The sequence below is a fragment of the Sinorhizobium terangae genome, assembly GCF_009601505.1.
Classification (GTDB): domain Bacteria; phylum Pseudomonadota; class Alphaproteobacteria; order Rhizobiales; family Rhizobiaceae; genus Sinorhizobium; species Sinorhizobium terangae.
The window spans coordinates 1-56,763 of the sequence record NZ_WITC01000119.1; the positions used below are offsets into that span (position 1 = coordinate 1).

Genomic DNA, 56,763 nt, shown 5'->3' on the forward strand with positions numbered 1-56,763 from the left:
TGACAAGCGTCTTGTCGCCTATGTGGTCTGTGGACCCGAGGCCGGGTCGAACAACGAAGATGGCGGAAGCGGGCTGGCCGGCGCGTTGCGCGCGCATGTGAGCGGGCGACTGCCGGACTATATGGTGCCGTCGGCCTTCGTGCGGTTGGCAGCACTGCCGTTGACGCCGAACGGCAAGCTCGATCGCAAGGCTCTGCCGGCGCCGGAGGACGACGCCTATGCGCGCCGCAGCTACGAGGCGCCGCAGGGCGCGGTCGAGACGGCGCTGGCAGAGATCTGGGCGGAGCTTCTCGGCATCGAGCGCATCGGGCGCAACGACAACTTCTTCGAGCTCGGCGGCCACTCGCTCCTGGCGGTGCAGTTGCTAAGTCGAACGCTGGCTGTTGGGCTGAAGTTTAGCGCTGCCGATCTCTTCCAAGCCCCTTTTTTGAGGGACCTCGCATCAAAGATCCACTTTAGGCGACAGCCCAGCGTTCCGGAAGTGATTTCCGTGCAGGCAACCGGGTCACAACCACCGCTCTTCTTTGTTCCCTCAGGACTGGGGGATTGTTCCTATGTCCTCAGTTTGGTGAAGGAAATGGACGTAGACTGTCCCGTTTATGCACTGCCATGGCCACCTTTCAAAGAAGTTTGTCCACCAACTCTTGAAGGAATAGCCGCGGAGGTGGTCCTGGCAATTAGAGAGATCCAGCCACGGGGCCCATACCGCCTTGCTGGATACTCATCAGGTGCAATCTTGGCTTATGCAATTGCCCAGCGCTTACTAAGTCTCGATGAAGCTGTCTCATTCATGGCGTTCATCGATGTCACGTTACCTCCAAATTTGTCAAAGCTGTCACCCAGCCAAATGGTACGGGAAGTGGTGCTGGAATCACTTGATTTCCTGGATGATGAGAGCTTTGAAGTGTTGGAACGTTTTGCTGGACGAAGTTCGATTACACAGCTGCTTGAAAAGGCACAGCAAATCGGGGCGATACCTCTGGATCGTGATCTCCAAAATGTTGGTTTGATGTATCAGAAAAGCGCGCGATTTCATATGGCGTTGCAATCGTATCAGGTTGCCTCCTTGCCAATCGAAATACATCAGTTTTATGCCATGGAGCCTTTCATCAGTCGGCGGATGCAACCTGATAAACAGTTAGATCGGGAGACCAAGCGGGGTTGGGATCTGGTTTTGAATGCGAGGGCCATTCATGCCGTACCGGTTCCAGGCAACCACGCTACGATGGTTAGCAATCCAAAAAACCGCCGAGTTCTGGCTCGAGCCATTTCAACGGCCTTAATCGGGACTTCTAAATAGGTCCCAAGGAACTCTCCGAATGTTCTCGCCTCGACGGTTCGTCTCGAGCCCCCGAAAAATACCCCACAAATCGGGAATTCGCGGTGGAGAATCTAATCCAAGTGCAACAATGACGAGTGGAGGGTAGGGCATTACCCGCAATCGCGCAAATGCGCCAAGAAGACTTCGGCGGGCGTGCGATAGCCAAGGCACTTCCTGGGCAGGGAATTTAGTTGATGGGCAAGGGCGACCAACTGCTGCTGGCTGACGATGGATAGGTCGGTATCGCCGGGCATGAAGCAGCGGATGCGCTTGCTGGCGTTTTCGACGGCGCGCCTTTCTGCCACGGTGAGTTTGGATCACAAAACCAGATCCTGGCAACGATCCCGTCTTCCAAAGCCCTTAACCCGCGAAACTCGGTACCACGCTCGAAGGTGAAGCTCTGCCGAGCAAAGGCGGGTAGCGGTGAGAAGGCATCGACGACATTGTCGAGCCATTCTTGATCACCACCGTGTAGCGGCTCTTGCGCTCGAGGACCAGCGCTATCTTGCTAGCCACCTCCTGGGTCTTCATCGCCTGAGCGGCGCTAGCTCTCCACGAGCCATGAGTCCGCTACCGCAGGCGCGAGCCCGGCTATTCGTAGCGGAGCTAGGCGCGTCGAGGCCACCACAAGGCCGAGATGCTCGCATTCGATTGGAACTCTGCTTCTGCCGAGCGGTTCTCTTGTGGAAGACGCGAGCAACGAACGATGACTGAGAAAGTTGCTATTCCGCCCAAGAAGGGCGATTCCAAGGCGCGGCCCGTCCGCGTTCCCGACCCTCAGGTATCGGCGCCAAAGTCCGATGAACGCAAAAATCCGCCTCGGGACACAAGAGAGCGCCGGCGCCCAACCCGAATGGCCACACGTCCCTTCGCCCCGATGCACGACACGCTGCCGTGCGCCTACAGCAGATCCTGTTCAATCCGGGTCATATCCTGCAGCTCTGAAGTAGTTGGCGCATTCTCCAGGACTGAACCGGGGTAGCAAGGCGCCGACTGCGTCCCAAAGGGCATCAATCTTTCGCTCCGCTCTTGCCCAACATGGCTTTCAATTTCGAGAATGCGTTTTCGATGGGATTAAAGTCAGGGCTATAAGGCGGCTGGAACATGAGTTTGGCGCCGGCGCGCTCGATGGCTTCTCGCACCCCGGCTGCCTTGTGGGCGGGGAGGTTGTCCATAACGACGACGTCGCCGGTCTGAAGGGTCGGCGAGAGCACTTGCTCGACGTAGGCCAGGAAGACATTACCGTTCATCGCTCCGTCGTAGACGAAGGGTGCGGTCATGCCTGTGAGGCGGAGCGCGCCGGTGAATGTCGTTGTTTTCCAATGGCCGTGCGGCACACCTGCTCGGCAACGCTCGCCTCGAATTGCACGTCCGCGAAAGCGTGCCATTTTGGTCGACAGGCCGGTCTCATCTATAAAAATCAGCCTCTCGGGATCGAGATCAAGCTGACCATCGAACCAGGCGCGTCGCCGCTTCAGGATATCCGGCCGATCCTGCTCCAATGGTAAGCGCTATTTTCCCCGCACGTTGACGCCCACGATTCGACGGATCGCCTCCGAATTGGAAGGCATCTGGTCTGATCAGGCAGTGGCGGTTTTCGCGAAGTTGAAGGGCAGAAGATCATTGATGTCGGCGTCCTCGGTGCGCTGAGGCAGTTCGGTGAGGGCGTAGCGCAACCACGCTAACGGCTCGACGCCACAGGCGCGGCAGGTCAGCATCAGGCTATAGATGACGGCGCTGGCCCTGGCTCCGTCGACAGTATCGCTGAACAGCCAACTCTTTCTGCCCGTTGCAAAAATTCTGATGTCACGCTCCAGAAGATTATTGTCGATCGGCATCCTGCCATCTTCGATGTAGCGCGTCAGATAATCCCATTGGTTCAGAGTGTAGGACACGGCGTCGCCGAGCTTGCTGTCCGGCAAGACCTTCGGCTCGATTTCGTCGAGCCATTCCTTGAGGGCGTTCAGGACAGGGATGCTGTGTTGCTGGCGCAAGCGGCGAATGCAGTGATCTCGCGTTTCGCCGTCATCGGGGATTTCGTTCCGCGCCTGCCTTTCAACGCGGTAGAGCTGTTCGAAGAAGCGGAGCGCCTGCTCCGGCGGTCCGCCGCCTTTCTTCCTGGCCTTGAAGGCCTCGACAAAGCGCCGTCTGGAATGGGCCATGCATCCAAGATGGGTTGCGTCCTCCAGTGTACGCCAGGCGGAATAGCCATCACTCATCACTATCCCGCGGTAATCGCCGAGGAAGGCCTGCGGGTGTATTTGGCCGCGGCCCGGCTGATAATCGAGCAGCACGATCGGCTCGTCACTATGCTCGCCGCTCCGGTAGGCCCACATATATGATGTATCGGTGGCCTCTCGATCCTTTTCCTTCAGCACCTGAACAGTCGTCTCGTCGCCGTGGATGAGGGGCTGCGATCTGAGCCGCAGCTTCAGGGCGTCATAGATGCGGGAGAGATGCTTTTCGCTCGAGCCGATCACCCAGTGGCCCAGAGCGCCACGGCTGACGGGAACGCCGGCGCGCTCGAAGACCTGTGCCAGGCGGTAAAGCGGAGTGCCGTCGACGTATTTGTGAACGAGCGCGAAGGCCAGCGTCGAAGCCGTGGCGATGCTGCCCGGCAAGGGTTGTGCGGGCATCGGCGCGGTCACGACCGGCGTGTTGATGCCGGTCCGGTCGCAATGGCGGCAAGCATATTTGAACCGCACATTCTGCAGGACCTTCGCCTTCACCTCGATATGAAGTTGCTCGGTAACGGTCTCGCCCATGCGATGCATCTGGTGACGGCAGCAAGGACAAGCCTTCTGGGCGTCGGCAAGGTCATACTCGACACGCTCGCGCGGCAGGTTTTCCGGCAAGGCCTTGCGGCCGCGCTTCTTTCCCGTCGCGCTTTCGACGGGTGGCAACCCTGTGTCCGGCAGGTCGACGACATCGCCATCTTCGTTGTCGGCATCGTCCTCATCCGCGGCCTGTTCAGCTTCATTGAAGAGGCGGTCAATGTGCTTTTCGCTCTTCGGCGCAAAACGATGCAGCCGTGCAAGCGCCAGCTCTTCCTCGAGTTTGACGACGCGTTCTGTGAGCTGACGGTTCTCCGCCTGCAGCGCAGCAATGCGCGCCATCAACTCTTCAACAGTCGGTTCGCCGGGTCGATTCATCAGATTCTTGAATCGAAAGCATGCCGCCGCGTCAACCGCTCAATTCGAGAGCCCTCAACCGGCAACCTGATATTGCCGCACCGGATGGCGGACCATCGCATCGATATCGATGCCGTCGAGGATCCAGTGCAATTGCTCGGTCGTAAGCGTGACCACCGCTGCCTCGCGGCGCGGCCACCGGAACTTGTCCTCGGTCAGCCGCTTCAGGACCAGCACAAAGCCCGACCGATCGAAGAACAGGAGCTTCATCCGGTCGCGACGGCGATTGCAGAACGCAAAAACCGCCGGAGCAAACGGATCGAGCGCCATCGCCTCCTGAACCAGCACCGCAAGGCTGTTGATGCCGGCCCGGAAGTCGATCGGCTCGCGGTGCAGGTAGACTTTCAGGTCAGCGCCCAGTCTGAACATGACCCAGTGCTCCGATGACCGCCGTCAATGCATCCACATCACCGCATTCCAGCGTCAACTTCACGCCGTTCGGCAGTGCCGCGCTCACCTTGGCTGGAGAGGAAAAAGGCGCAGCCCTTTTCGATGCCGACCCACGCACTCCATCGCAAGTCCCCGGCACATCCACCGCAGCCATGCTGCTCTGTCGCAGCAAGGCCCGATCGGAAGTGCTTTCAATCTGAACCGGGATAAACGCCGGTGATGAGGACGGCGGGAGGGACTGCGTCTCCGTCCGTTTCTTTATCCACTTCCGAAGAAGGTTCGCATTGACCCCATGTTCGAGCGCAAGCCTCGATACCGACACGCCAGGCTCAAGGCAGGCCGAGACAAGACGGTCCTTCGATGCGGGTTCGTATCGGCGTCGCCCGTTCCGACCAACAAGCCTTACCTGCAGTTTCTGATCATCGTCTTCCATCACAAGGTGTCCACCTATTTTGGTGGACACCTCATGCATCAGAGCACTCAACAGCAAAAGGTGCGGGGAAATTCGCGCTTACCTCCAATGCATGTGCGGACTTTTTTTAAACGTCCAGCCACGGCGTCGTAGCCAAGCACCGAGCGCGCTCCGGCTGATACGCATCTGCTGCTCAACGAACAGACGCTCGACCATCTCATCGAGCGTCACGTCCTTGCGATCATCGATCATTTCGATAATGAACGCCTCGTGTGCATCCAAGCTCGAGGATCTTCGCCAACCTTGTGGCCGTGCTGTCTGCTCGCCATCTCTGGCTCGCGCAATCCAGCGGATTGCTGTCGAAACTCCAATCCCGAACCGGGCTGCAGCCTGACGCGCGGAAACGCCTTTCGCCGACAATTTCAATACCCGCAATCGAAGATCATCGCTCAGTGCTCGTGCCATCATCCACCTCTCCAAAGTGGATGTTGAATCAGCTTCGGCCCCCATCGTCACCTCACAATCGATTCATCGATCGCAGGATCTGCTCTAGGTCAGCGAAAGCTGTCGAGACTGTTGCATGCAGCTCCGGATTCCGGACCGATTCTTGCATAACAGCACGCGCATCCGGCGCTAACGTTGCGCTGGTCGCCCTTGGCCGCGGATTGGGTCATGGGACCGAGCGTATGGCCGGGGTACTAGGAAGAGTGGGAAGGCCCGAAGCCGAGAAGGACTTTGTACACCCGCAAACAGTATTGTATTCCGTTTGAGAACTTATTGCTCCGTCGGGGCTGATCGACACGACGATATCGCCCTTGCAGGGCGTCGGTCGGGCGACTAACGGGCTAGCGTAAACATTCAAATAGTGTCGAAGGCGCGAAGTCAGCGCGCCATTGTTGTAAATGCGTTTGAGCGCCCTTTCGTCTGGATTGAACAGGTTGGTGCATAGACGAGTACAAGGTAAACTTTGCAACTTTTCGATAGTCTCAAAGTCAGGATGAATACGCCCGCCTGCCGAGATGATAGCGATCGAATCGTCTATGCCATCAAAGAAATCATCCAACGTTTCTGGCGAGTTGTCATAGCGTGAACCATGATGTGGAAGCTTGACGACGTTCGATGCGATCGTCGCATTCACTTTCGCTCGGTACTTTCTATGCCACTCCCAATTCTCATCAACCGAGTCGCCGCCAAGGACGATGCGGCGCCCAGCGTAGTGCATCTCAATGGCGACGCTAATCTCGTTGTTGTTGACAGTGGCGATTTCGTTCGGATCCAGGACCATTTGGGCGATCTGCCCCCGCATCCTTTTTGGCGGAGATATACCGTAAAACTCCACCGGACCAAAACCGGATACTCCTAAGCGATCGAAGTCTCCAGACACTTCGATCCAATTGTCGGGCAAAAAATTCTCACTCGCGTGCTTGAGGATTTGGACGAGTTCCAAGTGGCGGTTCGCAATGTCCTCATCATCAGCCAGGTTGGCTAGAGCGAGAACTTTTTTTGCGTACTTCTTTAGACGCTCCTGATCTGTCAGCACGGATGCCAGCGGAAAGGTCATAAAAGAAGCTATTTTACCCTGATAGTAATCCAAAACGTCGCTTATTCCGGCATAATGGTCTTTATCTGGGTGCGTGATACAGACGAACTCTAAGTCAGCGGCGCCGAGAGATTTGAGCTTGTCGAGAGCAGGAGATTTGCGGGTCCGTGTACGATTACAATCAATGACACCGAATCTTCGATGCGTACCATCGTTGTACTCCACGATCGTACAGTCGCCGTTCTCGACATTCAGAAAATGGAGAAGAAGCATTAAAGGCTGTCGGCCCACTCAGTCATTGCAGTGAAGCGCGACTTGAAATCTTCTGACAACAGTGTCTTCTTTGCACGTCGCTCAACTTTCAGGGAAGAGTACCGCGAACTGGTGTCGATGCTTATCGAAATCGGCATGCCTTCAAAACGTATCTCTGGCGGACACAGCTCCACGGGGACCTGGAGCTCAACGATTTCGCCACCGGGAGCAGCGGTCACCAGGACGAAGTGTTCTCCGATATCCCTTACCGTCGCGTCTATTGCTTCAAGCTTACCCGTGTCCTCACGCTTCTCCGGAGCTACTTGCTTCGGAGGAGCTACATAATCCTGGTGAAGCGCGGGGGCGTCGTACGGGAGGGCACTGATCGACGTGTTTGTGGCGCTGCCTGCGAAAGGAGAAAACCGAGCGTCAGACAAGGGATTGGCGTCCGGGGCTTGCAAATGCCGGCCCGGATTGAAGCCACCCCAATCTTCTACTCTTGTAGCGCTATCCAGCATCTTGTCTCAGCCCCGGGACGAATATTTTGCAACAGAAAGCAGCTTTCGCGCGTACGGATCTTTCGCTCTAATCCATCTAAGCAGATTAGTGCCCCTAAAGTTTATGTTATGTTGGAAAATGTCAATATCTGCAGCGAACTCATGTGCGTCGGTCGCTTCTTTGACCCGCTCTACTTTTTTCTGCAAAAACTGACCAATGTCGTTCTCTCCGCCCGGGCCGGTCTGCAGTCGAAACTGGATGTCATGTTCCAGTTTGCCGGTCAAGATCAGCGCAACGTCTGATACTTCAAAACCACTCGACGCGTCGGGCGGCACGGCAAGATCCTTGTACCTCGCTGTGACCTTATCTCGATGGTGATCGAAATCTTTGGCCCTGCCACCTGTCATAAGCAAGCGAATGCCGACGCGGTTCAGGTTCTTGACACCGAACTTTGAAATCAACTCCTCCAACGAGGCGTTGCAAACTTCAAGGTATTCGCTGGATAGGAATTTCTCGAACTCCACTCCCTCTTCAATCTCGATACTCCCACTTACGGCGTTTGTATCCACTGCAAAATTCGCACCCGCTCGACTGCGGTTGGCGGCAACGTTTTTGGCCGCATTGATTTGAAATGCATTGTTGGTTGGCCCAACTACGTCCCAGTAGTCATTAGCGGTATCTAGAATCGTTTCGATGATTGTACCCGGCCTATCCGCCAGTTCGTATCGATGATCAAAATCGACTCTAAAGATAAATCGATAGAGCAAACTGTCCATGGAAACATCCTACGGGCGAAAACACGTAGCAATGTTGCATTGCGATGTGAAGATTTCAATCACCTTTTTCTGACCCGGCGATGTGGCGATTGGCGCGAGCTTCGTGCAACAGCGCGCGGGATGCATTGCTGATAGCCGCCTGGGAATCCTTGACCCGCGGGTCGCACACGTCGTCTCGTGTTGGCGGTCGAACGTCGTATTGCGCGGGGGTGCTCGAGCTGAGCGGCGTTCACGGATATTCGACAGAGTGGCGGCATCAAAAACGTGGTCGACCGATACAGGGCGGAGTGGCTATTATCGACCCGGAATTCGTTGAGGAGGAAATCCGGTCCGGCCGCCTCATGTTTCCTTTTGCGGATATGGCTCCGGTGATCAGCAGCTACCAGTCATTTATCCCCAATCGAAGTCCCCACCATCCCGCCGGTTCCCGGCTTCGGGACTGGCTGAGGAGAAATGCTGATATTGCGCCAAGTTCCGGCGGGTTCGGGGAGGCGCACAGGCGTCGATGGCTCCGGTCTCCCGCACCGCAAGTCGATGGCGCCGAACGCGGGGCCGCAGATCATCGCGCGGCACAATCACTTGGGGTGATCGTCTTTCTTCTTTCGTTGGCGGGCGTTCCTCCGAAAGGATCTAAGCTGCACGCTCCAAGCCCAAGCCAGGCGGCTCGCCTGTAGATCTCCCCAAGAGGCGCGCCTTCCGTGCCGAAATCGCGACCGGCAGCCGAGAGAGCTGCCAAACTCACTTTTCTCCTGAATTCGGCGAATCGAGAACGTCGCTGCGACGTCGCCAATCGCGTAGTGCGCGTCCTCAGAGCTTTGTGGAGAGAACGGTCGTGGCCTGCGTGCCGACCGTGGATCCTACAATTTCAAGCCGTCGCCGGGCTTGCGGGTGCAGCGGCGGCGGCGCTTTCAATCCAGATTGCAGGACCGAAAGCTTGCGCCCCAGGGAGGAAACATAAGGTCGCGTGTTATCCGAAAATTCCAGCGACGCGACTTTTTGCCAGACTGCATCTTCTGGCGCGAGCAATCCGCGCCGGTCTCGACGAGCCGAACTCGTTCGCGGCTTCCTCCGGCATGTTTTTCTATTAGGCGGACATACGCCCTATCTGTCGTGCGATGACCGAATCCCAATCGACGGGCGTCGCTTCGTGTTCATCGAGGTCGCCAATCTTGATCGGACCGAATTGAAAGCCGCGGGCGAACTTGATCGGATCGTCCAGCAGCCGTCGCAGGGTTGATTCCATCTCTTTCGTCTGTTTCTTGAAGGCGTTGTTGTCCTTGATGCCCTGGTAGATTGAATAGCCCATCCAGGCAGCGGTGGAGACCAGATTGGCCATACCGAAGGCCAGCGTCCAACCGCGCGCGAGGGCCAGGGTACCGGCGGATCCCAGCAGACCGATCGTTCCACCAGTCGCCACCCGGTTGATCAGGTTGCCGATTTGAATTCCCATGTTGATGATGGCTTCCCCGGCAATAATGGTGTCGGCAGCAAGGCCTACCGAAATCAGGCTGATATTGACCGGGTCGCCCCTCTTCACGTCGGCGATCAGCCAAAGCGCCTCAAGCGGCAGCCAGGCGGAAAAAATAAGGGCATTGGCGACGTTGACGCCGGTCTTGAGCAGTTCCGCGGAGTCCTGCCGCGCGACCTTCGCCCATTTGCTGAATTTGCTGTCCTTCGTCGACTCTTTGAGCCCATCGCCGACCGCCTGCAGGATGTTCACGCCCGTCGAGGCGGCATAGAGGATGAGGGCAGAGAGACCGACGTTGTCCCCCGGCGCGAGATTGAATCCGGCATAGACCGTGCGAGCGCCGTACATGATGGCGTTGACCGAGCGGACGATGGTGTTCTTGTACTCCGTCAGTGACGTGCCGCTTGGCGCTTCCGTCACCCGTTCGTTCACCACCTTCTTGAGCAATTCATCCGTTATCGTCTGGATCTGGCCACCTGGGCGGCCGAGCGACCAAATATAATAGATGATGCTCATCACATTGCCTTTGAAGAGCCCCGCTGCGTCGACATTGTCGCCGAAGAAGGAACGGCCCATGGAGCTGATAGTATCGCCGAACAGATCTTCGAGATCGGTGTTAGCGCTGGAGAAGGCCGTGGGATCTCCGATGACGAGATCGGGGGCACGTTCCTTGGCGAGGTCGGTTATCTTGCCCGCCATCTCCTCGACGGTCTTCATGTCGTAACGCCCAAGCACCGAGATACTCCAGCCGTCTTTCTTGGTTCCGAACAGCTTTTCGGCAATCTGTGAGGAGTTGAGGTTCGGGTGGTCGCCGCGGATCAGGGAATGTGTTCCGCCGCTCGCGATGCCGCGCCCGGCCAAACCCGCGGCAATAGCAATCATCGCGCCGATTTCCTGCGGCGTATAAGTGTTGATGCTCGTCCTGCGATGGAACTTACCGTCCGCTCCGCGGTACACGAGATCTTGATTGAGCGTCTTCGGCTGCACCCGCGAGACCAGCGCCCCCGCATCCAGAAGCGCCGTCACCGCCTGTGCGACCGCCTCCCGGTAGTCGCCAGCGCCCATAGCCGAGCCTTGCGGCGCCTTCAGGCGGAAAGTCAGCCGCTCTAGGTGGCCCGGCAGGTCCCTTGCCGAAATTTCGCCCCTGGCGAATTTGTCCCACAGGGACTCCAGGATGGTCAGCACTTCACTGGAAAAGGTCTGTCGAGCAAACGCTCTGTCGTTTTCCCCGCCGAATAGGTTTCCTGCCATGATGGAGGTGGCGTCGGAAAACAGGCTCGCTACCCCACCCGGCTCCAGTGCCGGACCGAAGACGATCGCTTGGGGGTCGGTTCGCTTGATGAAGCCGGTGAGAGTCTCGCCGGCGTTATTGAGGGCGTCGACGTCGTGATCCTTGCGCACGGAAGCATCCCAAGACGCGAGCTTGAAATCCGTCGCCTGGCGGGAGGCTTCGCCGCGCATGCCGGACGTCACGCCTGACTGGCCGAGATACTCACCGGCGAGCTTGGTGCTCATCACCATTAGAGCGGAGAGTTCGTTCGTGCTCATTGCCGTGTCGCGCGCCGCGTTCGACGCGAGCGCCGCCCCGTTGAAGAGTATCTTCGCGCCGTCGCGGAGCGCATTGGCCTCCTCGCCGGAAATGCCGTTGCGCTGCAGGTAGCGATCGATGGCGCCGTCGAGGCCCCGCACGTCGCCGCCGTCCAGTTCTACGAAATCACCCCACAGTTCGCGGAAGAGAGAAGTAAGTTCGGCTCTGAACGTCTCCTTGCCCGCGCCGGAATAGTTGCTCGCGATAAGGTCGATTGACTCGCCGGCGATCGTTTCGAGACTCGGAATGGGCTTGTCGTCCCGCGTCAGGTGCTTTTCCGTAAGCAGGCGTCGCATGGAGGCGACGTCATAAATGCCCGACTGGAACAGCGTGGCTAGGTTCGAGACTTCCGGGGTCGCCCGTCCACTCACCGTGCGGTCGCTGCCGTTGGCGACATCCGCCATCTGCTTCATCAAATCGGAATCGAACAGTCCCGAGCCGAAGACTTCACTGCAGATGAGGCCGTCTGCAATTGGCGGCGTGACCGTTCCGACCCCCTTGGCGCCGGTGAGACCATCCAGGGCGTCGGCGAGTTCCGGCAGGCGCGGCAATACCTCCTTGTTGTAGAACTCCTTGTAAGCGGCCTCGATCTTATCCGAATTGGCGGTCACCGTGGCTTCTGGCAGCACCGACATGTAGAAGGCAAGGGCGTTGTTATACTCCTGCAGGATGGTCTGGATGTCCTTGCCCGACCTCAGGCCATCTTTGAGAATGCCGCCATTGACGAGTTCGCTCTCAAAACTCCTGGTCAGTGTTTCGCGCAGGTCCTTGACTTCCTCGTCGCGCGTGATGGTGTTGTCGATGATCTTGGCCGGATCCGTCTCCGTTTCAGGAGCCACGCGGTTGCCGGTTGTGAGGATGTGCTTGAAGCCTTCGAACACCTTTTTTGTAAGCAAGGACTGCACTTCCGGATCGCCCTCAAGAATGGCAATGGCGTTGTTCAGGTCTTTCCAGATCTCATCCTGATTGAGCGGCTTTTCGCCGAAACGTTTGGGGAGATCGTCGTAGTGATCGTAATCCTCGCGTGCTTCAAGCAGATCGAGCAGCGTAATCAACTTCTGCTCCGCGGTGTACTTGTCGGGGTTCAGTGCAACGTCGATACTTTGGAAGTCGCGGTTGTCATCCTTGTAACCCTCGAAAATCCCCCTGTAGATTTCTTTCCGCAGGCTGGAATTGTTTAGCCGGTCCATCTCATCCCGGATCGGCGATGAAGTGTTCTGGTTGTTAACGCCTTCGACCATTTTCCATTCCCTCTTTATTGTCAGGCTCCAACAGCGGCGATCACGTCGCAGGTGATTTCCTCACTGATGTCGTCGGGCGAGAGCACCGGCATACGGCAACCGTGACGGATCAGGAGCGCCTGCGACAAAAGCCGGATGTCGCTCTCTACGATAGCAACGGGGTCGCGATGCTCGGCATTCGCTGCGGAAAGCTTTTGATCGGCGTCCTTCACCAACCGGCGCAGGTTCTCGCAGGCCTCGGCCTCCGCTTCCCCCGAGCTTTCTTTGAAGGCGCGCACGCTGCGCTTCCATTCCGGGCCGAGCGTGATGACGGGGAGTAGCCCTCTTTGGTCCAGAAGGCCGAATGCGATCTGACGGCCGAGCGCCTGTCGCGCGCGCTCCGCCATATCCTCCGGCGCCTGCGTTTGTTGGGAGGTGAGCAGGGCCTCGAGAAGACCGCGTGGCTGAGACACGGTGACGCCGGAATCGAGCAGGCGGCGCATGACGGCGACGAGCAGCATGGGCGGTACCTGCGCCCGCACATCGCTTGCGAGCTTGCCCAGCCTCGGCTCGAGACTCGCGAGCCATTGCGCCGCGTCTTCAACGCTGAAGATCGATCCGATGTGGCGGCGGACGATACGCGCAATATCGTTGGCAATCTGCTCCGCCGGTCGGCTCGGCGGGCACTGGACGAGACCTGCCGGCACGTTCTCGACCTGGATGTGCATGAGATCATCGCCCATACGGGGATCGGCATTGAATGTCGGTACCGTAATAGCCACGCCGACGGCCTTGGCCAAGACGCCGATACGGCCGTCGAGCAGCGTCGCCAGGCCTTCGGCCGCCAAGCGTGCCATGGTTGCCGCCGAGACTGTTGCGATAATGGGGTCGCCGTACTTTGTCCTGTCGAGGGAAACGGCCGCAGGTTCTTCCGATCCTCGAGCCGGGCTGCCGGACTGTCTCCGGCGCCACAGTGTGAATGCGAGGAATGCGAGCACGCCGGAGATCGGCCAGAGGACCGCATCCGGGAAGCCGGGCGCGAAACTCATCAGCGCGGTCATGGCGGCTGCGACGCCCAATGCACGGGGCTCTCGCACCAGCTGACGGCCGATGTCCGTTCCGAGGCTGGTGCTGCTATCGTCGTTTACCCGCGTGACGACCGTGCCGGCTGCGATGGCCATCAACATCGACGGGATCTGCGACACCAGCCCGTCGCCGACCGAAAGCAGCGAATAGAGGTGGGCGGATTCCGAGAAGCTCAAGCCCCGCTGGAAAATGCCGATGGCGAGACCGCCGAGCAGGTTGACAGCAACAATAGCGAGGCCGGCGATGGCGTCGCCCTTGACGAAGCGCATGGCACCATCCATGGCACCGAAGAACTGGCTCTCCCGCTCGAGTTGGGCTCGGCGCTTTTGCGCCTTCTCCGCTGTGATGTGGCCGTTGCGTAGGTCGCTGTCAATGGCGAGTTGTTTCCCGGGCATGGCATCGAGCGTAAAGCGGGCTCCCACCTCGGCAATGCGTTCGGCACCCTTCGTGACGACGATGAACTGCACGAGGGCGATGATCAGGAAGACGACCAGTCCGACGAGGACGTTGCCGGCCACGACGAAGGATCCGAAGGTGTGGATGATTTCGCCGGCGTCGCCTTCCGCCAGCACCAACCGGGTAGTCGAAATGGTCAGCGACAGCCGGAAGACCGTACCGATCAGGATCACGGCGGGGAATGTGGAGATGTCGAGAATGTTGCGCAGGTAGATCGTCGTTATGAGGACGATGAACGCAAAGGCGAGATTGAAGGCAATCATCGCATCGACGAGTACTGTCGGTAGCGGCACCACCATCATGGCGAGGACCAGCGCGAAGAAGACGGCGAATAATATATCCGTTCTGCGCCACACGCCGGAAAGGACCGACGATCCGGCAATCATCGCTCGGTTTCCAGTGAATCGACATTGGCGAGGTTCAGTTTCAGGCGCGGCTCCGGTTGCTCGAAATTGACGGTATCCCTCTTGCCCCCATGAGCGACTACGAGTAGTCCCGGCCGGATTTCCTCGATGCGCCATTCCCCCGAGATCGCGTCGCCTTCCCGGTAACGACGTCCATCTCGCCCGACAATGAACTTGACCGGCGAATAGCCCGCCGCCGCGACGAAGCCCTCGAGTCCGGAGGCAAGTCTGGTCCGATCGACCAAGGGAACGGGACTGCGCCCGCCAATGGAGGACAGGATTGATGCAAGCCGTCTTTGACTTGCGAGATCGAGGGGGGAAGCGTTTTCTCCGACCAGAATTTCCGTCCCGTCCGGGGTGACCTCCGCCGGCACGTTGAGCCCTGCGAGCCGCATTGCCTCGCCGAGTTCGGCGGCGATGGAGGTGGCCGTTGGGCGCGGCTCCACCGAGGCTCGGCGGGAGGGCCTTTCCGAAGGGGCTGGAGCCCCTTCGAAAATGAGGCTGGTGACGAGAAGCAGGGCCGCCAGTGCCAAAAGCCCGGCGGCGGCGTTACGCCGGCGCGAAGAACGCGCAAGTGATGTCGAATTTTGGGGGAGGCCCTCGATAACGCATTCGACATCCGCAATGTGAATCACCGCGCCATTTGCGAGGATCGCGCGTTTGCCCTGGCGCAGGTCGCGTGTGCCGAGTTTGATGCCCGCGCCGATTGCCTCGACGGCGGCGCCCGCCTGGTCGCCATCACCCCAGAACTCAAGACGGAACGCCGGCTCAGCCTTCAGGCCAACGACGACGAGATCGCAGTCCGCACCGCCGCCGACGAAGTGTGTGCCCTTGCCGGGCACAAGTACGCAGGTGCGGCCGCCACGCGTAACCCGCAACGAAGGCTCGCCGGCGATTGCCCGAGCACCGGCTCGCTGTGCCGGCGAACCCTTTGCAGTCGGCGAAGCGTCGATTGAAGGCAAAGCAGGTCCTGCACGCATGCATCACTCCAATCGTTTCTGCTGATGGCGCACTCCTCAACTTGGCAGGGCGTTGTGAAGTGAAGAGCGCAATGCGGAGGAGGGCGAAGCCGCAGCGGCTTCGCCCTAGGCCATATCAAGCCGGACCGATCTTCTTCGTGGCGTTGGCGACGCCATTGATTTTGGTGATTTCGGTCGCGACCTGTAGGCTCTGTGCGGTTGCTTCGTTCTGCGCAGCCTTGAAGCTGGAAATTGCAGAACTGATTCCCGCATCCAAGGTAGATGTAGGACTGGTACTAGCCATTTCTTGTCTCCTTGTTGAACGCTACTCAGATTACTCAAATCGAAGAGACAATCAATTTGTTATTTTGAATATTTTCCGGAGATAAGCCGGCCATTTATGCAATAAATATCTAGCATCTGTTTTATGGATACAGTTATGAACGTAGAATCACGACGTTTAACATATTTAGGATCTCCAGGGTCGACTCTCTGGGTTAGTTTTTACTTTTGGATACCCAAGAAAGATCTATCTGAGTCCGCAAGTCAGTGCTAAGAGCTTCCGGACGGAATACGAAGCGGAGGTACCGTCGTGATAGGCCGCATGTTTCTTGTCGCTACAGCCGTTTGGCTCACACTCGCATCAACTGCGAGCGCCGATGCTCGAAGTGTCCACCTCAGCGTTATTTCCCAACCTCTGGCTCAGGTTGTCGAAACCCTGTCTTCCATAACGGGTATTCCGGTGACAGCCGTCGGAACGCTGAGCGGGACAGTCGAGAACTGGAGCGTCTCTGGCAGCGGGGTGGAGGCGTTCATGGCGCTTGGCGAAGCGGCGAACCTATTCGTTGCTTTCGACGGGAGCCGGATGGTTCTTTCTCCCAAAGGCGAGACGAACACCGTGGTACTGGAGCAGCAGGCAAGAAACTGGAGTGTGGCACGCAATGCAATTCGGGCACTGTTTCCCATTTACCCCGAAGCGGCGATTCAGCACGACCCCATGAGCGACGTCTTAATTGTCCGCGGTCCGCCGATCTTCGTCTCCGCCGTCGAGAAGGTGGTTAACCTGTCCACCGAAAAAAAGATTCAAATCTACAAAGGTGGTGTGCGCGAAATCGTAACCGTGCACCGTACCTCAGCGACGAACTGATGCCCAAGGCGTGGCCAACGATCGACGCCGTCGCCATCCGCCAACTCCTTTGGCTGAGGAATGCCCGTGAGGCGAAGCTCGGGCGGCGGCTGAAGGAATTCGAAGAGCGGTTGCAGCGCATTGCACAGGAGAAAGCCTCTGCGGAAGGCCGGCTAGACGACATTTGCCGTAGGGAGGAGCAGTCGTCACCGATGCGTCAGATGGCCCCAGGTAAGCTCGTCACGGGCCGCGACCTGCTCGTTGCGTCCGGCCGGACTGGATTGATCGGTCGAGAGCGCTCCCTGGCTCAGGCGCGCATTCAAGACCTCAACGCGGAATGCGCGAGGCTTTCTCTGCTGCTGACGGAACTTAGAGACGAGTTGTCACTTGCGCGGCGCAAGGCGGCCCGGATGGATGCTCTCGTTTCACTGAATCCCTGAGAGACGGCTCCCCTGCTAGCCTTGCTTGCGCGCCGGTCAGTTTCGCATGTCCGCGCCGATTTGCCGACGAGCCGATTTCATAATCGGATCGCCCTGGGTCTCCTTGTGTTCGCGCCGCGCTTCGGTCTTGGTCATGCGGTGTTCCCGTCGGAAGAGTGCGCGTGAGATGTGCAGGTCGAAAAGCGCCGCGATGATCATGATCGCGGCCGAGATGACGGCGATCGTGCCGACAAGGTGAACCGCAACGCCCAAGGCGCAGGCCTCGCCGCACAGTGGCGACCACAAGATCCCATTGAGGAAGTAGAGAAGCGTGCCGGCGCCGGCGAGCGAAAGAAGAGCCAGTTTCGCGAGTCCCTTGAGGAACTCCGTGAGGCTGTCGAGGGATACGACCTTTTTCAGACCTTCCATTGGATTGAGACGGCCGAAATCGAAGCCCATGTGTTTCATCGACGCGGGAAGGCCCTGCGCATCGATTATCGACGCCGCAATGACGACTGCCAATCCGAGGAGAAGGGGAGGCCAAATGATTCTGAGCAGTGCGTAACCCATGTCCGTCAGGACCGTCGCCGGTGCCGGCACCTCTGCAGGCTTGCCGACGAGTTGCAGCACCGTTTCGAAAAGATGAACGAGATCACCGATGATCCCGCCGAGCCCCCAGGCAAGATAGGTTGCGATCGCCAGCACCGACAGCGCAACCGGAAGCTCCCGCGAACGCGGGACCTGGCCATCCCGCCTGAGCCTGTCGAGCTTTACCCGGCTCGCAGGAAGGGACTTTTCCTCGGTGTCGTCATTTTTCGCCATCGCCGACTTCCAGCGACGCCTTCACCGCGGTGAAGGATTCCGTCCATAGCGTCCCGAAATAGCTGGTGACGAAGCTCGCGTAGATGACGAGCACCACGAGGACGGCGAGGTTCTTGAAGGTCAAGCTGCTGTCATTCAGCGGGACCTGCTTGGCCGAGCGGCCGACGAAGGCCAGCGACAGCTCGACCACGCACATGACAATGACGAAGGGAGCGGCGAGCACCGCACCGACCCGAAACAGCCGGGCGAAACTTTCGAGTATAACCATCAGCCAATCATCGGTGGCCACCGGGCTCAAGGAGAAGAGCGGCCAGAGCCCGAAGGAATTGTAGAAGATCGCCACCAGATCGATGACGCCGCCCGCTGAGACGAACACGGCAAGCGCTATAGACATCAAGAGCGATCCGAGCGGAGACCCTTCCAGCGCATTCACTGGGTCAAAAAGGTTGGCGGAATTCGCGCCGCGATAGACGTCGGTCATGTCTCCTGCCGATTGTGCCGCCCAGAAGGGGATGCCGAGGCCCATGCCCAGCAGTCCGCCGAAGACCATCTCCTTCAGCGACAGGCCCGCGAGGTCGAAATAGGAAGTCTTTCCCAGGGCAAGCACGGAATAGGCGTAGGAGACCGACGGGGCCGAAAGCCCGATCGCGAGTCCGAAACGCAGGATGCCGACGATGCTGAAGAGCGAAAACAGCGGAAAGATGAGCGTGATCCCGAGGGCGCGCGCGGCGCCGAGCAAAGCGGCGGCCGGCACTGCCGTTTCCTCATTGACCAGGGACGTAGCCTCCAGTGCCATCGGCGCTACCGGACCATCGTCGGAAAATCGTTCAGGATGTGAATGGAATGCTCGATCAGCGGCGTCGCCAGCGCCCGTCCGAAGACGAGCAGCAGAAAGGAGATCGAGAAGATCTTCACGATCTGCGAGATCGTCTGCTCCTGGATCTGCGTCGCCGCCTGAAAGATGGCGATCACCAGCCCCAGGACGGCGGCGAATGCGAGGATCGGTCCCGCCAGCGCGAAGGTGGCGACGATGGACGTGCTGATCTCGGTGGCGATCTGTTCCTCAGCCATGGTCATCCCGCATAGGAAAGCACAAGTCCTTCGAGAAGCCGTCGCCAGCCATCGACAGCGACGAAGAGCAGCAGCTTGAGGGGAGTCGAAACCACCGGCGGCGACATCATCTGCATGCCTAGCGCAACGAGGATCGCCGAAACCGCGAAATCGATCATCAGAAAAGGCAGATAGATCAGGAAACCGATCTGGAAGGCCCGCGTCAATTCGGAAACCAGGAAGCTCGGGGTGAGAATCGCGATGTCGTCCGGAGTTGCGGCCCTTGCCTGTGTGCCTGACCAGACTTGCTGCGACGATTGGACGAAGAAGCCGCGGACCTCCTCGTCGGAAAATTTCAGCATGAAGGCCTTCAGCGGCGCCGAGAGCTCGGCAATCCTCGCCGCCATTCCGCCGATCGTGCCGAAGTCGTGGCCGCTGGCGGCGAGGATGCGCCACGACTCCTGGAGCACCGGGTTCATGACGAATGCGGAAAGCACGATGGCGACGGCGAAGACCAGGAGGTTCGGCGGCGTCTGTTGGATGCCGATGGCATTGCGCACGATCAGCAGCACGACGGAAATCTTGGTGAAGGAGGTCGCCACCACCGCGATAACGGGGAGCGCCGAGATCGCCGCCATGGCGGCCAAGCTCTGGGCGAGGGGAAAACTGTTTTCCATCAGTCGGTGAGCGCGGTGATGCGGACGGCCGCGAAGCCCTCCAGCGCGACGATTTCGCCGCGGCCGATGATCCGTCCCTGGGCCACGATGTCGACCGCTTCCGACAGGGCGCGGTCGAGCGTGAAGACATGGCCTTCTCCGATTGCTTCAAGCTCGCCAAGCGGAAGCTCGATGCGTCCGGCTTCGAAGACGAGCTTGATCGGGATTTCGGAGATGGCTGCGGGTTGCGGGGGCCCTTGCAGGTCCTGATCCACGTCTTCGTTCGTCATGAGATGCCTCATTGGATTCCTAGGGCGGGTCAGCAAAGGCTCCTCGAGCGTGAAGCCCGACTCCGTGCGGGTGCAGCGGGCGAGATAGCGCTCGCCCGTGACCGCGACGGCAGTTGCTGGCGATGCCGGGGGGATGACGATCGCGTCGCCGGCGGAGAGACTCCTGATTTCGTCCGCCGTAAGAAGGGCAAAGCCGCGCCGAAACGCGACGCTCGTCGTGAGGCCGCGAAGGCTGCGCCGGGGCAAGCGACCCGCCCAGCGAACAAGTCCGGCAAGCGTCTCCGGATCGAATTCGCCGCAGATCGCGCAGGCGAAACCGTCCCAGCTCACATCGAAAGCGAAATTCAGCGCCGTGCGATCGCAGGTCGGCTCGCCGACTTCGGTTAGTGCAATCTGCCCCCTGGCCCCGTTTTCGATCGCGCCGAGCGCGTCGGCAACCAGGCACTCGAACAAGTTGGCCCTGGTCGCCGGCGTCAGTTGGTCCCACCGGGCCAGCGGTTCGAACCGCTCCACGAACAATCTCAGTGTGGTTTCAGACAACCATAACTCGGCAGCGCGGCTCGCGATCTCTAGCCGGATGGCCACTGGTTCGCCGATCCTGCCGATGGCGATCTCCGGGACCAAGGGGCGAACCGCTAAGGTGCGGTCTCCCAGTGGTATTTGCCATGACTTCCGAGCACCGATGCGGGTGGTATCGGTGTGAACGCAGGTTGCGACCTGGATTGAGCGAACTGCCGATACGATCATCGGGCGAGCTCGCGAAGCGCTGTGACCGTCTCTTCGAACGGGCGACAGCCTTTGGCGCCATACAGAAACTTGTTGATCATTCCCCGTTTGCGCACCGCCTCGTCGGCGGCCGGATCCTGCCCCTCCCGATATTCGCCGACGCGGATGAGGAGTTCGACCTCCTTGTAGAGGGCGAGCAATGACCGCAGGTGATTTGCCGCCTGGTTATGGCTCTCGTCGACGACTGCATGCATCGTCCGGCTCCTGCTCGCGAGCACGTCGACGGCAGGGAAATGCCCGCTCTGCGCGATCCGGTCCGTTAGGACTACGTGTCCGTCGAGGAGCGCGCGGGTCTCCTCGGCGATCGGGTCATCCTGCTCGGCTCCTTCGACCAGCACCGAATAGAAAGCCGTCATCGTTCCGGTGGCGCTGTTGCCGGCCCGTTCGAAGACCTGGGGCAGCGCGGCAAAGACCGAAGGCGGAAAGCCGCGGCGCACCGGCGGTTCGCCCGCCGCAAGTCCCACCTCGCGCAGCGCCCGCGCCATCCTCGTGACGCTATCGACGATGAGGAGCACACGCTTGCCCCGGTCGCGGAAATGTTCAGCGACAGCGGTTGCCGTCAGCACGGCCTTGTATCGTTCGAGCGCCGGCCGGTCGGACGTTGCGACGACGAGCACTGCGTTCGACGGCTTCCCCGCCGGCATGACGCGATCGACGAATTCGCCGACCTCGCGTCCGCGCTCTCCCACCAGCGCACAGACGATGATATCGGCATCGCTGTTGTTGATGATGTCGCCGATCAGCGTCGACTTGCCGACGCCGGGCGAGCCGAAAATGCCGATCCGCTGGCCTTCCCCGCAGGTCAATAGACCATCGACGGCGGGAATACCGACCGGAAAACGGCGATCAATCGGGCGACGCGACAGGATGTCGGGCGGGGGCGCATGGAGCGATTGCGAAAAGCGTGCCGTACCGCCCGTGCCGACTTCGGCCTTGCGAAGGACGTTGCCGTGCGCATCGATGATCGCGCCGATCAGGAAATCGCCCGTCACGATAAAAGGCTGGTGACCGGATGGAACCACTTCGGTGCGCACCGATACGCCGCGCGTATCCCCGTGCAGGGAGAGAAGGGCGCTTTCCCCTTCGATCCCGACGACATCAGCGAAGCCCAGTCGCCCGCGGCCGGGTTCACGCAACTCGCAAAGCTCGCCGATCCTCACGGCAGGAAGTTGTGCGCGCACCAAGAGCCCCGAAACCCCGATGACACGGCCGCTCGCCCGGCGCGTCTCGGCCCGGGCCATGTCACTTCCGAGCCTGAGCAGCGCGTCAACCATGGCCGGCCGCCTCCATGAGCGCCGCGATCTGTTCCCGAGCGCCGATATGTGCCCGGCTCATCGAGGTCTCCATGACGATTTCGCCGGCCGAAAGAAACTGGTCGGCGACGACGTCGATACGCCGGTCGAGCCCTTCAATCGCTTTGCGGACAGCCGCCGCTTCGCCAGCGGCAACGTGCAAGGTCACCCGCTGGCTCTCGGCCACTTCCCCAATCGCCTGCGTAACAAGGCGACCGACCCGCTCGTCAGCATCGAGGCTACCGACTATTCTTTCGACGGCTCTGAGCACGATCGGCGTGACAAGTCCCTCGATATCGAAGAGCGCCTTTTCCGCCTTGGCCGCAGCAGCGGCAAAGCTTTCCGTCGCCTTGCGCAGCCCTTCAGCATAGCCTTGGCGGTAACCATCCTCGCGCGCAGTCTCGCGCACCTCCGAGGCCTTCGCAGTTTCAATGGCTACGACTTCACGCGCGGCTGCAACAAGCGCCGCCGCTTCGCTTATCACACCGAATTCATGAGCGGGAATGACGCGGCTGCGACGCCTACGCTCATGCATCGGCGTGCTCCCTATCCGCTGCCATTGCGGAGGCCACGGCCGCGCCGATAGCACAAGCGGCCGGCCGGACAAGGGTCAGTGACGCGGCATTGAGGTCGCCCCAGGCCAGCTGCCACGCATCCGCCAATCGCAGGCTCCTGAGCCACAGGGCGAGAATGCGACAGCCGTCGGCGAGGACGAGCCGGCGGCTTTCGTCCTGCGCCGGATTGAGCGGGACAACGGAGGAGGGGGAAAGCCCGGCATGGGCCAGAGCGAAGCGAACCGCCTGCAATCCGAAGGCAGCGGAAAGTGCTTCGAGGACGGTTCGCGAAAAAGCCGTCCCGAATGCATTCAAATGATAGGTGAGGCCAGCGCGCAACGCCGCCTCATTCCTGGCATCCGGCGACAGTAGCAGGAATTGACGCAGGTCACCGGTGCAGTCGGCAGGATCGCCGGCCAAGTCCGCAATCCGCTCGAAGAGCCGCGCTTGCATCCGCGGTAAGGCCGCCATGCGCCGGCAGAGCGCTGCGTCAGGCCCGTCCGCTCCAAAAACGAAGTCCTCAGCCCTTGCGGAGAGCAGAACCGATCGACGAAGGCGCGCATCGTCGAGTGCCCTTGCTCCGTCCTGCCGAATTGTCGACCTCATCGGCTTTCCTTCCGCCGCGGCACGATCAGAAGCAGACCCGCCGCGGCAGCCAGGACGATCCCAGAAAGGATCGAGAGGTTGCGATAGCTAAACAGCGATCCGAAGCTGGCGAAATTGTCGGCGGCAGCAGGCTGGGTGGTTGCGGATGTCAATGCCTGGCGGGCAGCCGATGCCGTCAAACCGACTTCTGACCACGGGCTACTGATGACGGATACGTCTTCAGAGGCCAGGCCACGAATGCTGTTTAGCAGAATGGAACGGCTTTTCAGCTCGATACCCGCCAGATCTGCGCCCGGTCGATACTGCAGCAGCGCCGAAGCGCGCGCCTTCTCCCTGATCAGGCCGCGGCCATTGTCTTCCGGCAAAACCACGTGCACGCGAGCCGCTGCGACGCCATCGAGCGCCGATAAGGTATCGGCAAGCTGCTGTTCGACCGCGAAGGCCAGCCGTGCTTTCTGTTCGAAAGGAGTTACCACGAAGCCGTCGCCGGGAAAAAGATCTGCTACGGTGCTGCGCGGCTGGCGCGGCAGACCGGCCTCCGCAAGCAGTTCTATGGCCTTGGTGCGATCGCGGCTGTCTACAGATATGGAAAAGGCCGAATCCTCATCGGGCAGGACGTTCGCATGGATTCCTGCCCGCTCCAGCAAGACCTGTGCGTCGCGGGCGTCACGTTGATCCAGCGCCGTCAGCACGTCTTCGCTGCAGGAGCAAAGCGGAACACAGAGAAGGAGCGCGGCAAAGAGCTTGCCGGCGCGCGACAATGACGTCGTGTGACCATGCGGGAAGACAGCCATGGCGCCTTACTGCCCTTGGGACAGTCGCTTGGAAGACGACATAACGGATTGGGTGAGCGATGACAGGAGCATGATACCTGTGGCGAATTGCTGCGATGTCTCAAATCGATCTATCGCCTGGGTCAGGTCATGAGCCCCCGTCGCCGCCTGCTCGACCTGTTCGGAAGCCTTGGCGAACCGCACCGGTGATGGTTGGGGGCCATGATCGCTGGCCAGCTTGAACAAAGAGACAAGTCGATCAAGAAGGGCTGGCGCTTTCTCGCTTGCGGGAGGCAGGGAGATGGGCAGGTTCTCCGGGTCCGCCTGCGGCGATATCTTCCTCAAACCGGTAGAGGTCATCTCCTGGACATCAGAAGCGGGCGCGAGAGAAGTATGTTCGCTGCTAATCCGCTGTGCAACGACGTCGGTTGTTCGAAGCGTTGCCCCCGTCGATAAAGCCTGGACGGCCGCCAAAAACCCGCGCTCGGAGAAGCCTTCTGGGCTCATCGACAAATCCTCTATTGGCTACTGGGCCGAATGCGTCGGCTGTTGAGGAAGCTTCAGCCCTCGTCGCCTTCGTCGATGGCTTCCTTGGCAAAGTTGAATAGGGAATTGTTCAGCATCAGTGTGTTGGACACCATGCTGGGCAGGAATGCGTCTATCGCCGCCGACAACAGCTGCTCGTCGCTATTGGGATCAACCTTCCTTGGGGGGGTTGCCCCTCGGTCGGCCGCTCCGCTCACGGCAGCGCCTCTGTCGACGACATGTGAGCTTACATTTGGATTGCTATCCACGGCGTCAATCGGCGTCGAGCTCACGGAGCAGTTTTTGAAGTTGAAGTTCTTCCCTCCAGGGGACGCGGTAATCTCGGCGCCGTATTGAACGCTGCCGACGTTTATGTCGCCAAAGTGGCCCTTCGACTTGAGCCAATCCAGGATACTCTTGATGTCCACCGTCCCGTTATTGGTCTTGGAAGTGCAAAGCAGTGAGATGACCTTGTGGCCATTATAGCCTTCGAACACGTTCCAAGTCGCTCCGCCTACATTGACATTGCGGTAGATCGGAATCGACGCCCCGGAAGCGTCATAATGATATGAGATGGGCTTAACGTTGCCGCTGCCGTCTGGATTTCCGGTGTAGTTTGTCCAGAGCATTATCTCATTCTGCTGTGAGCCGTCCCAGATGTCGTAGGCGGTGTTCCACGCGCCGCCAACAGGAACATCCTGATTGAAGCTCGACGTCAGAGTATTGATTGAACTGAGTGGTTTCCCGACATTGAAAGCCTGATGGGGGTAGCTCTTGATGCCATCAGTATTAGGCTGGTTCGACCACACGCTCCACTGGTTGTCTGCATGAACCGAAATCGTCTGAGGCCCAGCGGCCTTACCCCCATATATGTCGTTGTTCCAAGAATAGCCACCGTGTGAAAAGTCTCCGTATGGAGCGCTCGAGCTCCAAATCGGAGCGTTTGTCGATACAGGCGCGGCAGTCGATGACCTGGTTTCATTCACAGCTTGCCTGAATAGTTTATCATCCGGTCTGCCGACGTACCCCGGCTTGAAGGCTAGCGATCCGGTACCATCTATCCGATTGGAATCCATAAGGCTCCCTTTCTGTTAGGAGAACAAAGATCTCGCGCCTGTGCGATGACACTGACGTTGATACTCTCTTTTTTCTCGACACTAGGGAAATTCAGTTTTGGCATATCACTATGCAACTGACAGATAGCGGAGCGATCGTGTGACGTGCGGCGGTCGGGCAGGGGGCCTTGAGCGGAGGAGGTTCCTGAGTCTCGATTTTCAGAACGCGGACCCTGCATGACCGAACTGAACGTCGAGCCATCTTTTCCATCGCAATATCCGATTCAGCACGGGACCAGTGGTTGCCTTAGTCCGCTGGGCGCATTCGCCCGCCCGTCGACTCCTGTCACAATCCGTCTCCCATGCAACGAGGAAGCGCGGATTACACAGTTTGGAACGCGGTGCCGCTGCAGCCTGAACGACTTCCGCGCGTCAGAGCGGAGCTCCTTGGGCTGCGCCGACGAGACGTAACTCGCCACAATCAGCATGCGGATCGTCAGTTTTGCGCAATTGTGCGCGCTCTAGCATCGAACATATCCCCTGCAACTGACGAAACCCTGACCGTCAGTTCGTCATCGGCAAAAATCGCCACCGCGATGGGGTGCGGTATGCATTTTCGCCAAGCTTGACGATGTTATAGGCGGCGAATCGTCAGCGTTGAGACTGGCGTTTTCGAGCAGGTCGAAGGTGCGGTCGAAGCCGATGCTTGACCGGTAGAAGGGCGAAAGGTCGAGATCTGTCTCATAGCTACATCCTCCACAGAGCAACATAGATACGAGGGAGCGCGAAGAAGCTCGGCGCTCCCTGCTTCGACCCCATTTGGCGGTCGGCCAAAATGACGTGTATCAAATCGAGTGGCGTCTAGAGGGGAGGCGGTTGCCCCGGGCCTCGTCCATGAGGGGCCCGGACGAGGGTTGTTAATCTGAGCATTCAAACCGCATGCACGCGATTAGCTCTATGAATTCATGCCGGTAGCACTCTACAGTGGCGAGTGCTAAAAAATTCGTGCCGCCCTCTTGAAACTCGAAAGCTTAGAAACCAGATCGATTTGCGCGCGATGCCGAAAGGATCGGGCGCCTCGCGTTGGATTCGCTTCGGATGCGGCGCGGAGGACCTCTTCAAAAATCTGTTTGTCTATGAGGAGAGTTATATGACATTCCGTCCCTTGCATGACCGTATCCTGGTTCGCCGCATCAAGGCCGAGGAAAAAACGGTCGGCGGCATCATCATCCCAGACACGGCGCAGGAAAAACCACAGGAGGGCGAGGTCGTTGCCGCCGGCGCTGGCGCGCGCGACGACAGCGGGCAGCTGCGAGCCCTCGATGTGAAAATCGGTGATCGCATTCTCTTTGGCAAATGGTCGGGCACTGAGATCAAGCTCAATGGCGAGGATCTCCTGATCATGAAGGAATCTGACGTTCTGGGCGTGATCGAGATCGAGGCCGCAGCGAGAACGGCAGCCTAGTGCCTACCGGACCCACGCCAGACAAGAAATAGAAGGAGTAGAGAAATGGCTGCCAAGGAAGTGAGGTTCCATTCCGACGCCCGCGAGAAGATGCTGCGCGGCGTCGATATCCTTGCGAATGCCGTCAAGGTCACGCTTGGCCCGAAGGGACGCAACGTGGTGCTCGACAAATCATTCGGCGCTCCCAGGATCACCAAGGACGGCGTCACGGTTGCCAAGGAGATCGAACTCGAGGACAAGTTCGAGAACATGGGCGCCCAGATGGTGCGGGAAGTGGCGTCGAAAACCAGCGACATCGCCGGCGATGGCACAACCACGGCAACGGTTCTCGCCCAGGCGATCGTCAAGGAAGGTGCGAAGGCCGTAGCATCGGGCATGAACCCGATGGACCTGAAGCGCGGAATCGAAAAGGCTGTCGACGCCATCGTTGAGGAATTGAAGACAAACGCGCGTAGAGTCACGAAAAACGACGAGATTGCGCAGGTGGGGACGATCTCGGCGAATGGCGACAGCGAGATTGGTCGGTTCCTCGCCGACGCGGTCGAGAAGGTCGGCAATGAAGGCGTCATCACCGTTGAGGAAGCCAAGACCGCGGTGACCGAGCTGGAAGTCGTCGAAGGCATGCAGTTCGACCGCGGCTATCTCTCGCCGTATTTCATCACCAACCAGGACAAGATGCGGGTTGAGCTCGAAGAACCCTACATTCTCATCCATGACAAGAAGCTCTCGAACCTGCAGGCGCTTCTTCCGGTTCTCGAAGCCGCTGTTCAATCCGGAAAACCCCTCCTCATTATCGCCGAGGATGTTGAAGGAGAAGCGCTCGCGACGCTCGTCGTCAACAAGTTGCGCGGCGGCCTGAAGGTGGCTGCAGTGAAAGCTCCTGGTTTTGGCGATCGCCGCAAGGCCATGTTGGAGGACATAGCGATCCTCACAGGCGGAACCGCTATCTCCGAAGATCTTGGCATCAAGCTCGAGAATGTGACGCTCGAAATGCTTGGCCGCGCCAAGAAAATTGTCGTCGAGAAGGAAACCACGACGATCGTGGACGGCGCAGGCTCGAAGGCGGAGATCCAGAGCCGCGTCGCCCAGATCAAGGCGCAGATCGAGGAAACCACTTCGGACTACGACCGCGAGAAGCTGCAGGAGCGGCTGGCCAAGCTTGCCGGCGGCGTTGCCGTCATCCGCGTCGGCGGCTCGACCGAGGTTGAGGTGAAGGAACGCAAGGACCGCGTCGATGATGCAATGCATGCCACACGGGCGGCGGTCGAGGAGGGAGTTTTGCCTGGCGGTGGTGTGGCTTTGCTGAGAGCCGTCAAGGCGCTGGATGGCGTTCAGACCGAGAACGCTGATCAGAAACACGGCATTGAGATCGTCCGACGTGCAATTGAGGCGCCGGTACGCCAGATTGCCGAAAATGCAGGTGCTGAAGGCTCGATCATTGTCGGCAAGCTTCGCGAAAAAACCGAATTTGGTTACGGCTGGAACGCCCAGACCAACGAATTCGGTGATCTTTACGATCAGGGCGTGATCGATCCGGTGAAGGTCGTTCGCACCGCCTTGCAGGACGCTGCCTCGGTCGCCGGCCTCCTGATTACCACCGAGGCAATGGTCGCCGAGAAGCCGAAGAAGGAGGCGCCGGTTCCGCCGATGCCGCCTGGAGGCATGGACTTCTGACGAAAGCGATGGGTCCGCGCCCGAGGGGCGCGGACCCCTGGTGGAGCTGTGAACTGATGCCTCGGCCCTCGATGGGCAGGGCGTTCGAATATGGTTGGAGCAGGTTGGCAGGAGCCCTGGACGAGGCTCCGATGAGGCTGGACCCGAGGCCCGCCTATCCGCTCCGAAGGAGGATCTGAAGAATCGGGGCAAAAATGATCACGCGTTCGTCGAAATATGTTGGCGTATTCGCCGCACTCGTCCTCGTGCTGGACCCTGCGCCGTTCCCGGCGGCGCAGCCGCAGCCCGCCATTTCGGCAAGCACTCAACAACGGTCGCTCGCCGATGTCCTGGAGGAGGTTACGCCGGCGGTTGTCAATATTGCGGTGAGGTCACGCGCTCCCGCCGAAACCAATCCTCTCTACAACGATCCCTTCTTCCGCCGCTATTTCAACCTGCCGGAGCAGCAGCAGCAGCGGCTAAGCGCCGGTTCTGGCGTCATCGTCGACGCGGATAAAGGTTATATCCTCACCAATCACCACGTTGTCGCGGACGCCGGGGAAATTGCGGTAACCCTGAAGGACCGCCGCCGCTTCACCGCCGAGCTGGTCGGCAGCGATGAGGCAACCGATATAGCGTTGCTGAAGATCGACGCGGACAAGCTGAGGGCGCTTCCGTTTGGCGATTCCAATGCCCTTCGGGTCGGCGACCCGGTCGTCGCGATCGGCAATCCGTTTGGGCTTGGTCAGACCGTCACCTCCGGCATCGTCAGCGCCCTTGGCCGTGGCGGGATCAATGTCGAGGACTATGAGGACTTCATCCAGACGGATGCCTCGATCAATCCCGGCAACTCGGGAGGCGCGCTGGTCACTGCGGACGGCCTGCTGGTCGGCATCAACACCGCGATCATAGCGCCAGCCGGCGGCAATGTTGGCATTGGCTTTGCGGTTCCGATCGCGATGGCGTCGGCAGCGATGGAGCAACTGATCAAGCATGGCGAAGTGCGGCGCGGCCGGATCGGCATCTCCGTTCAGGATCTGACGCCGGACCTGGCCGAAGCGCTCCACATAGAGGAGAGCTCCGGCGCCGTGGTCGGAAGCGTTGAGCAGAATTCGCCGGCGGCGCATGCCGGGCTTCAAGCCGGCGATGTCATCACCGCCGTCAACAATCGCAAAATCACCGGCTCGGCAGATCTCCGCAATCGTATCGGCCTGGCTCAGATCGGATCGCAGGTCGAGATCGAATATCTCCATGATCGGGCTCGCAAAAAGGTGACATTGCGCATTGAGCCGGCCGAGGCAAAAGCTGGGGCCGAGGCGATACCCGCTTCCCTGCAGGGCGCGCAGTTCCAGGATGCGGCGGGTAACGTGGTTGTCTCCAGCATTGAGGATGGAAGCGCAGCAGAGCGATCGGGTTTGCGCGCGGGCGACGTGATCGTTGCCGTCAATCGCCAGCCGATCGCGACCGTCGCGGAGCTCGCCGCGGCGTTAAAGGACGCCGGCGGCACGATTGCGCTCGATCTGTTTCGCGGCGGCTCAAAACTGTTTCTGGTGATCGGTTAGGTCGCCGCGCGCATGGATATCGAACGTCGAAGGGAGAATGAGATGAGGACAATTGCTCGATGGATCACTGCAGCAGCATTGGCCCTTGGAGCGACATTTGCATGCACACCGGCTGTTGCTCAAGACCAGCGACAGGAAGTCGCCAAGCTTACCGGCTTCTGGCTCACGACACCGCATCCGGAACTGGCGATCCGCCCGGGAGAAACCGAAACAATTCCGCTGACGCTGCGCAATGCCAATCTGCCGCCGCAGCGGGCGTCACTTGAAGTTACAGGCATTCCCGATGGTTGGAAATGGTCGCTGAAGGGCGGCAACCGCGAGGTCTCGGCTGTCATGGTGGCGCCAGATGCGACACAGGAAGTTAACCTCGAACTGACGCCGCCCGAGGGCGCTAGCGGCGAGCGCGTTCCGATTAACGTGAAAGCGCGATACGCAAACCAGACCGCCGATCTTCCCCTTGTGGTGAAACTATCGGAGGCGGCGGAGGGTGGCTTGGAGCTGAAATCCGAGCTGCCGGCGCTGCGAGGTACGGCCAGCTCCACATTCAGTTTCAAGATAGAAGCCACCAATGACGGCGCGGAAGAGAACCTCTTCAGTCTCGCCGCCAATGTGCCCGATGGATTTCAGTCACGCTTCAAGCGCGGCTATGGCTCGGAAGAGATTACCGGCTTGCCGATCGAGGCCGGGGCGAGCGAGAACGTGACATTGGAAGTAACACCGCCGAGGTCAGCACCGGCTGGCCGCTACCCGGTCGTGGTCGAAGTGGCGGGCGGTGGAGCGAGCGCTACGACCGAGCTCAGTATTGAAGTAACCGGTCAGCCCGACGTTACATTGACTGGGCCGCGGGAACGCCTCTCCGGACAGGCAGAGGCTGGCAAGGAAGCGAGCTTCCCGTTCACACTCGCCAACAATGGCAGTGCGCCTGCGACCGACATCGAACTGTCGGCTAGTCCCCCATCAGGCTGGAAAGTCGAATTCGAGCCCGACCGCGTCGATCTGATCGCGCCCGATGCTACGAGGCAGGTGAACGTCAGGATTACCCCTTCTGAAAAGGCAATAGCGGGCGACTACATGGTCTCGGTGCGTGCGAGCGGCGGGCCCGTGTCGGAGTCGGCTCAGTTCCGCGTCACTGTAAACACATCGACGATCTGGGGCATGGCTGGACTTGGCGTCATCGCAACCGCGGTGCTCGTCCTCGGCCTGGCGGTGATGAGGTATGGACGGCGATGAGCACGATGGTCATAGAGGCAAAAGGACTGATGAAGCGCTACGGCTCCACCGTGGCTGTTGCCGGAATCGATTTGTCGGTTCGTGCCGGAGAAGTCGTCGGCTTGCTCGGACCGAACGGCGCCGGCAAGACGACCACGATCCTGATGCTGCTGGGTTTGACCGAGCCGACCGAGGGGAGCGTGCATATTCTCGGTAAGGACCCGCTGCGCCAGCCGCTCGAGGTAAAGCGAGAGGTCGGCTATCTGCCTGACGCCGTCGGATTCTACGACAGCATGTCAGGACGAGAAAACCTCGCCTATACCGCTCGCCTTGCCGGCATGTCTGCCGATCTTGCCCGGGAAAGCATTGCCGCGGCGCTCGACAAGGTGCGGTTGGCGCAGGTGGCAGACCGCCATGTCGGCACCTACTCCCGTGGCATGCGTCAGCGACTCGGCCTTGCCGAACTTCTGATGCGCAAGTGCTCCGTCGCCATCCTGGACGAACCGACCTCCGGCCTCGATCCACAGTCCACCCAGGAATTGCTCGACCTGATCCGGGCGCTGAGCCGCGACGGCATGACGATCCTGCTATCGTCGCACATGCTCAACGTGGTGCAAACGGTCTGCGATCGCATCGCGTTGTTTAGCAACGGCCGGATCGGTTTTCTCGGCACCATCCAAGAGCTCGCCGATAAGATCGGTGGAGGCGCATTCATCATCGATGTCGAGGCCGATGGCGTCGACCTTTCCGAACTAGGCACGTCGGCCGAGGGCGTGAAGTCGATCGTGGCTGGCCGCCGGGGTCATTGGCTGGTCGAAGCCGAACGCGATGTCCGCCCGGAGCTCGCCCGCCTCGTCGTGGATGCTGGCGGTTCCCTGAAGAATTTGGACCTGCGCCGCGCTCGGCTCGACCAAGCCTATAATCGGTTTTTCCGGGAGGTTGTCCATGACGCGTGAAGGCTCACCCTTCAAAGGCACGGCAACGATCGCGTTCAAGGAAGCGGCCGATCATATGACCAGCGCGCGGATGCATCTGATCATGCTGCTCGTGCTGCTCACCGCAATCGGCGCCGTCTATGGCGCGATCGGGCGCATCACCGAAACCACTGCCGAGGATCCTTTCCTGTTCCTGAAGCTGTTGACGGAGGCTCGCGAACCGCTTCCATCCTTCGCCGCCCTGCTTGGCTTTCTGTTGCCGTTGATGGCGATTGCGTTGGGTTTCGACGCGGTCAACGGCGAATACGCCCGGCGAACGATGAGCCGGCTCCTGGCGCAGCCGATCTACCGCGATGCGGTGCTGTTCGGAAAATTCCTCGGTGGCTTGCTTGTCATTGCGATCGCGCTGCTGACGCTCTGGCTGCTCATGACGGGCCTCGGCATCCTGTTCCTCGGTCTGCCTCCGTCGGCCGCCGACATCGTGCGGGGTGTCGCCTATCTGGCCGCGACGCTCGCCTATGCCGGTGTCTGGCTGGCGCTGGCGATCGCATTCTCGACCTTGATCCGCTCGCCGGCGACCTCGGCGTTGGCCGCCTTGTCGGTCTGGCTGGTGCTCGCGGTGTTCTGGGACATGATCGCGCCGCTGCTTGCAAGCGTGCTGGCCCCTATTGATCCGCTCGATCCGATGACTGTGGTCACGCAGTTCGAAACACAGCAGGCCGTCAGCAGGTTCTCGCCTCAGACGCTTTACGGCGAAATCACCGGGATGCTGTTGAACCCCGCGGCGCGATCGGTGGGCCCCTTGTTCTTCGATCAGGTCCAAGGCGCGATCGCCGGCGCACCGCTACCGACCCTGCAAAGCCTCCTGGTCGTATGGCCGCAGTTCGCGGGACTGGTCGCTGCGATGATCCTGCTGTTCACCCTGACCTATGTCGTCTTCCAGCGTCAGGAGGTCAGGGCATAACGGTTGCCAGGCGCTTCGTCACCCGCAAAGTTGATTACCCATGAATGGAGGAGAACGATGGAGCATGATCGCTTTCGACATCCGGTATCAATCTTCGTGGGACTCGGATTTCCGGCCGAGATCCACGGCGTCAGCGAGGCCTACACCTGGCTGAATGAGTGGCCGCCGTCAAAGCGGAATCCAACCCACGCCATCGCGCTCAATGCCTGCAAAGCGGCACTTGCGGGCGAGATTGATGCCGAGACCGCTCGCACGGCGCTTGTTGCCTGCGCGCGACGGGCAAATCTCCTCGCGCCTGACACCGGCACGATCGTGGGCGCGAATAGACCGACGCAGTCGACACTGTATCGCAGGCCGGTGGCTGCAAAGGGGTCGTTTGCGAGAGGGGGCGAAATAGTACCTTATGCGATCGGGAGGGGTACCTTAAGCGACCGTGACAACTTCACACGATAGGGATTTTGGCGGGTTTCGCCAAGCGGCCATCGAAAGAACGCGCAGGCATGGCTCGATTGAGCCCATTGCAGCCGTTCGGTTCGTCGGCGAGCGCGCCTGCCAGAGTGATCGTTCATTCCTCGCCTTGAAGGGATCGAACCATCGATACCGCAATTCGCATGCACCATTTTCGGCGCCGACACGTGCGGTTGGAGGACATGGTTCACCAGCCGCCGCCTATGCTAGTTACTCCAAGCCGAATCATAGCTCCATGCCTCATACGTTTCGATCCGGCACCTGTCGGCGGACTTCACTTCAAGCGAGGTCAGGTCTGTGACCTTATAGGTACGGCGCGTGCCGCAGACCGCGCCCCCATTGGCGAAGACCTCGACGACGCCGCGGTCGAAGAACAACGTCAACCATTCGAGCGTCAGCGGCGCTGAGCGGTACTTGATGTCACCATTGTCCTCCGCCACGGCCAGCTCAAGTCGGCGGGCGCTGTGAGCCAACCTAAAGCTCTCTCCGTCGCTGCCGCGCGCGATGATCTGAACTCCATCCAGATCGCCTGCCAAAGACAACTCGACGGGGCACCCCGGTTCGCATGCGAATTGGCAAGGTGCAGTCTGTCGAAGAGTGCGGGCGCGCAGGCGCTGGCAGCCCTTCTCCGGCATCATTGTCAAATTCCGTTCGGCGTCGAGGCCGAGCACGCGCGGGAGCGACAGCTCCCCGCTATAGGGCGAACCTCCCGGCTTGCGGAATTCCCAATTGAAGAGCCAGGCAAAAGCGATCTGGCGGTCCTTTGCCAGGAAGCTCTGCATTGCGTAAAAATCGGTGCCGAAATCCAGTTCCTGCAAAGCCGGGGTCGCGGGCATGAAGCGGTCGCCCTCGAATGTGCCGACCTGCGCGTAAAGCAGGTTATGACGGCCGGTTTCCGGCTCAGTGTATCCTACAAAGCCCATCACCAGCACATGATAACCATCGAGCTCGAAGAAATCCGGGCACTCCACGCAGCGCGCGCCGTGCCGGCGAAAATGCTCGGGAGCGCGATAGAGGACGGACAAGAATTTCCAGTCCTCGCCGTCCTCGGACCCATAGAGCAGGACGCCTGGATCACCATCGATCGCCGCGCCGAGCACCATCCGATATGTGCCGCAGGCCGCATCATACCAGACCTTGGGGTCACGGAAGTCGTGGGCGATACCGTCGGGACCATTGACAAGCACCAGTTTGTTGGCATCCGGACGCAGGAGATCGGTCGATGGCAGCACTCGCTTCTGCACCTCCTTGTAGTCCTTGAACAGGTCATAGGCCGGCAGCCGCTCCGTGTAGTAGAAGCTGAGCTTGCCCTCGGGGCCGACGAAGGCACTTCCCGAGAAGGCGCCGCCGGTGGCGCCCAGCGACCAAAGATTCTGTTCCGGATGCAGGAAGACCGGCAGATGGATCCAACGGTAGAGGTCGTCGCTGACGGCATGGCCCCAGTGCATGGGTCCCCATTCAGATTCAACGGGGTGGAACTGGTAAAACAGGTGATAGCGGCCGTCGACGAAACACAACCCGTTCGGATCGTTCATCCAGGCCTGAAACGGCGAGAATCTGAGCTGCGGGCGATTTGCGTCGCTCTCGTACCACTCCGGCCAGGATGTCCTCGGTCGAGCGATGACGCGGCCATCGCGCAACTCTAGGAAAGTCACGCCCTTCTCAGCGACGTCATCCGGATTGAAGCTGTATAGCAGTGGAATTTCAATGGCGCCATCGTCCCATTCTAGCGTGAGCGGGCCGGCCGCATAATGGGTATAGGAATAGAATTGAAAATAGGGCGGCAGCTGTGCGATCCGGTAAACGACCCCATTGCCGGCACGCAGAACGAAGGCATCGGCGTCTTCTTCCGGAGCTGATTTTCCAGGCTTTTGCCGAGCCCAGATCTCGAACCGCACGCCGTGCTCAGCATCCAAATGCACCCTGTTCTTCATTCGATGATCTCGTTGATGACTTTTCCGAATAGTCACTGAATTTCGAGAGTCTGCGCTCGGTCTATATTGAAACTCTGCCCCTTTTCCCAGGAACTGGAGTACTCCTAAAGGCGTTCATTGTTTTGTCCATCTCAACCTGTTCGTCATTTCCTGAATCCAGGACTGTATTCCGTACCGACCCCCTCTGCACAAGTACCGTCGTTACTTCGAGCGCCTTCAAGTTGTTAGTTGAAAGCAATGCGCCCACTTGCGTTGAAAAACAGGCACTGTTTGGTGCATCATTGATTTGCGATATTTCGGTTGTCGCCACGATGTGATTATTGGCTATGTAATTGCCGCTACCGGAAACCACATTAATTATCACCGGCTTTACGGCGAGAGGCCTGATATATTGAGTATCTATTGTCTCTGAAATGTGGTTCGCAATTATCGAATTGTTGCTGCCGTCAATTTTCATAAGGCCGAACAGATCATCCAAGCCGTTATCGTACTTCTGCATGGGCGCCCATGGCTCGCGATCTCGCAAAAAGTGATTTGAGGAAACCAAATTTTCGCAACAGTTGGCAGCAAAAACCAACATTCCGGGATAAAACGAATGGAATCTATTTCCGGTGACCGAGGAACGCATCACGCCGGAAAAATAGACACTGCTAGCACCTCGAGGGAATACGTTGTTTGAGGATACTAGAATGCCCCCATACTTTTCAGCATAAATGGAATGTCCCCTATATCCGGCTCCGACAAAATTATTTGCTATTCTTGAGGCCTGCCCCATACCTTTCAATTCGATACAGTTTCCGCACTCAGCAATGAAATTGTTGTCTATCGCCAGCGCATCTGCATCATGAACAATAACTCCATGCTCCAGATAGATAAGACCCATCCCCGTTATTCGGCATGAGTCATTGGCGCTGCCTACATAGATTCCCGTTTTGCCGTTCTTATATGTATTTTCTGCATCATTTTGCCCCGAACCATCGTCAATGAAATGTAGGCCATCAATGCAAAAGTCAGCAAACTCCACAGAGCTTATACGAGGATTTCCGGTACGCTTAACATAAAACGCGGCTCCAGCAGTCTCACCGTCGGCGGCCTCTGGAGAGATGTCCACAAGTATACGACTACCGCCCGGCCACACCTCGTGCCACCGTGCCAGCTCGTTTGCGGCTGTGTTGAAACGGATGCTCGAAGACGTAAAACCGTGTCCAGAGCCCACAATTTTCAGATAGCTCACGTCTATAACGACTTGAGTGGCAAGACGGTAATCGCCTGGCGGTATATAGATAACTGCTCCAGGTTTTCCGCCATCATTTAGATCGGAAACAGGTTGCCTGCTTTTGATGTCTGCAATGATGCTATTGATGACCGCTCCAATATCCTCACGGGGATTACCTACGGGATACTTCGTTACGTCGTAACAGTTCTCGCTAACCATTGTTAATGTCTTCTCGGACATTTCTTACTCCAGAGCGGTAGTAGACTGATGTTCTTGATTGGCTTGTTGCTTGCAAGCCGACTGGGGAATGCGTTCAACCAGCTCTCTGTTTTGGTTTGTAGTAAGCTCGTAGCTGGAGATCCGAAGGAGTCGCATGTGATTGGTGGCAGTAGAGGCGCTAGTCATTCTTGTTTTTTCCTGGCTATACCATCACCAGATGCTGGTGCGGGTGTCCGGTTCAAAGAAGTGAAGTTCTTCGGCATCGACAGCGACGCGCGCGATGTCACCTGCGCGTACGGTGCTCTTCGGAGAAAAACGGGCTACAGCAGCTTTTTCGTCGCCGATGTCGGCGACGGCGTCCGGGTCGCCGGCATCGACCCAAGGTGCGTCGATATTCAGATGCACCATGGATTCAGAACCTAGCGCCTCAACAAGAGTGACTGGGGCTGAGATCTCGGCCGAAGAAGGCCGAACGGCGGCGTCGTTCATGTGCTCGGGCCGGACACCGACAATGACCTGACGGTTAGACGCACCGTTGAGCGAGGGGCGATATTCGAAGACCCGCTCAGGGATTTCGAAAGTGTTGCTGCCCAGGGTCAGGGTCCTTCCGTTCAGAACGGCCTCGTACAAGTTCATCGAGGGCGATCCGATAAAGGCGGCGACAAAGACATTGTCAGGGCGATTGTACAGGTTTTGCGGTGTGTCGACTTGCTGAAGCACGCCGCCTTTCATGACAGCTACGCGGTCACCCATCGTCATCGCCTCGACCTGGTCGTGTGTCACGTAAATCGTAGTGACATTCAGTTTTCTTTGGAGGCTGGCGATCTCGGCGCGCATCTGCACGCGCAGCTTGGCATCGAGGTTCGACAACGGTTCATCCATCAGGAAGGCCGCTGGTTTGCGGACGATCGCTCGTCCCATGGCGACACGCTGACGCTGGCCTCCTGAAAGGAGTGCCGGCCTGCGGTCGAGCAAAGTCGTCAATTCGAGGGTGCGTGCGGCTTCGTCTACGCGGCTGGCAATTTCGGTCTTCGGCAGCCCCGCCATCTGCAGGGGAAAGGCGATATTTTCACGCACTGTCTTGTGGGGATAAAGCGCGTAGGACTGGAACACCATGGCGATGTCGCGATCCTTGGGATCGACATCGTTAACTAACCTGCCACCGATCCTGAGTTCACCGCTAGTAATGCTCTCCAGGCCAGCGATCATCCTGAGCGCCGTCGACTTTCCACATCCCGACGGACCGACGAAAACCATGAACTCGCCATCCCTGATGTCGAAGCTCAGATCGTGCAGAGCGTGAAAACTGTTTCCGTAGACCTTGTTGATATTGCGCAGTTCTATGGCGGACATGCTTCTGCCTCCCTCATCCCTTTACAGCGCCGAATGTCAGGCCGCCGACGATCTGCTTTTGAAGTGCGAGCGTTACGACGATCACGGGAAGCGAATAGAGCACCGCGGCTGCGGTCATCGCTCCCCAGGCAAGCCCGTAGACTGAGTTGTATTCGGCGATGACAATCGGTGCCGTTTTCGTAGCCTCCGATGTCAGCAGCAACGCGTAGAGGAATTCGTTCCAACTCGTGATGAAGGTGAAGAGCGCAGTCACTGCGATCCCACCAATCATGACCGGAAGGATAATCTTCCGGAATGCCTGGAAACGTGTGCAGCCATCTATGCGTGCTGCTTCTTCGAGTTCCTTCGGCACGCCTTCGAAGAAGGCGGACATGAGCAACAGCGCCAGCGGGACGGCAGCCGAGGTGTGGGCAAGAACCAGGCCCGGGATCGTATCGAGCAGGCCCAGAGACTTCAGAAGCTGGAACAGTGGCACACCCAGAGACACCGACGGCACCATACGCGTGACCAGCGCAAACAGCAGGAACAGGGTGGTGATCCTGCGCCGGTACTGCGTTGCGACGTAGGCCGCGGGGACTGCCGCCGCCAGCGAAAACACGGTTGTCAGCACCGCCACCGCGAGCGAGCTTGCGAACGCCTTCGGCAGCGCCGACGATTGCAGCACTTCGCGAAAGTTTTCGAGCGAGACCACTGCAGGCAGGAAGCTCGGCGGAATCTGCTGGACATCCGCCGCCGGCTTGATCGAGGTCATGAGCAGATAGACATATGGCAGCGCATAGGACAGAACGAGCGCGAGGGCCGCCGCGTTGACCAGGATGCCATTGATATTGAAGCGGCGTGCCCTACGCATGAGCCGGCCTCCATATCTTCCAATATGCCGCGGCGGCGAGAAGCATCATGACGATCAGGAACAGGGTCCCGGATGCCGATGCCTCGCCAAGATCGCCGAACCGAACCATGCGCTGATAGATGTTCATCGAGAACACTTCCGATGCGTGGTTGGGACCGCCTTGCGTCTGTATCCAGATGAGGTCGAAGGTCTTGGCCGCATCTACAGCGCGGACGATGACAATGACGGCGATAACCGGACGCATCAGCGGCAAGGTGACGTGCCAAAATCGCTTGACCGCATTCGCGCCATCAATCCGGGCAGCTTCGAGCAAGTCTTTCGGAATGTTCATCAATCCGGCGTAGGACACGAGCGCGACAAAGGAGGTCGTCAACCAGATATCGGCGAAGGAAACGGAATAGATGACGATGTCCTCGTCGGAGAGCCAGGCGATCGCATCGGGGTCTCTGATGATACCCAGTTGGACGAGCCCATAATTGAGAATGCCAATGTTGCCGACCAGCAGGAAGCGCCACAGGAGGCCGGCGACGATCGGCGGCACCATCAGCGGCAGCGTGAAAACCGTGCGATGCCAGCGCGATCGGCCAGGAAGTGCCGAAAACAAGAGAGCGGCGCAGAAGCCGAAGGTAAACTCGAAGAATAGCGCAAAGACCGAATATTGAATCGTTCTGAATGCGCTTTCGGCGACGCGCTTGGAGGTTAGCGCGTCGATATAGTTCTTGAGCCCGACCCAATCCCTGATGTGGGGGGTGATGGTGTCGACTTTGAAAAAGGAATCGAACATCAGGAGCCCTACCGGGTATGCGACCAGCAGGCCCAGAACGGCAAGCGCTGGCGCGAGCATGCAGAGCACAAATCGGTCTTCACCCGACATGGCTGTCTCCGAAAGCTGATGATATGCGGAGGATTTTCTCCTCCGCTGGAGTTGAGAACAGCGGGTTAGTTTAGGATGTCCTCGATCGTTTCTTTGGCATCCGTCAGGACCTTGCCGACATCCGCTTCGCAGGTCAGGGCCTGCTGCACGGCGGGAAGGACAGCTTCATCGACGATTTCCTGGTATTTCTCGTCCATCGGCCGCCCTTGGGTCGCAGGCGCGCTCAACGTCTCAAGCAGCGGCGTGAAATGCTCATAACCTGGTTTGCCGGAATAGCTGCGATAGGCGGAATTCGTCGCCGCAAGGCCAAGCGGCGCTTCGATACCCAATGCATTGTTGGCGATCGCAAAGGCTACAAATTTCTTCGCCGCGTCCTTGTGCTGGGAGGTCGAGGGGACAACGTTGTACCAAGGGCCGGGAATAGCCGCGATCCCGGCGTCACTGGCCAGCATCGGCGCGACGCCGACCTTGCCGCTGACCTTTGAATCCGCTGGCGTCATCTTGTAGGCATGCGCCCAGAACTTCATCATGGCCGTCCTGCCTTGATAGAACAGGTTCTGCGCCTCGCCCCAACCGATCTCATTCACATTCTCCGGCACCGAATGATCGACGCAGTGCGGGGCGATGTAGAATTCGAGCGCCTTCTTATGGGCTTCGTTATCGATGATAACTTTGCCATCCCTGTCGAGGATCACACCGGGCGAGCCCGCCTGAAGCACATGCGCCATCCACTCTTCGGAAAAGGTGCCGATGGTGTCGGTGCCCCAGAAGTCCGTTTTGCCGTCGCCGTCCGTGTCGCGGGTGAAGAACTTTGCCATGTCGCGCCATTGTTGCCAGGTCTTCGGCGGAGCAAGGGGATAGCCATACTTTTCCTGGAACGCCTTCTGCTCCTCCGGTTTGCTAAAGAGGTCCTTGCGATAAAAAACGATCTCCGCATTCGCCCAGGTGGGCATTCCGATCATTTTGCCTCCAACCTGTGCGTCGGCAAGCAGAGCCGGTGGCAGATCCTTGCGAACCGCGTCGGTGAAGAGCGGTGCGAGATCCTCGACATGGCCCGCGAATTTGGCGTTCCAGACAACATCGATCGTAACAACATCGAACGCCGATGACCCGGAGGCGATTTCGGCCGAGAACTTGTCAAATACGCCCTGGTAGGGAACGACCGTGAACTTCACCTCAATGCCGGTCTCAGCGGTGAACTTCTCGGCCACGGCCTTCTGGAGCATCTCGCCGCCGCCTTCGACCAGGATATTGATGGTTTCGGCATTCGCCGGCGCCACCATGAAGATGAGCGCGAGCGCGCTGGCTGAAAGCAAATTCTTCATGAGATCCTCCTGTCTTTAAAGCGAGGCTCTCACTCCAGCCTCCCATGAAGGCAACCATAATCTTGGTATGACGACGTTGTCAACGTGCATTGTCGACGTTGTCATTAAAATTGTCGACGTTGTCATTTCCTTGGTGTACAAGTGCTTTCAGAGGGAAAGGATTACGATATGGTCAGCATCGTCAGTGTCGCTAAAGCGGCAGGGGTATCGAACAAGACCGTGTCCCGGGTAATCAACGGCGAACCGCATGTGACCGAGGACACGCGAGAAAGAGTGGAAAAGGCCATTCGGGATCTCGGCTACATTCCCAACATGGCCGCGCGCCAAATACGCTCAAGCCGCTCCAACACGTTCGGGATCATCACCGACTATGTTTCCACGACTCCCTATTCGGTCGATATCGTGCGCGGAATCCAGGATTGGGCCAATAGGCATGGGAAAAGTATCCTGATGGCAAACACCGGAGGGTTACCCGAACGGGAGGCGGAAATCTGGAAAATGTTCCAGTCCCACCGTATCGACGGGGTGCTCTACGTGACGATGTACCACCGCGTCGTGGATCCCGAGGCCGGCGATGTGAGCATACCGACGGTAATGATCAACTGCCGGCCTCACACGAGCGAGCTCTTGCCATCCATCGAGCCTGACGACTTCCAGGGCGCCCGGGACCTCACCCGATATTTGCTTGAACGGGGACATCGAAGGATCGGCTATATCAGGCTCAACCCGATTCTGCTTGGCGCTGAACTGCGTCTCGATGCCTTCCGCCGCACTGTGAAGGAATTCGGCCTCGCGGAGAGCGACCTCTCCATTCGTCTTGGAATGGAAGGACCGGTCGGAGCAGAAGAGAATTATGTGTTTGCGGCAGCGACCGAAATGTTGCAGCAAAAGGATCGCCCAACTGCGATCATGAGCGGCAATGATGAAATGGCGATTCAGATCTATATTGCAGCTTTGACGTCGGGACTAAGAATCCCGCAGGACGTCAGCATTGTTGGCTTTGACGATTTCAGAACCGTATCATTGGCGCTCAAGCCCGAACTGACCACCGCGGCATTGCCGTACTATGATCTCGGTTTCCAAGGTGCCGAGTGGTTGAACAGCGTCATTTCTGAAGAAATGGTGCGCGCGAGTCGTCGTGTCATCTCGTGCAAACTTGTCGAGCGTGCATCTGTGTGTGCTCTGTAGAACCGCCGGAGTGATGCCGCCCGCTCTCTATTCGACAACTAGCTCAGCTAGCCACCTGAATGCGGGAACGCTTGGGCATGGAGGCCTGCCAGAACTCAGATAATGCAGTTAAACGGTTTCGAGCCAGGACCTCCTGATCGATCATCGAAGGCTAGGCCGGAATCTCTTCAACATCAGCCAGCAGCAGCTGATCGCTCTCGTCCATCATCTGAACGCGCTGCCGCGCAAGTGCCTGGGCTACCGCACGCCGGCCGAAGTCTTCATGGCGCATTTGCGCGAAAGTAGCTGATGCCCTACCCTTCACACGGCATTGTTGCACTTGGATTACATTCTCCAGAACGAGAGCAAGCCAGAGTTCTTCGCCGGATACGCATGTTTGGCGCCAGGGATGAAGGCACTTACACCAGCGCGGCCAGGATCAGCGCCGCATAGGTGAGCTGGTGCATCAATTGATCGGCGCCGTGCATGGCCCAGTAGGCCCGGGTCGTCGCATCGGCGCCGCTATGCCGCGACAGCAGTGCCTTGCCGTAGTCTATGAGATAGTGAGCCAGGAACTCCGCGAGCACGAGAATGGCGACACGCGTCATGCCGGCGCTGGCGAGCATCAGCGCCGGCACGGTTCCGAGCGCGTGCCCGCCCGCATGCACATAGCCGCCGATCATGCGGAAATTGCCCTTGCCGCGCAGGATCCAGGCTGGCTGCAGCACATAGTCAACGACAAAGTGCTTGAGTTGCAGGCAAGCGAGCATCGCCACCGTTGTAATCGCCATTTCCATCGCTTCCTCCCGCGGATCGAACTTTTGGCTGGTCAATCGTATGTACGCCAACGGGCCTGGCCTTGCCGCGGACCGTCGCAAGCCCGAGCGGTCTCGTCATCGGTTCTGCCCCGAGCTCGCGCATGGTCGCGTCGCTCAGCACGATTTCGACGCCGCGCTCCTTGGCCACGTTCACCAGTCGGCTCGCGAGATTGACCGCGTCGCCGATGGCCGTGTAGCTCAGCCGCTCGGCGGAACCGATATTGCCGATCAGGGCCGTGCCACTATTGATGCCGATGCGCACGCGGACCGCGTTCTCGCCTGCCGCGATCGGCGGGTCGTCATGCATTGCCGTCCGGATCGCGACAGCCGCGCGGCAGGCGCGGGCAGCATGATCCGGCTGCTTGCCCGGCGCGTTCCAGATCGCCATAACGGCATCCCCGATGAACTTGTCAACCGTGCCGCCCTCCGCATGGACAGCGGCGACCGCAATAGTCAGGAAGCGCGTCAGATGTGGCTCGACGCCGGGTCCGAGCCTCTCTGTCAGTTCCGTGAAACCGGGCAGGTCGGCGAACATGACCGTCACTTCGCAGAGCGCGCCGCCGGGCTTCGGCTCGATGCCGCCTTCGACGAGCGGTCGCACCACGTCGAGCGGCATATAGCGGGCGAAGGCTGAAAGCCCGACCGCCATCCGCTTCAATGCCTGGGAGAAATCGTTGAGCTCGGCGAGGAAGGTCGGGTGATGGCGGACGCTTTCCAGCGAAAAGCGCTCGACCGCACGCAATTGCGCTGCCAGCCGGGCGAGCGGGCGGGCGAAGAGAAAATTTGCAAAGCCGACCGCAGTCGCTGCGGCAAGGGCGGCCATAGCGAGCACGACTAAGGCTACGCGCCGGATATTCTTGTCAATGCCGCCTGCGAAGGTCGAGCGTGGCGTGGCGGCAACAAGGCGCCAATTCTCGAACGGCAGGCGCGACGACGACACGAAGACGGGCCCGAGCGAGGCGTTTGGCACTACCACGCGGAAGGCATCGACCTTATTGGCCGCGACAGCCTCGGCCGCGGCTGACGCCACCGCATCGGCAGCCGGAAAGTCGGAAAAATGCGCCGCCATCACGCCGTCGGAGGGTTGCGATGTCGCAAGGACACGCCCGCTGCTGTCAAGAACGAATGCCTTGCCGAGCGCCGGTAGTTCAAGCGCCTTTAACGCCTCGGAGAGACGCCGGAGGCTCACCGCCACCATCACGACGCCGATAAACTTCCCGAAGCTCACGACACGCTTCGACAGCACCATGGCGGGCTCGAAACCGTTCGGCAGCACATTGGTGACTGTCCAGACAGGCTCTCCGTTTTCCTTGCCCAATCGATACCAGGGGGCGCCGAGTACCACATAGGCGCTCTCCGCCTTGTTGCGCTCCTCGAAAAAGATGTCGCCCGGGATCGGTCGGTAGAGATCGCGCCGCAACGGACGGAGTTCGCCGGCTCTCGCGGCGCCGATTTCGACCATCTCGATCCGGCCGTCGGCGGTCGCATGCGATCCGAAAAAACGCCCATCCGGAAAGCCGAAGCCGATCCAGTCGATTGATGGCTGCTCGCGCAGCAACGAGAGGAACAGGAACTCGCGCTTGACCTCATCATCGGCGTTGATCGCACCCTGGAAGAAGATGGAGCGGACAATTTCGGCCGTGCTCGACACGAGCGACAACGTCCGGGACAGGTCGTTCCTGACGGACCCCGCCGTCTGGGCATCGAGACTCGCGACGATCTCCTCAATGCTCTCGCCGGCTGCGCGCTGCCAGATGAGATGGATAAGCGCGGCGGTGGAGAGCACCGATAGCATGACGAGAACGACGACGACGTGGGCGAGCTTCGGGCGATACATCGCTAGGCCTCATGGTGACCGGTAATCAGCCGCGCGGCGCGATCGTTGCGGGCATAGGCGACCGCCCAGTCGAGAAACACCACGAGGCGGTTGCGGAAGCCGACGAGGAACCAGAGGTGGGCGAAGTTCCAGACGAGCCATGCGGGATAGCCGGAGAGCCTGGTCTTGCCGAAATCCGCGACCGCTGCCTTGCGGCCGATGGTCGCGAGATTGCCGTAGTCACGGTAGCGGAAGGGCGCCGATTGCCGTCCCGCCATATCGCCGAGAATGGCGTAGGCTGCATAACGCCCCATCTGCTTGGCTGCCGGCGCTACGCCCGGTACAGGACGTCCGGCCGCATCGGTTACCGAGGCCGTGTCACCGATGACGAATATTTCGTCGTGTGCTGGTGGATTGAGGCGCTCGTCGACGATGACCCGTCCGGCGCGGTCGGCCGCCGCACCGATCCACTTGGCGGCGCGCGAAGCCATAACGCCCGCGGCCCAGAGAACGCAGGCGGAGCCGATTTCAGTTCCGTCGGCCAGCCGTACGCCGCTGTCGTCACAGCCGGCGACGGCATTGCCGAGCACCACCTCGACGCCAAGCTTTTCGAGTTGTCTCTGGGCCTTTCTCGAAAGGCAGGACGGCATCGCCGGCAGTATCCGCTCACCCGCCTCGACGAGCACGACCCGGGCGGAGGATGAATCGATGCGCCGGAAATCGTGAACGATCGTCCTTCGGGAGAGCTCGGCGATTGCGCCGCCGAGCTCGACTCCGGTCGGCCCACCGCCGACGACGACGAAGGTCAACAGCTTCTGACGCAAACGGGGATCATCGGTCACCTCCGCCCGTTCGAAGGCGGAGAGGATGCGAGCGCGGATCGCCGTCGCATCCGTGATTGTCTTCAGGCCGGGGGCGTGGTCCGCCCAGGTGTCGTTACCGAAATAAGTATGGCGGGCGCCGGTCGCGACGATCAGATAGTCATACGGGATGCGCTGGCCGCCGGTCACGACACATCGCGCGGCGGTATCGACCGCCTCGACCTTGTCCATCAGGACCGTGGCATTCGACTGCCGCGAAAGAATGCGGCGGATCGGCATGGCAATCTGCGCCGGCGAGAGCCCCGCGGTCGCTACTTGGTAGAGCAGAGGCTGGAACAGGTGATAGTTTCGCCGGTCGATGACGGTGACTTCGACCGGCGCGCTGCGAAGCGCCATCGCCGCGTTCAGACCGCCGAAGCCAGCACCGAGAATGACCACGCGCGGCCGGCGCTTCTCCTGGTCCTTGCCGGTCGCCCCCGGCAGGGAACCGCTTTGAGCAGGCGTTACCGACATCACTCAGCCTCCGGCACGGATGCGTCGGGCGACCACATGATCGACCGAAAACACGCCGGCGCCCCGCGAGAGGATGAGCAAGAGCAGGCTCGTCCACATCAGATGCTCGACCCAATGATCCGGGTAGACGAAGATCTGAATGGTGGCGACGACGCCGAGCAGCATCAGTGAGGCGAGCCGCGCGAGCAGTCCCAATCCGAGCATCGCCGCGCCACTGAGTTCCACTACCGTCGCCATAAGGGCGGCCAGCCCGGGATCGAGCAGCGGCAAGCGATATTCGAAGGCGAACAGCTGGAGCGTGACCGGCCACGAGGCAAGCTTCGTCTGGGCGGATTGCCAAAAAACCTCCGCGACGGCAACGCGGGACCCCAGTTGCACAATCGATAACGGCAGGGCCGCCGACCACTCCACGACCGCTTCGTGGAGCCTGTATATCGTTCTGGAAAAACTCATCGGTGTTGCGCGCATTGTAGTCATGACACTCTCTCCTGCTGGTTGGAAGACTCCTTCGCGCGATGGATGCCTGTGACGAGCTCGCTGACGAAAAGGCCTGTCACCGCTCGTGCGATATCGAACTCAGGCGAGTGGCGGCAGGCGCGGGCAACCGCAGCCTCGAGTCCCCTGCCCCGCCTCAACACGTACCAAAACGCAAACTCCGCGGCGTCGAGGCGCAGGAAGCGAACGGTGTCGCCATGTCTCCAGAGCGCGATGCGCTCCGGTTCGCGGTTGAGATTCGCGAGCCTGTCGGGATCGCCCGCCTGCTGATGCGCCGCCCATATGCTGAGGGCGGGCCAGCGGCAAAGAACAAGTCGCAGCGAAGGCTGCAAGAAGAGCGCGAAAGACCCACTCGAAAGCCCCTCATAGAGCTCGATCAGTGTACTTGGCCGCTCCAACGGCGCGTCGAGCGCTTCGGCGATCTTCCACTCGAGACGCGCGACCTCAGAGACGAAGGGCATATCGGCGGTTCCCTCGAAGTTCGCGAGAAATGGCGCAAATCCTGCGCCGTACCGGGAAAGGCGCGGCTCTTGTGGCGGGTTGCTCCGAATGAAGCGGCCGGCGGCATAACTGAAGTAGCGTTCATCGAGCAGCCGCACCGTCACGGGGAAGACGGCCTTCAAGGTCGTCGTGAGCGAGACCAGTGTATTGTTGCGGTAGATGTTGAGCCGCCTTGCGGGATCGAAACGGCCCCGTGCCAGGAGTGGCAGGATATCTGCCGGCCCGGTCGTCAGAACCGCACGCGCGACGACACTTTGCAGGGTTTCAATGGAAGACATGGCGGTCCCTCCTGCAATTATTCGATGCGCACGTGCCGCAAGCGGCTTTGACTGCCGCTGTTGCGGCGAGCGCCGGGAAAAGGATGCCAGTTGCGCCGTCGCGGCCGGGCAACCCTATGGTCTCGAAACGGCCGTCCGGTACAGTGACCGGCGGCTCCTCAAGGCGTTCGTCGAAGGCGATCCGGCGGGCGAGCATGTCGGCCCACATCGCTTCGCCCAATAAGACCTCGAGCGGCGGCACATCCGTGTCCCATTCGATGAGTGTCGGTCGCGGGCCGATCCTGCGGAGCGCGTGGGCATAGAGCGACCAGACTGCCGGCGGCACACGCGACCCATGGTCGTCGATGAGAATGACGTCGCCGTCGATTTCGTTGACCGCGTGGCCGGCAAGGTGGATCTCACCGATCGCGTCGGCAGGCAGAGCGTCGATGAAGGCCAATGCATCGAAATCGAGGTTGCTTGCGGAGACATGGACGTTATTGACGTCCAGCAGCAAGCCGCAACCGGTCCGGTTGACGAGCTCGATCAGGAATTCGGCCTCGGTCATGCTCGATTCAGCGAAGGCGAGATAGGCGGAGAGGTTTTCGATGAACACCTGGCGCTTGAGCGTGTCCTGCAGCCGATCAACGTTTGCGGAAACGATGGCAAGTGCCTCGTCGTCGTAACGGAGCGGAAGGAGGTCGTTGAGGTAGGCGCCGTCGGCGACACTCCAGGCAAGGTGTTCGGAGACGATCGCTGGCTGGAAGCGTTGGCAGACGACACGCAGCCGCTCCAGATGCGCTCGGTCGAGACCCGAGGCGCTGCCGAGCGACAGCCCGACGCCGTGCACCGAAAGCGGATAGACTTCGCGCAGCTTCTCAAGCGCATCCACGGCTGCTGATTGGCCCATGTAGTTTTCGGCATGGACTTCCAGCCAACCTGCAGCGGGCCTGCGGGAAAGCATCTCGGCAATGTGTATGGAACGGAGGCCGATGCCCGCAGCGCACGGCATCGGGTGGGTTGGAAACGTCTTGGGCATCGGTCTACTCCCTTTTTGCTTGCTGTCGCGGGCCGTCAGGCCTTCGGGGCGTCGCTGCCGCCGGCGATCTTTCCGCAGGTGCCGGCAGGCACATAGATCCAGGCATCGGCCTGGTCGTCCATCGTCGAGGTCCCCGCGCAGGAATGGGTTGCCGTCTGGCAGTCGTTCTGCCCCGCCTTGACGATGCCGTAGCACTTCTCGAACGAGTAGTCGGGCTGGGCGGCCGGTCCTGCCGAGGCCGTGGAAGCCGAGACGGAGGCGATCGCCGCAAGCGCGGAACTGATGAGCGTACGCGTGTAGATCATTGAACATCTCCTGGATCTGACGTTGTTCAGACCGCACATCGGCCTGATGCTGAGAAGCTTCGCAGACCGCTCGAGCTGTTTGAAATGCTGTTCAGGCATGGTTTCGATAGGCCGAACTATCCGTCGGCGATGGACGCACCCGAGACGAAAAAAAGCCCCCCGGTTGGGGGGCAAGACTGCCATCGGGAGGGAGATGGCAAAGAGAGCTTGCGCGCACTCCGTGGCGACGCGCTGGGATTGGTTCGGGCGTCGAACGCCCTAGATCACGATGATTTTGGGTCGAATCGACCCAAAATCATAAACGTGATCGATTCTAGAGCGGATGCGGGCGGAAATCGCTTCAGACCGCTCTAGAGATAACGCGTACTGATATCGACGCTCGAGCGCTTCCCTATTGCATCGTAGTTCGCCATCAGCCAGTCCTCCGCGCATTGTCGGCCGCGATCACGGAGGTCTACGAGGGCTCCCCACTCGGCATTAAGCTTGCTCGATACGCTGAGGTTTCTCATCGTCTCATCGTCGGAAATGCCGTGCACGAAGATGCGCTTGAGCCCGAGGGAATTACCCGCGTTGGAATCGATCAACTGCGTTACAAAGGCGATTGCACGCATCTCCCTGAGCAGCGACGAATTGAAGCTGATTTCGTTGATCCTGTTCAGGATTTCGGCGGCGGTCCGCGGCAACTCCGTTCGCTCCAGCGGATTGATATGCACCACCAGCACATCAGGAGTATCGCAGCCGTAGATCAGCGGGAAAATGGCGGGGTTTCCCATGTAGCCTCCGTCCCAATAGGCTTCTCCGTCGATCTCGACGGCTTGAAACAGGAACGGCAGACAAGCCGAAGCCATCACGGCGTCGATCGTGATCTCGTCATTGGAAAACACCTTGACCTTGCCGGAGCGCACGTTTGTCGCGCAGATGTTGAGCTTCACCGGACAACGGGACATGCGGATCGCGTCAAGGTCGATCGATTGCTCGAGGACCTGGCGCAACGGATTATAGTTCAGCGGATTGAACTGATAGGGCGAGAGCAGCCGCGTCACCATATCGAAAATGACAAAGGCCGGCGAAAACTCCAATGACTTCGATCCGGTTACGCGGTCCAGCAAGCTCGGCTGCAGCGGGCTGAAGGCTGCCGCGTGGCTGATGCGGCGCCAGAAATTGGCGAGCGCCTTCTGCGCGCCGCTGCGCCCGCCTTCCGCAAGCCCATAGGCCAAGACGGCGGCGTTCATCGCGCCGGCACTGGTGGCGACAATGCCTTCGAAGGAGAGGTGCGGCTCGTCTAGCAGCCGGTCGAGCACACCCCAGGTAAAGGCGCCGTGCGCACCGCCGCCCTGAAGCGCCAGGTTTATCGTTCGTGCCGTACGCACATCGGCCATGATAGGTCTTTCCTGATCGGCGGGCGCCGGCAGGTCCACTTTCGTGTGCTCGTTCATGGCTCTGCTCCTCTTCGCTGCGACAATCAATGGGCCGTCCATCCACCGTCGACGGGGATCGCCGTGCCGGTGATGGAGGCGGCAGCGTTGCTACACAGGAAGACGCTGAGCGCCCCCATCTCTTCGACCGTAGCAAACCGCTTGGTCGGCTGGTTCTTCAGGAACACATCGCGGATCACCGCATCGCGCGCGATGCCGTGCGATTTTGCCTGATCGTCGATCTGCTGTTCGACGAGCGGCGTCCAGACATAGCCCGGGCAGATCGCATTGGCCGTGATGCCGAATTCCGCGCCTTCGAGGGCCACCACCTTGGTGAGCCCGACGAGACCATGCTTGGCGGCCACGTAAGCCGACTTGTAGGGCGAGGCGACGAGACCATGAGCCGAGGCGACATTGATGACGCGTCCGTAACCGCGAGCGCGCATCGGCCCGTAGGTCGCCTGAACGAGGTGAAACGCAGCAGAAAGATTGATCCCAAGGATCGCGTCCCATTTCGCCGTCGGGAACTCGGAGATCGGGGCAACATGCTGTATGCCGGCATTGTTGACGACGATGTCGACCTGCCCGAAGCGGGCGCCGGCGCGCTCGACCATCATCCGGATCGCCTCCGGACTCGACATGTCGGCGCTATCATAGGCGACGTCGACGTCGTTTTCCTGCGCCATCTCGGCCCGTTGCCGTTCGATTTCGGCCGGATCGCCAAAGCCGTTGAGCATCACCGCCGCGCCCGCTTTGGCAAGCGCCTGGGCGACGCCGAGACCAATGCCGCTGGTGGAACCGGTGACGATGGCGCTGCGCCCCTCGAGCGCCCTGCGCCCGAAGATCGCCTCGATTTCAGCGTCGGTACTTTTGAACATGTCCGCGTCTCCTCATGTTTGGGCCGAAGGGCCTCTTCCGGAGCGAGAATGGCGCTGTATTCATTTCAACTGAAATGCCACTGTGCTATGAATTCGATAGGTGAATTGCATTGGTGAAAGCGGCATCTGCATTGGAGAGTCGCCGCCTGGACATGAAAACCTTGCGGGGGCGGGTATGGACATTCACCACGTTCGGTATTTCTTGGCCGTTTGCGAGACGCGAAATTTCACGCGTGCCGCCGAAAAATGCAACGTGACCCAGCCGGCATTGAGCCGTGCCGTCCAGCAACTCGAAGATGAAGTCGGCGGGCTCCTGTTTCGGCGGGAACGGAACCTGACCCACATCACGGATCTCGGAAACCTGCTGAGACCGCGGTTCCAGTCGATTCTCGACGAGCTCTCGGGCGTCAGGCAGGAAGCGTCACGCTTTCTCTGTCTGGAAGATGCGCATGTGAAGGTCGGCATCATGTGCACGATCGGACCGCGTCGGTTTACCGGCCTCCTGACCGACTTCAACATGCGCCACCGCGGCGTTCAGCTTCAGCTCGTCGAAGGTGTGCCGTCCAAGCTTTCAGAACTGCTTGGGGAAGGAGAGATAGATGTGGCCATCATGGCGAGCAGCGAGCGGTTCCCCGAACGCTTCGACGTGACCGCGCTGTTTCGTGAAAGGTTCATGCTCGCCTTTCCTCCGGGTCACCGTCTCTGTCAATACGATGCGATTCCCATTACCGCCATCGATGGCGAGATCTATCTCAGGCGCGTGAACTGCGAATACTGGGATTATCTCACGGAGTTGTGCGAGTCCTCTGGCGTGAGGACCCAGATCTCCTACTCCAGCGAGCGGGAGGACTGGATACAAAACATGGTGGCCGGCGGGCTCGGCATCTGCTTCATTCCCGAATACAGTGCCGTCATTCCAGGCTTGCAGGTGCGGCCCGTGGTCGAGCCGGAGGTCACGCGGGAGGTTTGCCTCGTGACTGTCGCAGGCCGGCGGTTCTCGCCGGCCGTCGCCACCTTCGTCGGGGCAGTCAAATCCTATGGCTGGGCGGCACCGCATTCCGGCATTGACATGCGCCGATCAGCCGCCGACGCCTCAGCCCTCCCGCAATAGCTCTGAGCTATGGAATTCAAAAGCAGGCGGCATTTCTTTGTCGGCCGAATGTCCCGCAATCTCCTTGTGCCGCCGGAATATCTCCGGCCGGACCGACCAAGGAGAACCGGACATGATTCAGAAATCCATCGCAGGCCGTCTGTCGTTGGCCGCCGTTGCGGCGCTCGGACTCTTCGCAAGCACACTCGCGGCGCCATTGGCCATGGCCGGGGAATGCCCCAAGGACCAGATCGCAGCAAATGCCATGGCGCCCGGCGCCACGACGCCTGAAGGCGTGACCGACGAAGTCCTCGCGTCCATCGATCTTTCCTCGAAGGGAAGCGCGTGGGAAGGGAATGCGCTGCGGCTGCGCAAGCTGGTCGTCCAGCCGGGCGGCATCGTGCCGTGGCATTCGCACGACGCGCGTCCCGCCAACATTCTGGTCGTGGAAGGCACGATCACGGAATATCGCAGCAGTTGCAAAGTCCCGATCGAACACAAGGCGGGTGAAGTCACTGCCGAATTCGGCGATCTTGCCCATTGGTGGAAGAACAACGGCGCGAAGCCGGCCGTGCTCTATTCGGCAGATATCCTGCCGCCGATGGCCAGCGACGCCGACACCATGTGATCTCACGGCACGCCGAATATCAACCCAACCCGGACGTTTCCCGCCATCGGGCCGGAAACGTCCCCGCTTCAGGAGGACAGGCGATGGCGAATCCCGACCGCGCCACGGTGCCGGTATCCGTCTCCGTTCTGGCAAATCCGATAGCCGACCGCTGGCACTTCGGCATCATTGCGCTCATAGCATTCCTGACGCTCGTCGATCTCTTCGCCACCCAGGCAATCCTGCCGTCCCTGCAGGCGCAGTTCGACGTCAGCCGCGCGACGATGGGCTTCGCAGTCAATGCCAGCACCTTCGGCATGGCGGCCGCCAGCCTTGCCGTCGGTATTTTTGGGCGCAACCTGGACCGGCGGAACGGCATCTGGATCAGTCTCGCACTGCTTGCCGTACCGACTGTGTTGCTCTCAACAACCCGAGACATCGCGATCTTCGCTGGCCTGCGTGTGGCGCAGGGCCTGTGCATGGCGACCGCCTTCACCCTCACCATGGCCTACCTTGCGGAGCATTCTCCGGCTGAGCGGGCAACGGGCGCGCTTGCGGCCTACGTCACCGGCAATGTCGCCAGCAACCTCTTCGGCCGCATTCTCTCGGCTGCGGTTGCCGATCTCGGCGGACTGTCGATCAACTTCCAAACCTTCGCGCTTCTCAACCTGGCGGGCGCGGCCCTCGTCTGGACCACATTGAAGAGAACGGCGCACATGATGCCGGACCGGCGAATGCGGAGCAACGGGAGCTGGCGCTTGGTGCTCGGCAATCGGCGGCTGCAAAGCGTGCTCGCCATCGGTTTCCTGATCCTCTTCGTGTTCATAGGGACTTACACCTATGTCAACTTCCAGCTCGTCGAGCTCGGGCTTTCGCCGATGCAACTCGGCCTCGTCTATTTCGTTTTCCTGCCATCGCTGTTCACGACGCCGCTCGGCGGATTGATTTCGCGTCGCTTGGGTGACGGAGCCGGCATTGTGCTCACGCTCTTCCTCGCCGTTCTCGGGCTCATCGCCCTGTTCAGCAACAGCCTCGCCGTGGTCCTTGTAGGCCTTGCCATGGTCGCCGTCGGCACGTTTCTCGCGCAGGCGCTTGCAACCAGTCAGGTCGGCCGCATCGCCGAGAGTGAGAAGGCAACAGCAAGCGGCACCTATCTCGCTTCCTATTACACGGGCGGGCTCTTCGGGAGCCTGGTGGTCGGGCAGATCTACGATCGGTTCGGATGGAGCATTTCAGTCCTGACGCTCGTCGCAACGCTTGTGCTCGCCATGCTTTTTGCCGTCCCGTTGCGGGCCATGTGGTCCAGTTATCGAAACAGACAAGAGACGGCATTACCAAATCGCAGCAGACAGCCGCATTCTTGAAGGAGCCCGTTGGGGGCCAGAGAGAGGAGCTTTACAATGATGCAGATCAGCAATGCAGTAGGGTTGGCCGCCCTGATCGCCACCACGATCACGGCATCGGCTCAAGTTTCGACGACAGAGGCCGCAGACAGGGACGGCATAGTCACGGTCAAGAGCCGCTATTCGGTCAGCGAGACGGTGAACCGCATCAGGCGCAGCGTCGAGGAAAAAGGGATCACCCTCTTCGGCGTCATCGACCAGGCCAAGCTCGGCAACGCCGCAGGCAACGAGGTGCGTCCGTCGCGCCTGGTGATGTTCGGCAATCCGGCGCTTGGCACGACCTTTATTACCGCCAATCCGCTCGCCGGACTTGACTGGCCAGTTCGGGTCCTCGTGTATCAGGCGAAGGACGGATCCGTCTACGCCGCCTACACCGATTTTGACTGGATCGCAAAACGCCATCGAATTTCGAGTCGGGGCCGCGAGTTCGCCATGGCGTCGCAGGTGGTCGAAGCTGTCACAGCAATCGTTAAGGAATAGATGCGGCCAGAGCGCTCGTCCTCGTCTCCTTCTCCAGGAGCCGGCGAGCGCTTCTGCACGTCTCCATCGACGGGCGTGAAGGCACTCGATGAGAGGGCCTCGGCCATTGGGAGCTCGCCTTGAACATGGGGTAATCGCGGGCGGTTCACCCCGTAACCCTTCTCTCGGCAATAGCTGGCATGGGTGGTTGCCCCCGGTAAGATGGAAATACGGGCTCACGATTGGAACCGGGCCCAACATCAAATGGAGGCAACCATGGACCAATATATTGGGCTTGATGTTTCGTTGAAAGATACTGCGATCTCAATCCGGCAGGATGGGAAACGGGTCTGGCGAGGGAAATGTCCTTCTGATCCAAAGGCTCTGGCTCAGATGATTTCCAAGCATGCCCCGCAAGCAAAACGAGTTGTATTCGAGACCGGCCCATTATCGACGTGGTTCTATCATGCGCTGACAGCCGAAGGGCTTCCCGCGATTTGTATAGAAGCTCGGCACGCGCAAAAGGTGCTGAATGAGACGCTCAACAAGACTGACGCCAATGATGCGGATGGCTTGGCGCAGTTGGCCGAAGCCGGCTTTTACAAGGCAGTTCGAGTAAAGGCTTTCGATAGCATGCTAACACGCACACTGGTGGCGGCGCGCAATCAGCTTTTGAGCATCTCCAAGCAGCTCAGCAACCAGATACGCGGCCTGATGAAGACGTTCGGTCTCATCGTGCCCAAGGGGGCGGGCCGGGTATTTGATGCCAATGTGAGGGGACTGCTGGATGGAAATGCTGGACTGGAGCTAGTTGTATTGCCCCTGCTCGAGGCGTGGCGCGACATACGCAGGCATGCCGCCAATCTTGATCATCAGGTGCTCGGAGCGGCGAGGGAGAGCCAGGCTACAAAGCTTCTGATGACGATTCCGGGTGTTGGCGCTGTCACGGCCGTCTCCTACATTGCAGCGATCGAGGATCCTGTAAACTTCCGGACGTCGCGCTCTGTCGGCGCCTGGCTCGGGCTGACGACGCGGCGCTATCAGTCGGGCGAGATCGACTATGATGGCCATATCTCGCGACGAGGTGACGGTCAGCTGCGGGGATTACTTTACGAGGCGGCGACCGTCCTCCTCACGAGAACCAGTCGCCGCGCCGAATGCAGTCTCAAAACATGGGGGCTGAAGCTGCGTGAGCGCTTGGGCTTCAGGCGTGCAGCGGTTGCCGTTGCGCGAAAGCTTGCCGTCATCATGCACAGCATGCTTAAAACCGGCGAAGTGTTCAACGCATTGGCTGGCGATCCCGCATAAGCGAAAAAGCTGGCCTCCTTGCCTCAGTGGCTCAGGAGACACTGGGAGTCCCTGCTGTGGACGTGGGTCGGGTCATTCCGTCGTATCCGTCGTAGCTCGATCGAGACTGCGCCTTGAACATAGGAAGACCCACCCTGCGAAAACCCATCATGCGGCGACCGCGTGTCGACCGCGGAGACAACCCTGCTCCCGGCAGTGGACGAGTTTGCAAAAAAAAGGATGCAAGCTCCCCACAATCAAGAAAAGATGTCGCGCTGCATGCTCCGCAACACGGCAACAAAGTAGGGTGTTCGAAATTCGCTTGACCCCGAGCATGCGATTAGACAACG

General features: G+C 59.7%; 51 protein-coding genes and 6 pseudogenes. 17 read left to right on the forward strand and 40 right to left on the reverse strand.

Going from position 1 to position 56,763, the window contains the following annotated elements:
* Positions 1-1,300: thioesterase domain-containing protein (locus tag GHK62_RS27055; RefSeq protein ID WP_234887079.1), on the forward strand; the 1,300-nt coding region annotated here is incomplete at its 5' end.
* 131 nt (positions 1,301-1,431) lie between these two features.
* On the opposite strand, the pseudogene GHK62_RS34595 reads toward GHK62_RS27055, so the two are convergent.
* The 13 genes and pseudogenes from GHK62_RS34595 to GHK62_RS33765 form a co-directional block, all read right to left on the reverse strand.
* Positions 1,432-1,831, reverse strand: a pseudogene (locus GHK62_RS34595) (IS30 family transposase); the annotation flags it as partial.
* 406 nt (positions 1,832-2,237) lie between these two features.
* A pseudogene (locus GHK62_RS27065) lies at positions 2,238-2,823 on the reverse strand (IS630 family transposase); the annotation flags it as partial.
* 78 nt (positions 2,824-2,901) lie between these two features.
* Entirely contained in the window at positions 2,902-4,473 is a 1,572-nt protein-coding gene (gene tnpC / locus GHK62_RS27070; RefSeq protein WP_153442063.1) for an IS66 family transposase, read from the reverse strand.
* A gap of 54 nt (positions 4,474-4,527) precedes the next feature.
* Positions 4,528-4,881 (reverse strand): IS66 family insertion sequence element accessory protein TnpB, encoded by a 354-nt coding sequence (gene tnpB, locus GHK62_RS27075; protein ID WP_153442064.1) that lies wholly within the window; start codon positions 4,879-4,881, stop codon positions 4,528-4,530.
* On the reverse strand, positions 4,862-5,335 hold the full coding sequence (tnpA, locus tag GHK62_RS27080) for an IS66-like element accessory protein TnpA (protein WP_153442065.1): 474 nt from the start codon (positions 5,333-5,335) through the stop codon (positions 4,862-4,864). Before tnpA ends, tnpB begins: the two co-directional genes overlap by 20 nt.
* Positions 5,336-5,443: 108 nt before the next feature.
* Positions 5,444-5,779, reverse strand: a pseudogene (locus GHK62_RS27085) (helix-turn-helix domain-containing protein); the annotation flags it as partial.
* Positions 5,780-5,984: 205 nt separating this feature from the next.
* The gene (locus GHK62_RS27090; protein WP_153442066.1) at positions 5,985-7,127 is read right to left on the reverse strand and encodes a ComEC/Rec2 family competence protein; all 1,143 of its coding nucleotides are present in this window, start codon (positions 7,125-7,127) and stop codon (positions 5,985-5,987) included.
* Positions 7,127-7,624 carry a hypothetical protein gene (locus tag GHK62_RS27095; protein WP_153442067.1) on the reverse strand — a complete coding sequence of 166 codons (498 nt, stop codon included), beginning with the start codon at positions 7,622-7,624 and terminating at the stop codon, positions 7,127-7,129. Before GHK62_RS27095 ends, GHK62_RS27090 begins: the two co-directional genes overlap by 1 nt.
* Positions 7,625-7,630: 6 nt before the next feature.
* A complete protein-coding gene (locus GHK62_RS27100; RefSeq protein WP_153442068.1) occupies positions 7,631-8,380 on the reverse strand; it encodes a hypothetical protein in 750 nt (249 codons plus the stop codon).
* Positions 8,381-9,464: 1,084 nt separating this feature from the next.
* Complete coding sequence (locus GHK62_RS27105; RefSeq protein ID WP_153442069.1) at positions 9,465-12,677, reverse strand: hypothetical protein; 3,213 nt, start codon at positions 12,675-12,677, stop codon at positions 9,465-9,467.
* A gap of 20 nt (positions 12,678-12,697) precedes the next feature.
* Complete coding sequence (locus tag GHK62_RS27110; protein ID WP_153442070.1) at positions 12,698-14,584, reverse strand: flagellar biosynthesis protein FlhA; 1,887 nt, start codon at positions 14,582-14,584, stop codon at positions 12,698-12,700.
* Positions 14,581-15,582, reverse strand: coding sequence for a hypothetical protein (locus GHK62_RS27115; RefSeq protein WP_153442071.1), 1,002 nt, complete (start codon positions 15,580-15,582; stop codon positions 14,581-14,583). Before GHK62_RS27115 ends, GHK62_RS27110 begins: the two co-directional genes overlap by 4 nt.
* 115 nt (positions 15,583-15,697) lie before the next feature.
* Entirely contained in the window at positions 15,698-15,865 is a 168-nt protein-coding gene (locus tag GHK62_RS33765; protein WP_167528376.1) for a hypothetical protein, read from the reverse strand.
* Positions 15,866-16,165: 300 nt separating this feature from the next.
* On the opposite strand from GHK62_RS33765, the gene GHK62_RS27120 reads away from it, so the two are divergent.
* Positions 16,166-16,708: a hypothetical protein gene (locus GHK62_RS27120; protein WP_153442072.1), complete on the forward strand. Its 543-nt coding sequence runs from the start codon at positions 16,166-16,168 to the stop codon at positions 16,706-16,708.
* Positions 16,708-17,127, forward strand: a complete 420-nt coding sequence (locus tag GHK62_RS27125; protein WP_153442073.1) for a hypothetical protein — start codon at positions 16,708-16,710, stop codon at positions 17,125-17,127. Before GHK62_RS27120 ends, GHK62_RS27125 begins: the two co-directional genes overlap by 1 nt.
* Before the next feature lie 36 nt (positions 17,128-17,163).
* Here the strand turns inward: GHK62_RS27125 and GHK62_RS27130 are convergent, their stop codons facing one another.
* From GHK62_RS27130 to GHK62_RS35090, 12 genes and pseudogenes are all read right to left on the reverse strand, one after another.
* Complete coding sequence (locus GHK62_RS27130) at positions 17,164-17,928, reverse strand: EscU/YscU/HrcU family type III secretion system export apparatus switch protein (protein WP_153442074.1); 765 nt, start codon at positions 17,926-17,928, stop codon at positions 17,164-17,166.
* The gene (locus tag GHK62_RS27135) at positions 17,915-18,724 is read right to left on the reverse strand and encodes an EscT/YscT/HrcT family type III secretion system export apparatus protein (RefSeq protein WP_153442075.1); all 810 of its coding nucleotides are present in this window, start codon (positions 18,722-18,724) and stop codon (positions 17,915-17,917) included. The genes GHK62_RS27130 and GHK62_RS27135 overlap by 14 nt, the downstream gene beginning before the upstream one ends.
* Positions 18,725-18,729: 5 nt before the next feature.
* Positions 18,730-18,999 (reverse strand): flagellar biosynthetic protein FliQ, encoded by a 270-nt coding sequence (locus tag GHK62_RS27140; protein WP_153442076.1) that lies wholly within the window; start codon positions 18,997-18,999, stop codon positions 18,730-18,732.
* 2 nt (positions 19,000-19,001) lie between these two features.
* Positions 19,002-19,655, reverse strand: coding sequence for a type III secretion system export apparatus subunit SctR (gene sctR / locus GHK62_RS27145; protein ID WP_153442077.1), 654 nt, complete (start codon positions 19,653-19,655; stop codon positions 19,002-19,004).
* Positions 19,655-20,671, reverse strand: a complete 1,017-nt coding sequence (gene sctQ, locus GHK62_RS27150) for a type III secretion system cytoplasmic ring protein SctQ (protein WP_153442078.1) — start codon at positions 20,669-20,671, stop codon at positions 19,655-19,657. Before sctQ ends, sctR begins: the two co-directional genes overlap by 1 nt.
* On the reverse strand, positions 20,668-21,984 hold the full coding sequence (locus GHK62_RS27155) for a FliI/YscN family ATPase (protein ID WP_153442079.1): 1,317 nt from the start codon (positions 21,982-21,984) through the stop codon (positions 20,668-20,670). Before GHK62_RS27155 ends, sctQ begins: the two co-directional genes overlap by 4 nt.
* Entirely contained in the window at positions 21,977-22,537 is a 561-nt protein-coding gene (gene sctL, locus GHK62_RS27160) for a type III secretion system stator protein SctL (protein ID WP_153442080.1), read from the reverse strand. The genes GHK62_RS27155 and sctL overlap by 8 nt, the downstream gene beginning before the upstream one ends.
* Positions 22,530-23,162: a hypothetical protein gene (locus tag GHK62_RS27165; protein WP_153442081.1), complete on the reverse strand. Its 633-nt coding sequence runs from the start codon at positions 23,160-23,162 to the stop codon at positions 22,530-22,532. Before GHK62_RS27165 ends, sctL begins: the two co-directional genes overlap by 8 nt.
* On the reverse strand, positions 23,159-23,854 hold the full coding sequence (sctJ, locus tag GHK62_RS27170; RefSeq protein WP_380786122.1) for a type III secretion system inner membrane ring lipoprotein SctJ: 696 nt from the start codon (positions 23,852-23,854) through the stop codon (positions 23,159-23,161). Before sctJ ends, GHK62_RS27165 begins: the two co-directional genes overlap by 4 nt.
* A 108-nt stretch (positions 23,855-23,962) precedes the next feature.
* Positions 23,963-24,442, reverse strand: coding sequence for a hypothetical protein (locus tag GHK62_RS27175; protein ID WP_153442083.1), 480 nt, complete (start codon positions 24,440-24,442; stop codon positions 23,963-23,965).
* A 53-nt stretch (positions 24,443-24,495) separates the two neighbouring features.
* Positions 24,496-25,536 (reverse strand): GH12 family glycosyl hydrolase domain-containing protein, encoded by a 1,041-nt coding sequence (locus GHK62_RS27180; protein ID WP_153442084.1) that lies wholly within the window; start codon positions 25,534-25,536, stop codon positions 24,496-24,498.
* Positions 25,537-26,074: 538 nt separating this feature from the next.
* A pseudogene (locus GHK62_RS35090) lies at positions 26,075-26,285 on the reverse strand (alpha-crystallin domain-containing protein); the annotation flags it as partial.
* Positions 26,286-26,665: 380 nt separating this feature from the next.
* On the opposite strand from GHK62_RS35090, the gene GHK62_RS27190 reads away from it, so the two are divergent.
* The 7 genes and pseudogenes from GHK62_RS27190 to GHK62_RS27220 form a co-directional block, all read left to right on the forward strand.
* Positions 26,666-26,980, forward strand: coding sequence for a co-chaperone GroES (locus GHK62_RS27190; RefSeq protein WP_153442085.1), 315 nt, complete (start codon positions 26,666-26,668; stop codon positions 26,978-26,980).
* Positions 26,981-27,025: 45 nt separating this feature from the next.
* On the forward strand, positions 27,026-28,654 hold the full coding sequence (gene groL / locus GHK62_RS27195) for a chaperonin GroEL (RefSeq protein WP_153442086.1): 1,629 nt from the start codon (positions 27,026-27,028) through the stop codon (positions 28,652-28,654).
* Positions 28,655-28,848: 194 nt separating this feature from the next.
* Entirely contained in the window at positions 28,849-30,195 is a 1,347-nt protein-coding gene (locus GHK62_RS27200; protein WP_153441666.1) for a DegQ family serine endoprotease, read from the forward strand.
* A gap of 42 nt (positions 30,196-30,237) precedes the next feature.
* Positions 30,238-31,425, forward strand: a complete 1,188-nt coding sequence (locus tag GHK62_RS27205; RefSeq protein WP_153441667.1) for an NEW3 domain-containing protein — start codon at positions 30,238-30,240, stop codon at positions 31,423-31,425.
* A complete protein-coding gene (locus tag GHK62_RS27210) occupies positions 31,422-32,360 on the forward strand; it encodes an ABC transporter ATP-binding protein (RefSeq protein ID WP_153441668.1) in 939 nt (312 codons plus the stop codon). The genes GHK62_RS27205 and GHK62_RS27210 overlap by 4 nt, the downstream gene beginning before the upstream one ends.
* Complete coding sequence (locus tag GHK62_RS27215) at positions 32,350-33,303, forward strand: ABC transporter permease (RefSeq protein WP_153441669.1); 954 nt, start codon at positions 32,350-32,352, stop codon at positions 33,301-33,303. The genes GHK62_RS27210 and GHK62_RS27215 overlap by 11 nt, the downstream gene beginning before the upstream one ends.
* Positions 33,304-33,360: 57 nt before the next feature.
* Positions 33,361-33,630 (forward strand): annotated as a pseudogene (locus GHK62_RS27220) (DUF982 domain-containing protein); the annotation flags it as partial.
* Positions 33,631-33,977: 347 nt separating this feature from the next.
* Here GHK62_RS27220 and GHK62_RS27225 read toward each other — a convergent pair.
* From GHK62_RS27225 to GHK62_RS27250, 6 genes are all read right to left on the reverse strand, one after another.
* On the reverse strand, positions 33,978-35,705 hold the full coding sequence (locus GHK62_RS27225; RefSeq protein ID WP_153441671.1) for a GH32 C-terminal domain-containing protein: 1,728 nt from the start codon (positions 35,703-35,705) through the stop codon (positions 33,978-33,980).
* A gap of 61 nt (positions 35,706-35,766) precedes the next feature.
* Entirely contained in the window at positions 35,767-37,140 is a 1,374-nt protein-coding gene (locus GHK62_RS27230) for a NosD domain-containing protein (RefSeq protein WP_153441693.1), read from the reverse strand.
* 210 nt (positions 37,141-37,350) lie between these two features.
* Positions 37,351-38,493: an ABC transporter ATP-binding protein gene (locus tag GHK62_RS27235; RefSeq protein WP_153441672.1), complete on the reverse strand. Its 1,143-nt coding sequence runs from the start codon at positions 38,491-38,493 to the stop codon at positions 37,351-37,353.
* 13 nt (positions 38,494-38,506) lie between these two features.
* Positions 38,507-39,343: a carbohydrate ABC transporter permease gene (locus GHK62_RS27240; RefSeq protein ID WP_153441673.1), complete on the reverse strand. Its 837-nt coding sequence runs from the start codon at positions 39,341-39,343 to the stop codon at positions 38,507-38,509.
* Positions 39,336-40,217 (reverse strand): carbohydrate ABC transporter permease, encoded by an 882-nt coding sequence (locus GHK62_RS27245; protein WP_153441674.1) that lies wholly within the window; start codon positions 40,215-40,217, stop codon positions 39,336-39,338. The genes GHK62_RS27240 and GHK62_RS27245 overlap by 8 nt, the downstream gene beginning before the upstream one ends.
* 65 nt (positions 40,218-40,282) lie before the next feature.
* Positions 40,283-41,542: an ABC transporter substrate-binding protein gene (locus GHK62_RS27250; protein ID WP_153441675.1), complete on the reverse strand. Its 1,260-nt coding sequence runs from the start codon at positions 41,540-41,542 to the stop codon at positions 40,283-40,285.
* Between the two features lie 168 nt (positions 41,543-41,710).
* On the opposite strand from GHK62_RS27250, the gene GHK62_RS27255 reads away from it, so the two are divergent.
* Complete coding sequence (locus GHK62_RS27255; protein ID WP_153441676.1) at positions 41,711-42,730, forward strand: LacI family DNA-binding transcriptional regulator; 1,020 nt, start codon at positions 41,711-41,713, stop codon at positions 42,728-42,730.
* 172 nt (positions 42,731-42,902) lie between these two features.
* Positions 42,903-43,019 (forward strand): annotated as a pseudogene (locus tag GHK62_RS34600) (IS30 family transposase); the annotation flags it as partial.
* A gap of 109 nt (positions 43,020-43,128) precedes the next feature.
* Here GHK62_RS34600 and GHK62_RS27265 read toward each other — a convergent pair.
* The 9 genes from GHK62_RS27265 to GHK62_RS27305 all read right to left on the reverse strand — a co-directional run bounded on the left by GHK62_RS27265 (position 43,129) and on the right by GHK62_RS27305 (position 51,567).
* Positions 43,129-43,506, reverse strand: a complete 378-nt coding sequence (locus GHK62_RS27265; RefSeq protein WP_153441677.1) for a DUF3307 domain-containing protein — start codon at positions 43,504-43,506, stop codon at positions 43,129-43,131.
* A complete protein-coding gene (locus tag GHK62_RS27270) occupies positions 43,442-45,364 on the reverse strand; it encodes an adenylate/guanylate cyclase domain-containing protein (protein WP_153441678.1) in 1,923 nt (640 codons plus the stop codon). The genes GHK62_RS27265 and GHK62_RS27270 overlap by 65 nt, the downstream gene beginning before the upstream one ends.
* A 2-nt stretch (positions 45,365-45,366) precedes the next feature.
* Entirely contained in the window at positions 45,367-46,677 is a 1,311-nt protein-coding gene (locus tag GHK62_RS27275; RefSeq protein WP_153441679.1) for an NAD(P)/FAD-dependent oxidoreductase, read from the reverse strand.
* A 3-nt stretch (positions 46,678-46,680) separates the two neighbouring features.
* A complete protein-coding gene (locus GHK62_RS27280) occupies positions 46,681-47,154 on the reverse strand; it encodes a DoxX family protein (RefSeq protein ID WP_153441680.1) in 474 nt (157 codons plus the stop codon).
* Positions 47,151-47,951, reverse strand: coding sequence for an HvfC/BufC family peptide modification chaperone (locus tag GHK62_RS27285; RefSeq protein ID WP_153441681.1), 801 nt, complete (start codon positions 47,949-47,951; stop codon positions 47,151-47,153). Before GHK62_RS27285 ends, GHK62_RS27280 begins: the two co-directional genes overlap by 4 nt.
* Positions 47,938-48,969, reverse strand: coding sequence for an MNIO family bufferin maturase (gene bufB, locus GHK62_RS27290; RefSeq protein WP_153441682.1), 1,032 nt, complete (start codon positions 48,967-48,969; stop codon positions 47,938-47,940). Before bufB ends, GHK62_RS27285 begins: the two co-directional genes overlap by 14 nt.
* A 35-nt stretch (positions 48,970-49,004) precedes the next feature.
* A complete protein-coding gene (locus tag GHK62_RS27295) occupies positions 49,005-49,274 on the reverse strand; it encodes a BufA1 family periplasmic bufferin-type metallophore (RefSeq protein ID WP_153441683.1) in 270 nt (89 codons plus the stop codon).
* Between the two features lie 350 nt (positions 49,275-49,624).
* Positions 49,625-50,710 (reverse strand): patatin-like phospholipase family protein, encoded by a 1,086-nt coding sequence (locus tag GHK62_RS27300; protein WP_153441684.1) that lies wholly within the window; start codon positions 50,708-50,710, stop codon positions 49,625-49,627.
* 26 nt (positions 50,711-50,736) lie between these two features.
* Positions 50,737-51,567 carry a 3-hydroxybutyrate dehydrogenase gene (locus GHK62_RS27305; RefSeq protein ID WP_153441685.1) on the reverse strand — a complete coding sequence of 277 codons (831 nt, stop codon included), beginning with the start codon at positions 51,565-51,567 and terminating at the stop codon, positions 50,737-50,739.
* 175 nt (positions 51,568-51,742) lie between these two features.
* Here GHK62_RS27305 and GHK62_RS27310 point away from each other — a divergent pair, with 175 nt between their 5' ends.
* The 5 genes from GHK62_RS27310 (at position 51,743) to GHK62_RS27330 (ending at position 56,434) form a co-directional block, all read left to right on the forward strand.
* Positions 51,743-52,678, forward strand: coding sequence for a LysR family transcriptional regulator (locus GHK62_RS27310; protein ID WP_153441686.1), 936 nt, complete (start codon positions 51,743-51,745; stop codon positions 52,676-52,678).
* 112 nt (positions 52,679-52,790) lie between these two features.
* The gene (locus GHK62_RS27315; protein ID WP_153441687.1) at positions 52,791-53,285 is read left to right on the forward strand and encodes a cupin domain-containing protein; all 495 of its coding nucleotides are present in this window, start codon (positions 52,791-52,793) and stop codon (positions 53,283-53,285) included.
* Between the two features lie 83 nt (positions 53,286-53,368).
* Complete coding sequence (locus GHK62_RS27320; RefSeq protein WP_153441688.1) at positions 53,369-54,628, forward strand: MFS transporter; 1,260 nt, start codon at positions 53,369-53,371, stop codon at positions 54,626-54,628.
* 36 nt (positions 54,629-54,664) lie between these two features.
* On the forward strand, positions 54,665-55,147 hold the full coding sequence (locus tag GHK62_RS27325) for a DUF302 domain-containing protein (RefSeq protein ID WP_153441689.1): 483 nt from the start codon (positions 54,665-54,667) through the stop codon (positions 55,145-55,147).
* A 255-nt stretch (positions 55,148-55,402) separates the two neighbouring features.
* Positions 55,403-56,434 (forward strand): IS110 family RNA-guided transposase, encoded by a 1,032-nt coding sequence (locus GHK62_RS27330; protein WP_153441690.1) that lies wholly within the window; start codon positions 55,403-55,405, stop codon positions 56,432-56,434.
* Positions 56,435-56,763 lie beyond the last annotated feature (329 nt).

Coding starts and splice junctions, on each gene's coding strand:
- tnpC (WP_153442063.1), bottom strand. CDS start 4,473: ATGAATCGACCCGGCGAACCGACTGTTGAAGAGTTGATGGCGCGCATT.
- tnpB (WP_153442064.1), bottom strand. CDS start 4,881: ATGTTCAGACTGGGCGCTGACCTGAAAGTCTACCTGCACCGCGAGCCG.
- tnpA (WP_153442065.1), bottom strand. CDS start 5,335: ATGGAAGACGATGATCAGAAACTGCAGGTAAGGCTTGTTGGTCGGAAC.
- GHK62_RS27090 (WP_153442066.1), bottom strand. CDS start 7,127: ATGCTTCTTCTCCATTTTCTGAATGTCGAGAACGGCGACTGTACGATC.
- GHK62_RS27095 (WP_153442067.1), bottom strand. CDS start 7,624: ATGCTGGATAGCGCTACAAGAGTAGAAGATTGGGGTGGCTTCAATCCG.
- GHK62_RS27100 (WP_153442068.1), bottom strand. CDS start 8,380: ATGGACAGTTTGCTCTATCGATTTATCTTTAGAGTCGATTTTGATCAT.
- GHK62_RS27105 (WP_153442069.1), bottom strand. CDS start 12,677: ATGGTCGAAGGCGTTAACAACCAGAACACTTCATCGCCGATCCGGGAT.
- GHK62_RS27110 (WP_153442070.1), bottom strand. CDS start 14,584: ATGATTGCCGGATCGTCGGTCCTTTCCGGCGTGTGGCGCAGAACGGAT.
- GHK62_RS27115 (WP_153442071.1), bottom strand. CDS start 15,582: ATGCGTGCAGGACCTGCTTTGCCTTCAATCGACGCTTCGCCGACTGCA.
- GHK62_RS33765 (WP_167528376.1), bottom strand. CDS start 15,865: ATGGCTAGTACCAGTCCTACATCTACCTTGGATGCGGGAATCAGTTCT.
- GHK62_RS27120 (WP_153442072.1), top strand. CDS start 16,166: ATGTTTCTTGTCGCTACAGCCGTTTGGCTCACACTCGCATCAACTGCG.
- GHK62_RS27125 (WP_153442073.1), top strand. CDS start 16,708: ATGCCCAAGGCGTGGCCAACGATCGACGCCGTCGCCATCCGCCAACTC.
- GHK62_RS27130 (WP_153442074.1), bottom strand. CDS start 17,928: ATGGCGAAAAATGACGACACCGAGGAAAAGTCCCTTCCTGCGAGCCGG.
- GHK62_RS27135 (WP_153442075.1), bottom strand. CDS start 18,724: ATGGCACTGGAGGCTACGTCCCTGGTCAATGAGGAAACGGCAGTGCCG.
- GHK62_RS27140 (WP_153442076.1), bottom strand. CDS start 18,999: ATGGCTGAGGAACAGATCGCCACCGAGATCAGCACGTCCATCGTCGCC.
- sctR (WP_153442077.1), bottom strand. CDS start 19,655: ATGGAAAACAGTTTTCCCCTCGCCCAGAGCTTGGCCGCCATGGCGGCG.
- sctQ (WP_153442078.1), bottom strand. CDS start 20,671: ATGATCGTATCGGCAGTTCGCTCAATCCAGGTCGCAACCTGCGTTCAC.
- GHK62_RS27155 (WP_153442079.1), bottom strand. CDS start 21,984: ATGGTTGACGCGCTGCTCAGGCTCGGAAGTGACATGGCCCGGGCCGAG.
- sctL (WP_153442080.1), bottom strand. CDS start 22,537: ATGCATGAGCGTAGGCGTCGCAGCCGCGTCATTCCCGCTCATGAATTC.
- GHK62_RS27165 (WP_153442081.1), bottom strand. CDS start 23,162: ATGAGGTCGACAATTCGGCAGGACGGAGCAAGGGCACTCGACGATGCG.
- GHK62_RS27175 (WP_153442083.1), bottom strand. CDS start 24,442: ATGAGCCCAGAAGGCTTCTCCGAGCGCGGGTTTTTGGCGGCCGTCCAG.
- GHK62_RS27180 (WP_153442084.1), bottom strand. CDS start 25,536: ATGGATTCCAATCGGATAGATGGTACCGGATCGCTAGCCTTCAAGCCG.
- GHK62_RS27190 (WP_153442085.1), top strand. CDS start 26,666: ATGACATTCCGTCCCTTGCATGACCGTATCCTGGTTCGCCGCATCAAG.
- groL (WP_153442086.1), top strand. CDS start 27,026: ATGGCTGCCAAGGAAGTGAGGTTCCATTCCGACGCCCGCGAGAAGATG.
- GHK62_RS27200 (WP_153441666.1), top strand. CDS start 28,849: ATGATCACGCGTTCGTCGAAATATGTTGGCGTATTCGCCGCACTCGTC.
- GHK62_RS27205 (WP_153441667.1), top strand. CDS start 30,238: ATGAGGACAATTGCTCGATGGATCACTGCAGCAGCATTGGCCCTTGGA.
- GHK62_RS27210 (WP_153441668.1), top strand. CDS start 31,422: ATGAGCACGATGGTCATAGAGGCAAAAGGACTGATGAAGCGCTACGGC.
- GHK62_RS27215 (WP_153441669.1), top strand. CDS start 32,350: ATGACGCGTGAAGGCTCACCCTTCAAAGGCACGGCAACGATCGCGTTC.
- GHK62_RS27225 (WP_153441671.1), bottom strand. CDS start 35,705: ATGAAGAACAGGGTGCATTTGGATGCTGAGCACGGCGTGCGGTTCGAG.
- GHK62_RS27230 (WP_153441693.1), bottom strand. CDS start 37,140: ATGGTTAGCGAGAACTGTTACGACGTAACGAAGTATCCCGTAGGTAAT.
- GHK62_RS27235 (WP_153441672.1), bottom strand. CDS start 38,493: ATGTCCGCCATAGAACTGCGCAATATCAACAAGGTCTACGGAAACAGT.
- GHK62_RS27240 (WP_153441673.1), bottom strand. CDS start 39,343: ATGCGTAGGGCACGCCGCTTCAATATCAATGGCATCCTGGTCAACGCG.
- GHK62_RS27245 (WP_153441674.1), bottom strand. CDS start 40,217: ATGTCGGGTGAAGACCGATTTGTGCTCTGCATGCTCGCGCCAGCGCTT.
- GHK62_RS27250 (WP_153441675.1), bottom strand. CDS start 41,542: ATGAAGAATTTGCTTTCAGCCAGCGCGCTCGCGCTCATCTTCATGGTG.
- GHK62_RS27255 (WP_153441676.1), top strand. CDS start 41,711: ATGGTCAGCATCGTCAGTGTCGCTAAAGCGGCAGGGGTATCGAACAAG.
- GHK62_RS27265 (WP_153441677.1), bottom strand. CDS start 43,506: ATGGAAATGGCGATTACAACGGTGGCGATGCTCGCTTGCCTGCAACTC.
- GHK62_RS27270 (WP_153441678.1), bottom strand. CDS start 45,364: ATGTATCGCCCGAAGCTCGCCCACGTCGTCGTCGTTCTCGTCATGCTA.
- GHK62_RS27275 (WP_153441679.1), bottom strand. CDS start 46,677: ATGTCGGTAACGCCTGCTCAAAGCGGTTCCCTGCCGGGGGCGACCGGC.
- GHK62_RS27280 (WP_153441680.1), bottom strand. CDS start 47,154: ATGACTACAATGCGCGCAACACCGATGAGTTTTTCCAGAACGATATAC.
- GHK62_RS27285 (WP_153441681.1), bottom strand. CDS start 47,951: ATGTCTTCCATTGAAACCCTGCAAAGTGTCGTCGCGCGTGCGGTTCTG.
- bufB (WP_153441682.1), bottom strand. CDS start 48,969: ATGCCCAAGACGTTTCCAACCCACCCGATGCCGTGCGCTGCGGGCATC.
- GHK62_RS27295 (WP_153441683.1), bottom strand. CDS start 49,274: ATGATCTACACGCGTACGCTCATCAGTTCCGCGCTTGCGGCGATCGCC.
- GHK62_RS27300 (WP_153441684.1), bottom strand. CDS start 50,710: ATGAACGAGCACACGAAAGTGGACCTGCCGGCGCCCGCCGATCAGGAA.
- GHK62_RS27305 (WP_153441685.1), bottom strand. CDS start 51,567: ATGTTCAAAAGTACCGACGCTGAAATCGAGGCGATCTTCGGGCGCAGG.
- GHK62_RS27310 (WP_153441686.1), top strand. CDS start 51,743: ATGGACATTCACCACGTTCGGTATTTCTTGGCCGTTTGCGAGACGCGA.
- GHK62_RS27315 (WP_153441687.1), top strand. CDS start 52,791: ATGATTCAGAAATCCATCGCAGGCCGTCTGTCGTTGGCCGCCGTTGCG.
- GHK62_RS27320 (WP_153441688.1), top strand. CDS start 53,369: ATGGCGAATCCCGACCGCGCCACGGTGCCGGTATCCGTCTCCGTTCTG.
- GHK62_RS27325 (WP_153441689.1), top strand. CDS start 54,665: ATGATGCAGATCAGCAATGCAGTAGGGTTGGCCGCCCTGATCGCCACC.
- GHK62_RS27330 (WP_153441690.1), top strand. CDS start 55,403: ATGGACCAATATATTGGGCTTGATGTTTCGTTGAAAGATACTGCGATC.